The sequence below is a fragment of the Streptomyces sp. NPDC059010 genome (assembly GCF_042740355.1).
Lineage (GTDB): Bacteria > Actinomycetota > Actinomycetes > Streptomycetales > Streptomycetaceae > Streptomyces.
The window spans coordinates 53198-110539 of sequence record NZ_JBHYJA010000023.1 but is presented as its reverse complement, the minus strand read 5'-3'; the positions used below and the strand labels follow the sequence as shown (position 1 = coordinate 110539).

The 57342-nt window shown below is 73.0% G+C and carries 42 protein-coding genes and 1 pseudogene (1 of these 43 running past the window's edge); 22 read left to right on the top strand and 21 right to left on the bottom strand.

The window, feature by feature from the left end; all coding sequences use genetic code 11:
• Positions 1-229, bottom strand: the 5' end (the start) of a protein-coding gene (locus ACFWYS_RS25010; protein ID WP_384772997.1) for a heme-binding protein. Its footprint begins 341 nt before the window's first position; only the first 229 of its 570 coding nucleotides appear in the window; it begins with the start codon at positions 227-229; its stop codon lies beyond the left edge, outside the window.
• Positions 230-464: 235 nt separating this feature from the next.
• On the opposite strand from ACFWYS_RS25010, the gene ACFWYS_RS25005 reads away from it, so the two are divergent.
• Both ACFWYS_RS25005 and ACFWYS_RS25000 read left to right on the top strand, forming a co-directional pair.
• Entirely contained in the window at positions 465-1676 is a 1212-nt protein-coding gene (locus ACFWYS_RS25005; RefSeq protein ID WP_384772994.1) for a sensor histidine kinase, read from the top strand.
• Positions 1673-2320, top strand: a complete 648-nt coding sequence (locus ACFWYS_RS25000; RefSeq protein WP_384772991.1) for a response regulator — start codon at positions 1673-1675, stop codon at positions 2318-2320. Before ACFWYS_RS25005 ends, ACFWYS_RS25000 begins: the two co-directional genes overlap by 4 nt.
• A 72-nt stretch (positions 2321-2392) precedes the next feature.
• On the opposite strand, the pseudogene ACFWYS_RS24995 reads toward ACFWYS_RS25000, so the two are convergent.
• The 3 genes and pseudogenes from ACFWYS_RS24995 to ACFWYS_RS24985 all read right to left on the bottom strand — a co-directional run.
• A pseudogene (locus tag ACFWYS_RS24995) lies at positions 2393-2650 on the bottom strand (DUF5990 family protein); the annotation flags it as partial.
• Positions 2647-4788 (bottom strand): SpoIIE family protein phosphatase, encoded by a 2142-nt coding sequence (locus ACFWYS_RS24990; RefSeq protein WP_384772989.1) that lies wholly within the window; start codon positions 4786-4788, stop codon positions 2647-2649. The pseudogene ACFWYS_RS24995 and the gene ACFWYS_RS24990, both read right to left, overlap by 4 nt.
• Positions 4789-4925: 137 nt before the next feature.
• Positions 4926-5483 carry a TetR/AcrR family transcriptional regulator gene (locus ACFWYS_RS24985; RefSeq protein WP_384772986.1) on the bottom strand — a complete coding sequence of 186 codons (558 nt, stop codon included), beginning with the start codon at positions 5481-5483 and terminating at the stop codon, positions 4926-4928.
• A gap of 94 nt (positions 5484-5577) precedes the next feature.
• Between ACFWYS_RS24985 and ACFWYS_RS24980 the strand changes: the two genes are divergently transcribed.
• The 6 genes from ACFWYS_RS24980 to ACFWYS_RS24955 all read left to right on the top strand — a co-directional run bounded on the left by ACFWYS_RS24980 (position 5578) and on the right by ACFWYS_RS24955 (position 12615).
• Positions 5578-6741, top strand: a complete 1164-nt coding sequence (locus ACFWYS_RS24980) for an FAD-dependent monooxygenase (RefSeq protein WP_384772984.1) — start codon at positions 5578-5580, stop codon at positions 6739-6741.
• Positions 6742-6871: 130 nt separating this feature from the next.
• Positions 6872-8065: a serine hydrolase domain-containing protein gene (locus ACFWYS_RS24975; RefSeq protein WP_384772981.1), complete on the top strand. Its 1194-nt coding sequence runs from the start codon at positions 6872-6874 to the stop codon at positions 8063-8065.
• Positions 8066-8177: 112 nt separating this feature from the next.
• Positions 8178-9521: an MFS transporter gene (locus tag ACFWYS_RS24970; protein ID WP_384772979.1), complete on the top strand. Its 1344-nt coding sequence runs from the start codon at positions 8178-8180 to the stop codon at positions 9519-9521.
• Positions 9522-9538: 17 nt separating this feature from the next.
• Positions 9539-10198 (top strand): response regulator transcription factor, encoded by a 660-nt coding sequence (locus ACFWYS_RS24965; protein ID WP_384773122.1) that lies wholly within the window; start codon positions 9539-9541, stop codon positions 10196-10198.
• A 9-nt stretch (positions 10199-10207) separates the two neighbouring features.
• Positions 10208-11626 (top strand): ATP-binding protein, encoded by a 1419-nt coding sequence (locus ACFWYS_RS24960; protein ID WP_384772976.1) that lies wholly within the window; start codon positions 10208-10210, stop codon positions 11624-11626.
• Complete coding sequence (locus ACFWYS_RS24955) at positions 11623-12615, top strand: TAXI family TRAP transporter solute-binding subunit (RefSeq protein ID WP_384772974.1); 993 nt, start codon at positions 11623-11625, stop codon at positions 12613-12615. The genes ACFWYS_RS24960 and ACFWYS_RS24955 overlap by 4 nt, the downstream gene beginning before the upstream one ends.
• A gap of 10 nt (positions 12616-12625) precedes the next feature.
• On the opposite strand, the gene ACFWYS_RS24950 is transcribed toward ACFWYS_RS24955, so the two are convergent.
• Positions 12626-13555: a carbohydrate kinase family protein gene (locus tag ACFWYS_RS24950; RefSeq protein WP_384772971.1), complete on the bottom strand. Its 930-nt coding sequence runs from the start codon at positions 13553-13555 to the stop codon at positions 12626-12628.
• A complete protein-coding gene (locus ACFWYS_RS24945; RefSeq protein WP_384772968.1) occupies positions 13552-14238 on the bottom strand; it encodes a class II aldolase/adducin family protein in 687 nt (228 codons plus the stop codon). The genes ACFWYS_RS24950 and ACFWYS_RS24945 overlap by 4 nt, the downstream gene beginning before the upstream one ends.
• Before the next feature lie 57 nt (positions 14239-14295).
• On the opposite strand from ACFWYS_RS24945, the gene ACFWYS_RS24940 reads away from it, so the two are divergent.
• Positions 14296-14946, top strand: coding sequence for a TetR/AcrR family transcriptional regulator (locus tag ACFWYS_RS24940; protein ID WP_384772965.1), 651 nt, complete (start codon positions 14296-14298; stop codon positions 14944-14946).
• Positions 14947-14994: 48 nt separating this feature from the next.
• Positions 14995-15756: a YqjF family protein gene (locus ACFWYS_RS24935; protein WP_384772963.1), complete on the top strand. Its 762-nt coding sequence runs from the start codon at positions 14995-14997 to the stop codon at positions 15754-15756.
• Between the two features lie 170 nt (positions 15757-15926).
• Here ACFWYS_RS24935 and ACFWYS_RS24930 read toward each other — a convergent pair whose 3' ends face one another.
• The 3 genes from ACFWYS_RS24930 to ACFWYS_RS24920 all read right to left on the bottom strand — a co-directional run bounded on the left by ACFWYS_RS24930 (position 15927) and on the right by ACFWYS_RS24920 (position 19391).
• Complete coding sequence (locus ACFWYS_RS24930; RefSeq protein ID WP_384773119.1) at positions 15927-17981, bottom strand: DUF1996 domain-containing protein; 2055 nt, start codon at positions 17979-17981, stop codon at positions 15927-15929.
• 185 nt (positions 17982-18166) lie between these two features.
• Positions 18167-18619 (bottom strand): flavodoxin family protein, encoded by a 453-nt coding sequence (locus ACFWYS_RS24925; protein WP_384772960.1) that lies wholly within the window; start codon positions 18617-18619, stop codon positions 18167-18169.
• Positions 18620-18683: 64 nt separating this feature from the next.
• The gene (locus ACFWYS_RS24920) at positions 18684-19391 is read right to left on the bottom strand and encodes an anti-sigma factor antagonist (RefSeq protein WP_384772957.1); all 708 of its coding nucleotides are present in this window, start codon (positions 19389-19391) and stop codon (positions 18684-18686) included.
• A 139-nt stretch (positions 19392-19530) separates the two neighbouring features.
• Between ACFWYS_RS24920 and ACFWYS_RS24915 the strand changes: the two genes are divergently transcribed.
• Positions 19531-19896, top strand: coding sequence for a helix-turn-helix transcriptional regulator (locus ACFWYS_RS24915; protein ID WP_384772955.1), 366 nt, complete (start codon positions 19531-19533; stop codon positions 19894-19896).
• A 41-nt stretch (positions 19897-19937) separates the two neighbouring features.
• On the opposite strand, the gene ACFWYS_RS24910 is transcribed toward ACFWYS_RS24915, so the two are convergent.
• Together ACFWYS_RS24910 and ACFWYS_RS24905 are read right to left on the bottom strand one after the other, a co-directional pair.
• Positions 19938-20819, bottom strand: coding sequence for a YegS/Rv2252/BmrU family lipid kinase (locus ACFWYS_RS24910; RefSeq protein ID WP_384772952.1), 882 nt, complete (start codon positions 20817-20819; stop codon positions 19938-19940).
• Between the two features lie 138 nt (positions 20820-20957).
• Positions 20958-22556: an FAD-binding oxidoreductase gene (locus ACFWYS_RS24905; protein ID WP_384773116.1), complete on the bottom strand. Its 1599-nt coding sequence runs from the start codon at positions 22554-22556 to the stop codon at positions 20958-20960.
• A 73-nt stretch (positions 22557-22629) separates the two neighbouring features.
• Here ACFWYS_RS24905 and ACFWYS_RS24900 point away from each other — a divergent pair, with 73 nt between their 5' ends.
• Both ACFWYS_RS24900 and ACFWYS_RS24895 read left to right on the top strand, forming a co-directional pair.
• Positions 22630-23229 carry a TetR/AcrR family transcriptional regulator gene (locus tag ACFWYS_RS24900; protein ID WP_384772949.1) on the top strand — a complete coding sequence of 200 codons (600 nt, stop codon included), beginning with the start codon at positions 22630-22632 and terminating at the stop codon, positions 23227-23229.
• Positions 23226-24815 carry a glycerol-3-phosphate dehydrogenase/oxidase gene (locus tag ACFWYS_RS24895; RefSeq protein WP_384772946.1) on the top strand — a complete coding sequence of 530 codons (1590 nt, stop codon included), beginning with the start codon at positions 23226-23228 and terminating at the stop codon, positions 24813-24815. The genes ACFWYS_RS24900 and ACFWYS_RS24895 overlap by 4 nt, the downstream gene beginning before the upstream one ends.
• A gap of 19 nt (positions 24816-24834) precedes the next feature.
• Here the strand turns inward: ACFWYS_RS24895 and ACFWYS_RS24890 are convergent, their stop codons facing one another.
• Positions 24835-25494, bottom strand: a complete 660-nt coding sequence (locus ACFWYS_RS24890) for a class I SAM-dependent methyltransferase (protein ID WP_384772943.1) — start codon at positions 25492-25494, stop codon at positions 24835-24837.
• A gap of 244 nt (positions 25495-25738) precedes the next feature.
• Here ACFWYS_RS24890 and ACFWYS_RS24885 point away from each other — a divergent pair, with 244 nt between their 5' ends.
• Positions 25739-26425 (top strand): VanZ family protein, encoded by a 687-nt coding sequence (locus tag ACFWYS_RS24885; protein ID WP_384772940.1) that lies wholly within the window; start codon positions 25739-25741, stop codon positions 26423-26425.
• Here ACFWYS_RS24885 and ACFWYS_RS24880 read toward each other — a convergent pair.
• Both ACFWYS_RS24880 and ACFWYS_RS24875 read right to left on the bottom strand, forming a co-directional pair.
• Complete coding sequence (locus tag ACFWYS_RS24880; protein WP_384772937.1) at positions 26382-27476, bottom strand: sensor histidine kinase; 1095 nt, start codon at positions 27474-27476, stop codon at positions 26382-26384. The genes ACFWYS_RS24885 and ACFWYS_RS24880 overlap by 44 nt on opposite strands.
• 10 nt (positions 27477-27486) lie before the next feature.
• Positions 27487-28182, bottom strand: coding sequence for a response regulator transcription factor (locus ACFWYS_RS24875; RefSeq protein WP_384772935.1), 696 nt, complete (start codon positions 28180-28182; stop codon positions 27487-27489).
• Positions 28183-28269: 87 nt separating this feature from the next.
• Here ACFWYS_RS24875 and ACFWYS_RS24870 point away from each other — a divergent pair, with 87 nt between their 5' ends.
• On the top strand, positions 28270-28911 hold the full coding sequence (locus tag ACFWYS_RS24870) for a M15 family metallopeptidase (protein WP_384772932.1): 642 nt from the start codon (positions 28270-28272) through the stop codon (positions 28909-28911).
• 10 nt (positions 28912-28921) lie between these two features.
• On the opposite strand, the gene ACFWYS_RS24865 is transcribed toward ACFWYS_RS24870, so the two are convergent.
• Positions 28922-29713 (bottom strand): maleylpyruvate isomerase family mycothiol-dependent enzyme, encoded by a 792-nt coding sequence (locus ACFWYS_RS24865; RefSeq protein WP_384772930.1) that lies wholly within the window; start codon positions 29711-29713, stop codon positions 28922-28924.
• Positions 29714-29813: 100 nt separating this feature from the next.
• Here ACFWYS_RS24865 and ACFWYS_RS24860 point away from each other — a divergent pair, with 100 nt between their 5' ends.
• Positions 29814-30530, top strand: a complete 717-nt coding sequence (locus tag ACFWYS_RS24860) for a lipoprotein (RefSeq protein ID WP_384772927.1) — start codon at positions 29814-29816, stop codon at positions 30528-30530.
• A gap of 92 nt (positions 30531-30622) precedes the next feature.
• On the opposite strand, the gene ACFWYS_RS24855 is transcribed toward ACFWYS_RS24860, so the two are convergent.
• The 6 genes from ACFWYS_RS24855 to ACFWYS_RS24830 all read right to left on the bottom strand — a co-directional run bounded on the left by ACFWYS_RS24855 (position 30623) and on the right by ACFWYS_RS24830 (position 51220).
• On the bottom strand, positions 30623-31402 hold the full coding sequence (locus tag ACFWYS_RS24855) for an alpha/beta fold hydrolase (RefSeq protein ID WP_384772924.1): 780 nt from the start codon (positions 31400-31402) through the stop codon (positions 30623-30625).
• 78 nt (positions 31403-31480) lie between these two features.
• Positions 31481-32635: an alpha/beta hydrolase gene (locus tag ACFWYS_RS24850; protein ID WP_384772921.1), complete on the bottom strand. Its 1155-nt coding sequence runs from the start codon at positions 32633-32635 to the stop codon at positions 31481-31483.
• Positions 32632-34929 carry a thioester reductase domain-containing protein gene (locus ACFWYS_RS24845; protein WP_384772919.1) on the bottom strand — a complete coding sequence of 766 codons (2298 nt, stop codon included), beginning with the start codon at positions 34927-34929 and terminating at the stop codon, positions 32632-32634. Before ACFWYS_RS24845 ends, ACFWYS_RS24850 begins: the two co-directional genes overlap by 4 nt.
• A 128-nt stretch (positions 34930-35057) precedes the next feature.
• Entirely contained in the window at positions 35058-48746 is a 13689-nt protein-coding gene (locus ACFWYS_RS24840) for an SDR family NAD(P)-dependent oxidoreductase (RefSeq protein WP_384772916.1), read from the bottom strand.
• A 128-nt stretch (positions 48747-48874) separates the two neighbouring features.
• Positions 48875-50599, bottom strand: a complete 1725-nt coding sequence (locus ACFWYS_RS24835; RefSeq protein WP_384772914.1) for a fatty acyl-AMP ligase — start codon at positions 50597-50599, stop codon at positions 48875-48877.
• Between the two features lie 384 nt (positions 50600-50983).
• Positions 50984-51220, bottom strand: coding sequence for a hypothetical protein (locus tag ACFWYS_RS24830; protein ID WP_384772911.1), 237 nt, complete (start codon positions 51218-51220; stop codon positions 50984-50986).
• Between the two features lie 290 nt (positions 51221-51510).
• Between ACFWYS_RS24830 and ACFWYS_RS24825 the strand changes: the two genes are divergently transcribed.
• Genes ACFWYS_RS24825 through ACFWYS_RS24800 form a run of 6 tightly spaced genes read left to right on the top strand, consistent with a single transcriptional unit; the run spans position 51511 to position 57216 of the window.
• Positions 51511-53322, top strand: coding sequence for an ATP-binding protein (locus tag ACFWYS_RS24825; RefSeq protein WP_384772908.1), 1812 nt, complete (start codon positions 51511-51513; stop codon positions 53320-53322).
• On the top strand, positions 53319-53741 hold the full coding sequence (locus ACFWYS_RS24820) for a roadblock/LC7 domain-containing protein (RefSeq protein ID WP_384772906.1): 423 nt from the start codon (positions 53319-53321) through the stop codon (positions 53739-53741). Before ACFWYS_RS24825 ends, ACFWYS_RS24820 begins: the two co-directional genes overlap by 4 nt.
• Positions 53738-54100 carry a DUF742 domain-containing protein gene (locus ACFWYS_RS24815; RefSeq protein WP_384772903.1) on the top strand — a complete coding sequence of 121 codons (363 nt, stop codon included), beginning with the start codon at positions 53738-53740 and terminating at the stop codon, positions 54098-54100. The genes ACFWYS_RS24820 and ACFWYS_RS24815 overlap by 4 nt, the downstream gene beginning before the upstream one ends.
• Positions 54072-54719, top strand: a complete 648-nt coding sequence (locus ACFWYS_RS24810) for an ATP/GTP-binding protein (RefSeq protein ID WP_384772900.1) — start codon at positions 54072-54074, stop codon at positions 54717-54719. The genes ACFWYS_RS24815 and ACFWYS_RS24810 overlap by 29 nt, the downstream gene beginning before the upstream one ends.
• Positions 54716-55987 carry a cytochrome P450 gene (locus tag ACFWYS_RS24805; protein ID WP_384772896.1) on the top strand — a complete coding sequence of 424 codons (1272 nt, stop codon included), beginning with the start codon at positions 54716-54718 and terminating at the stop codon, positions 55985-55987. The genes ACFWYS_RS24810 and ACFWYS_RS24805 overlap by 4 nt, the downstream gene beginning before the upstream one ends.
• The gene (locus ACFWYS_RS24800) at positions 55984-57216 is read left to right on the top strand and encodes a cytochrome P450 (protein WP_384772893.1); all 1233 of its coding nucleotides are present in this window, start codon (positions 55984-55986) and stop codon (positions 57214-57216) included. Before ACFWYS_RS24805 ends, ACFWYS_RS24800 begins: the two co-directional genes overlap by 4 nt.
• Positions 57217-57342 lie beyond the last annotated feature (126 nt).

The following is a 57342-nucleotide window of genomic DNA, read 5'->3' as shown; positions in this document are numbered from 1 at the left end:
CGTCGAGCGCGGCCTGCGCGGCCTCGGTGGCGGCGTCGATCGTCAGGTGGGTGGAGGTGGTCGTGGCCCGGGCAGGGGCGGCGGCCGAGGCCGCGGCGGCGGACGGGGTGGCCGGGGCCGAGGCGTTCGCGGACACCGCGCCGAAGCCCGCCAGGGCGACGACGGCGAGCACGGCGCCGCCCGTCGCGACGCGGGCACGGCGGGAGAAGGACTTGCGCACTCGGTTCATGGGTCGGTCGACTCCTTCGATGGGCGGGGCGGCCCGGTTGCCGCCCTGCTGTGTCCGCTCTCCACCCTCCGTGCGGAACCAGGCACCGGCCGTCGACGTTCCGGCTGCCTCCCCGTCGCACTACGGACGACACCGGGGTCATCCGATCGGTTGACCCTCCCGGCCCTCACACCGGGTCACAATGGAGGTGTTTGCCCAGTTCAGCGCATGCGTGTGGGAAGGGAGGCGGCCCCGGATGGGGAACCGGTCGTACGAAGCGGGCACCGTGGACGCCCGGTGGCTCGGCGTCGTGATGCACGCGGCGTTCTTCCTGCTGCTCGGCGGCGCGCTCGCCCGGTTCCTGCTGCGCCACCCCGGCGAACCACGCACCCCCTGGATCATCGCGCTGTGCGTCGTGCTCGCCGTACTGCACCTGCTGGGCCCCAGGGCGGGTGACTCCGGCGCCCGGCCCACCCGACGGCACACCGCGTGGCTGGCGCTCGTCGTCGTGGTGTGGATGGTGCTGGTCGTGCTCGCGCCCAGCTTCGCCTGGTGCGCGGTGCCCCTCTTCTACACCGGTCTGCGCACCCTGCCGCCGCGTGCGGCGCTCGTTCTCGTGGCCGTCCTGACCGTGTTCGTCGTCGCCGCGCAGGTCCAGCTCGTCGGCCGCTTCGACCCCAACCTGGTCCTCGCCCCGCCGGCCGTCGCCGCGCTCGCCACCGCCGTCTTCCTGCAGATGGAACGGCACACCGCACGTCAGCGCGTCCTGATCGACGATCTGCTCCGCACCCGCGCCGAACTCGCCGCCGCGGAACGCCGCGAGGGCACCCTCGCCGAACGCCAGCGGCTCTCCATGGAGATCCACGACACCCTCGCCCAGGGCCTGTCCAGCCAGCAGATGCTGCTCCAGGCCGCGGACCGGGTGTGGGAGACCGAACCGGGCAAGGCCCGCGCCCATGTCCGCACCGCCGCGTCCGTCGCCGAGCACAATCTCGCCGAAGCCCGCCGCTTCGTGCACGACCTCGCCCCCGCCGACCTCGCCCGCGGCGGCGGCCTCGACGAGGCGCTGCGTGCCCTGGCGGCACGGGAGTCCGGTGCGCAGCTCACCGTCCGCGTCCACACCGACGGCGACGGCCGTCTCCCCCGGCTGCCCGACCGCGTCCAGTCCGCCCTGCTGCGGATCGCGCAGGGCGCCCTGGCCAACGTCCGCGAACACGCCGGTGCCCGCACCGCCGCCCTCACCCTGACACTCCTGGACGACGAGGTCGTCCTCGACGTCTCCGACGACGGCCACGGCTTCGATGCCGCCGCGCCACCCGGCGACCCCGACGGCGGACGCGGGCACGGGCTGCCCGCCATGCACGCCCGGCTGCGCGCCCTCGGCGGCACCCTGACCATCGAGTCCACCCCCGGCGAGGGCACCGTCCTGTCCGCCGCCGTGCCCCTCCCCCTGGAGACACCCCGATGAGCACCGACCGCGCTCCCGTACGCATCCTGGTCTGCGACGACCACACCGTCGTACGGGCCGGACTGCTCGCCCTGCTCGACAGCGCCCCCGGCATCGACGTCGTCGGCGAGGCCGGCACCGGCGAGGAAGCACTCGCACTGGCCGCGCGACTCACCCCGGACGTGGTGCTGATGGACCTGCAGCTCGGCGAGGGCATCGACGGCGTGGAGACCACCCGCCGCCTCACCTCCTCCCCCGGCCCCGGCGCCTCTCCTCACGTCCTGGTCCTGACCACCTACGACACCGACGCCGACATCACCCGCGCCATCGAGGCCGGCGCCACCGGCTACCTGCTCAAGGCCGAGCGCGCCGACGAACTGTTCGCCGCGATCCACGCCGCCGCCGAGGGACGAACCGCCCTGTCCGCGCCGGTCGCCGGCCGCGTGATGGCCAACCTGCGCCGGCCCCGGCCCACCCTCACCGACCGCGAGCGCGACATCCTCACCCAGCTCGCCCGCGGCATCGGCAACCGGGACATCGCCCGCGCGCTCTACATCAGCGAGGCCACCGTCAAAACCCATCTGCGCCGCATCTACGACAAGCTCGGCGTCGACACCCGTGCGGGCGCGGTGGCCGTCGCGAAGGAACGCCGACTGCTGCCCTGACCTGCCTCGACCCGCGGGTTCGGTGCGGTCAGCGCGGGTCAGGGGCGCGGGGCACGCTCCGCGGACCCGCGCGCACAGCGGGCCGCCCCGCGCATCGGTGAGCCCGAGCCGTCCGACCAGCAGGCCGCCCGCCACGACGCCGTCCAGCACCTCGGCCGGGACGGCGTCCAGCATGAGCTTGGCCCGGCGGAACATGGTGAAGTCCCCGGCGTCGTCCACCGTGCCCCACGACAGGTAGACGCGTGGTCGTGATCCCCGTGGTTGTGATCCCCGTAGTCGTGGCTCGTGGTGCTCGGGATGTGCTGGTCGCTTCGGTGGGCGTCGCCTCATCGCCGTGCCGGTCCGGCGGGGCGGGTCGGGCGGAGCAGGAGGAGGGCGACGTCGTCCGTGTGGTGGCGGTCGGTGGGGCGGGTGTGGTGGACGAGGTGGTCGACCAGGTGGTGCAGGGGGAGGTCGCTCGACTCGCCGAGGTGGTGGGCTAGTTCGGCGGTGGTCTGGTCGATGTCGGCGCCGGGGATCTCCACCAGGCCGTCGGTGTAGAGCGCCAGGAGGGTGCCTTCGGTCAGGGGCAGGGCGGTGGGTGGGAAGGCGGTGGTGCTCATGCCCATGCCGATGCCCAGGGGCGGGCCGGGGTCGATGTCGACCGTGTGGGCGTGCGTGTGGGGGTGGCGCAGCAGCGGGGGTGGGTGGCCGGCGCTGGCGAGGGTCACCTCGTGGCGGGCCAGGTCGAGGTGGGCGTAGAGGCAGGAGACGAACCGGCCGGCCTCCAGGTCGGCCAGGTCGCGGTCGGTGCGGGCGAGGACCTGCGCGGGGCTGGCGCCGGCGGTGGCGTGGGAGTGGACGGCGGTGCGGACCTGGCCCATGAGGGCGGCCGCCGTCGCGTCGTGGCCCTGCACATCGCCGATGACGGCCGCGACGGTCGTCTCGGTGAGCCGGATGAGGTCGTAGAAGTCGCCGCCGATGTCCATGCCGTGGCTCGCGGGCAGATAGCGGGCGGCGACGTCCAGTCCGGCCACGGTCGGCAGGGTGCGCGGCAGCAGGGTCTGCTGGAGGGCGTGGGCGAGGCTGTGCTTGGCGTCGTAGAGGCGGGCACGGTCCAGGGCCTGGGCGATGAGACCGGCGAGCGGCGTGAGGATGGAGCGCTCCGCGGCGGTGAGGGCGTGCGGGTGGTTGTAGGCGAGGACGAAGCAGCCGAGAGGGCGTCCGGAGGTGATCAGCGGCAGGAACGCCCAGGCGTGTTTGTCGCTGATCTGCGGCGCCTTGGGGTAGGCGCGGGCCAGCTCCGCACGGTCGGCGAAGTAGGAGGAGCTGCCGGTGGCCAGGGCACGGCCGGCCGGGGTGAGGTCGGCGTCCGCGGGCAGGCCGTCGAGTTGTTCGATGGTGTTCGGGGTGTAGCCGCGGTGCCCGATGATCTGCATCCGGCCGGCATCGACGGTGGACATGATCATGCCGTGGGCGCCGAAGGCGGGCAGGATCTGGTCGGCGACCAGGTCGACGACGTCCTTCACGCCCACGGCCTCGGTCAGCGAGGCCGCCAGGTACACCAGGAGGTGGATGCGGCTGGTGGCCGGGGCGTCGATGTGGACGGGCTGGGTGTCGGCCGGCCGCACCGGCGGGCCGACGGGGTCGCCCGGGGTGATGAGGATGCTCATGCCGCCGGCGTCCGCGTCGAAACGGAAGCTGAGCCACTGGACGGAGGGGCGCAGCACCGTCAGGGCGAGGGGCTCGTGGCTGATCAGGGCCGTGCGGTAGGCGTCCATGAAGGCGACGTTGTCCAGCCAGGACAGCGACTGCCACAGCTGGGTGCCCAGCAGCTGCTCGGCGGGCCGGCCCAGGAGTTCGTCCGCCGCGGGGTTGGTGAAGGTGATCCGGCCCTCCCGGTCGAGGGCGAGGGCGCCGAGGGTGAGTCGTTCGGTCAGCTCGGTCGCGGCGAGCGCCGGCCGTACGCGTCGTACCTCCCGGGGGCGCAGCGGGACGAAGCGGGGCCGGTCCGGTACGGCCGTGGGGCGGGCGGCGTCCAGGACCCGGGCGACGCGCCGGGCGCTCAGGGCGATGCCGCCGCGCTCGCGGAGCGTCAGCCGGCCCGGACGGTCGGACCGCCACATCAGCATCAGCGCGCCCCGGCTGTCGCGCAGGCCGGTGAGGGGCGTGATCGCGAAGGCCACCCGGTAGGGCATGTTCGCCGCCGCGCGCGGGTACGACCGGGCCAGCTCCTCCTGGGAACTCACCCAGACCAGCCGCTCCTCGTGGACGGCGTCCTGGGCCGGACCGGGGGCGGCCAGCGTCACCCGCCACCAGGGCTCGACCGCCTCGACCGGCACCCCGCAGATCGCGTGCAGGGCCAGTACCGTCCCCTCGGGGTCGGCCAGATAGACGCCCCCGGCCACGGCGCCCGTACGGTGCACCGCCGCCGCCAATGCCCCGCCCAGCGGATCGGCATCGGCGGATTCCTCGGAGCGCCCGGTCACGTGGGACACACCCTCCCGCCCATATCAGGACGGTACGTCCGCGCGGCGGAGGCGGCACGCGGAGCGGACCGCGCGGGAGGGCGCAGGGGGCGGAAAGGGGCGGGGCGGCCCGCCCTGTACGGCAGGGTGGCGGCGGGTTATCGGAGCGCCGCCGCGACCAGCCCCCGGATCACCTGGTCGGACACGGTTCCGCCGCCCACCAGGCGGTCGAAGACCAGTCCGTCCACGCAGGTCAGCAGCGTGATCGTGCGGTCGTCGGCGTCCGCGACGCCCTGCGCGGTCAGGAAGTCGTGCACGACCTGTCGTCCCGCGTTGTGGCGCGGCACGAGGATCTCCCGCAGTTCGGGGTGGTGCACGCTCTCGATGGCGCAGGCGTAGCGGGCGAGGGTGCGTCGGCGTCCGTCGCCCGTGAGCCGTCGCTCGACGAAGGCGGCGATCCCGGCCGCCAGTTCGTCGGCGTTGCGCGGCACCGGTGTCTGTGCCCCGATCGCCTGGAGTTCCGCCTGGTCGAGGTTGCCCAGGCGGCGGACCAGGGCGGTCAGCAGGGCCTGGCGGGTGCGGTAGTAGGCGGAGGTGGTGCCGGACGGCAGGTTCGCTGCCCGGTCCACCGCGCGGTGGGTCAGTCCCCGGATTCCGGCCTCGGCGAGTACGTCGATGGCGGCGTCGGCGAGGACGGTACGTCGGTCTGCGGGCATACCCCTTTCTACACCTGTAGAGGATCGGGGTACTCTTCCTCGGGTTTCTACAGATGTAGAAACCGGGTGACGGGACGGACGAGGGAGGCCCGGCATGGGCGGCGGCAGCGCTGTGGTGGTCGGCGGAGGCATCGGCGGGCTGGCCGCCGCGATCGGTCTGCGCCGGATCGGCTGGGAGGTGACGGTCGTCGAACGCGCCCCCGTCCTCGCCGACGCCGGCGCGGGTATCTCCCTGCACGCCAACGGCATGCGTGCGCTGGACGTCCTCGGTGTCGGAGAGGGCGTGCGCGCGGCCGCGCGGCCGCAGTACACCGGGGGTACCCGTGTCCCCGGTGGCGGATGGCTCGCCCGGATGGACGGGGCGGCACTGGAGCGTGAGCTGGGCACGCCGATCGTCGGTGTCCCCCGGGCCGTGCTGCATCGACTGCTGCGTGCGGCGCTGCCGTCCGGGTGCCTGGTGGTCGGGACCGAGGTAACGTCCGTCGACCACTCCGTCCCCGGCCGGGTGCGGATACCGGTCGGGGACGCCGTCCTGGAGGCGGATCTCGTCGTGGCCGCGGACGGGGCGGGCAGTCGGCTGCGTGCTCGGCTGTTTCCCGGGCATCCCGGCCCGGCCTACAGCGGGTCGACCGTGCTGCGTGCCGTCACCGGGCGGCCGGTCGGGTTGGCGACGGACTTCGAACTGACCTGGGGCAGAGGCGCCGAGTTCGGCCACATCGCGTTCGCCGACGGCCGGGCCGAATGGCACGCGGTGCTCAACTCGCCGCCCGGCGTGCGGTATGCCGACCCCCTCGCCGCGATGCGCCGCCGCTTCGGCGACTGGCACGATCCGATCCCGGCCTTGCTGGAGGCGACCGAGCCGGAGGCCGTGCTGCACCACGACATCCACGAGGTGGCGACCGCGCTGCCGTCCTTCACGGCGGGCCGGATCGCCCTGCTCGGTGACGCGGCCCACGCCATGACCCCGCACCTCGGCCAGGGCGCCTGCCAGGCGCTGGAGGACGCTACGGTGCTGGCCGCCGCCCTCGCCGACGAGCCCACCGTCGCCTCGGCGCTGGCCCGCTACGACGCCGAGCGCCGTCCGCGCAGCCAGTCCGTGGCACGCGCCGCCCGCCAGGCCGGCCGGATGGGGCAACAGCTGACGCACCCCCTGGCCGTCGCCGTACGCAACACCGCCCTGCGGCTGGCCCCCGCGCGCGTGACCGTCCGCGCGATGCTGCGACATGCCGCATGGACCCCGCCGGGAACGGGGTGCTGACCCCACCGTCGATCCTGATGGCTGCCCCATCGCACGGGCGGGCCCGCTGCGGACATGGTGGGCTCATACAGCGACTTGGGGTCTCTCCGCGGCCAGGGCGTCCGCCTCAGGTCCGGCCGAGGGGGCAGATGTGATCCAGCGCAGGGGTGTACTGGGCGGCTTGTTCGGCCTGGCCGTGACGGCGGGTGTCGCGGTGGGCCAGGCGACGGCCGCTGATGTGCCGTGGCGGGACACTGCCGCCGGGGTCAAGGCCGGTGACCCCGGAGGCCACGCCCGGCTCCGCGAGCTCCTCCACCGGCTGACCACGGCCGACGGCGCCCCCGGCGCCCTCCTCGAAGTGCGCGACCGGCACGGCAGCACCGTTCTGACCAGCGGTGTCGCCGATGTGACGAGCCACGCCCCGGTGCACCCCGACAGCAGGTTCCGGATCGGCAGCATGACCAAGCCGTTCGTGGCGACGGTCATGCTGTGCCTGGTCGGCGAGCATCGCGTCGTACTCGACGCCCCGGTGGAGCGCTATCTGCCCGGCGTCGTCCGCGGACACGGCAACGACGGGCGGATGATCACCGTCCGTCAGCTGCTCCAGCACACCAGCGGCGTGCCCGACGTCCTCGACCATCTCAGCCCTGCGGAGATCCTCAAGGACCCGCTGGCCCACCGCGACGCCCGCGACCTCGTGAACATCGCACTCGCGCACCCCCCGACGTTCGAGCCGGGCACCGGCTGGCGCTACTCCACCACGGGCTACCTGCTGGCCGGAATGCTCATCGAGCGGGTGACCGGCCGGTCGTACGGCGAGGAGATCCGCCGGCGGATCATCGTGCCGCTCGGCCTGCACGAGACCTACGTACCGGGTGACGACCCGGCGATCCCCGGACCGCATCCGCGGGGGTACGCACGGCCGGGCGAGGACGCGCCGCTCGTCGATGTCACCGCGATCAACCCCTCGGTCGGGGGTGCCGGCGGCGGGATGATCTCCAGTGGGAGCGACCTCAACCGGTTCCTGGACGCGCTCGTACGCGGCGAGTTGCTCCGCCCCGCCCAGCTCCGGGAGATGATGCGGACCCGGCCGACCGGCAGCCCGGACGGGCGGGCGTACGGCCTCGGTCTGGAGAGCAGGCCGCTACCCTGCGGCGGCCGCTACTGGGGGCACACCGGCGACTTCCCCGGATTCGAGACGGCGGGCGGTGCCACACTCGACGGCCGGCAGGCGACGATCATGGTGAACCTCGGCCCGGGCGGCCCCGACGCACAGAGCGCCGACATGCGGGCCGCCGTCCGCACGGCGCTGTGCGAGTGCCGCCGCCCGCCCGCTCGCCGCTAGCCCGCTCCCCCACCGCCCTAAGGGACTGTTAGGTCTTCGTTCCCGCTGTTGAACGGCCCTGTCGTGGCGTCGACTCTGTGTGCTCCCCGGGCCACAGACAAGGGAGTTTTCGATGGCCACACAGACCACGGCCGTGGGCGCGAAGGAGTCGCGTCGCGGTGAGCGCAGGGTCGTCAGCAACATCCTGCGCGGATCGATCGGCAATCTCATCGAGTGGTACGACTGGTACGCGTACACCGCGTTCAGCGTGTACTTCGCCGCCGCGTTCTTTCCGTCCGGCGACCAGACCGCCCAACTGCTGAACACCGCCGCGGTGTTCGCGGTCGGCTTCCTGATGCGCCCCATCGGCGGCTGGGTGCTGGGACGGTACGCCGACCGCCGGGGCCGGCGAGCCGCGCTGACCCTGTCGGTGACGCTCATGGCGGCGGGTTCGCTGATCGTGGCACTGACCCCGTCGTACGGCGCGATCGGCGTCGCGGCACCGGTGCTGCTGGTGACCGCGCGGCTGCTGCAGGGGCTGTCGGTCGGCGGCGAGTACTCGACGTCGGCGACGTACATGTCGGAGGTGGCCTCGCCCGGCCGGCGCGGCTACTACTCCAGTTTCCAGTACGTCACGCTGATCGCCGGGCAGCTGACGGCGCTCGGCCTGCAGATCATCCTGCAGCAGGTGCTCAGCGCCGCGCAGATGGAGGCGTGGGGCTGGCGGGTGGCGTTCGTCGTCGGTGCGGCGGGCGCGATCGTGGTGCTGTGGCTGCGGCGCGGCATGGACGAGTCGGAGAGCTTCGAGCGGGCGGCGGCCGAGGACGGGGACGGCAAGGACGGCGGGCCGGCCCGCGGCAGTCTGCGGATGCTGCTGTCCTACCCGCGGCAGTGCCTGGTGGTCGTCGGGCTGACCATGGGCGGCACGCTGTTCTTCTACACGTACACGACGTATCTGCAGAAGTTCATGGTCAACACCAGCGGTATCGCCAAGCCGACGGCGGCCTGGATCAACTTCTTCGCGCTGCTGGTGTTCGTGCTGCTCCAGCCGGTCATGGGGCTGCTGTCCGACCGGGTGGGGCGGCGTCCGATGCTGATCGCGTTCGGGGTGCTGGGCGCCGTGGTCGTGGTGCCGTCGCTGACCCTGCTGTCCCACACCAGTGATCCCGTGTACGCGTTCCTGCTCATGGTGGGCCCGCTGGCGGTCAGCTCCCTGTACACGTCGATCAGCGCGGTGGTGAAGGCCGAGCTGTTCCCGACGTCGATCCGGGCGCTGGGCGTCGGCCTGCCCTACGCGCTGACCGTGGCCCTGTTCGGCGGGACCGCGGAGTACGTCGCCCTTTGGTTCAAGAACGCCGGGCACGAGACCTGGTACTTCTACTACGTCACCGCCTGTGTCCTGGTCTCGCTGCTCGTCTACATTCGGATGCGCGAGACGTCGGACGGATCGCCGCTGGAGAGCGAGGCTCGGGACTGAGTGGGAGGGTGGCGACCGTGCGCGTGCTGCTGGCCGAGGACGACGACGGTGTGGCCGGTGCGCTCACCGAGGTCCTGTACGAGCACGGTCATCTGCCCACCCGGGTGCGGCGCGGCGAGGACGTCCTCGCCCGCCACCGCCAGACCGATCTGCTGCTGCTCGATCTCGGGCTGCCCGACCTCGACGGCCTGGAGGTGCTGCGCAAGCTGCGCGCGGTGAGCGCTCTGCCCGTGGTGGTGCTCACCGCGCGGGGCGACGAGCGGTCGGTGGTGCGCGGTCTGCGCCTCGGTGCCGACGACTATCTGGTCAAGCCGGTCCGGCTGGCCGAGCTGCTGGCCCGTATCGAGGCCGTGACCCGCCGCGCCACGGCACCGGCCGCTCCGGCGCCGCGGACGGTCCGCGCCGGTGATGTGGAGGTCGATCTCGACGCGCGCCGGGTGACGGTCGGCGGGGCCGAAGTGCGGCTGACCACCAAGGAGTTCGCGGTGCTGGCCGCGCTGGCGGCCCGGGCGGGCACGGCCGTCAGCCGCCAGCAGCTGATGGACGAGGTGTGGGGCGACGCCTATCTGGCGGTGTCCCGCTCCCTCGACGTCCATCTCACGCAGCTGCGGGCCAAGCTCGGCCGCCCCGACGTCCTGATCACGATCCGTGGCTTCGGCTACCGGTTCGGCGACTGAGCCGCGCCCATGCGTACCCGGGTCCTGACGGTCGTCCTGGCCTTCGCGGTGCTCGCGGTGGCGGGTTTCGCCGTACCGCTGCTGGGTGTCACCGCCACGCAGCGCACCGAGCAGCTCGTCGCGGCCCGCACCGCGGACCTCGACCGTTTCGCGGCGCTGGCCGACCAGGCCGCCGAGAGCGGCGACACCGGCGCGCTGACCGCCGAGGTCACCCGGTACACCGAGCTGTACGGCGAGGCGGTCGTGGTCGTCGACGCCCGTCGCGCCCCGGTGGTGCAGACCGGCGGCATCCGGGCCGCCGACCCGGCCGTCACCCGCCTCGTGGACGCGGCGCTGCGCAACCAGCCCGTGTCCCCCGGCGGCACCCTGCGCCCCTGGTCCCGCGGCGACAAGCTGCTGGCCCGCCCGGTGGGCACCGGCACCCGGGTGACCGGGGCGGTCGTGCTGCGGGCGTCGGTGCGGGACGCCGCCGACGACATCGCGCTGCGCTGGGCGCTGGTCCTGGCCGGTGCCGGGCTGATCGCGGTGGCGTGCGTGCTGCTCGGCCGTGCCGCCACACGGTGGGTCGTACGCCCGCTGCACCATCTGGACCGGGCGGTCGGCGCGCTGGCCGCCGGGCTGCCGGCCGAGCACGCCCGGGCCGGTGGTCCGCCCGAGCTGCGCCAGCTGGCCACCGGCTTCAACCGGATGGCCGACGCGGTGACCACGGCGCTGGAGCAGCAGCGCCGGCTGGTCGCCGACACCTCGCACCAGCTGCGCAACCCGCTCGCCGCGCTGCGGCTGCGCATCGACTCGCTCCAGCCGCGGCTGCCCGCCTCCGCCACTCGTACGTACACGGGCGTGACCGCCGAGCTGGAACGCATGGAGCACCTCCTGGACGACCTGCTGGCGCTCGCCGACGCCGAGCACCGCGCCGGGGAGCTGGCCGTGACGGGCGAACGGCAGGCATGGTGCGACGCGACGGCGGTCGCCGCGGCCCAGGCCCAGCTGTGGTGGCCGGTGGCCGAACAGGAGGGAGTCCGGCTGGAGTTCGCCCCGGGTCCCGCCGTCCTGATGGCCTGCGCGGAAGGCGAACTGGCCCAGGTGGCCGACATCCTGCTCGACAACGCGATCAAGTACGCCGGGAGCGGCGCCCGGGTCGAGACGCGCTGCTTCGCCGACGGCCCGGACGCGGTGTTCGAGGTACGGGACGACGGCCCGGGACTCGCCGCCGGCGAACTCAGCCAGGCGGGCATCCGCTTCTGGCGCTCGGAACGCCATCGCGACGTCCGCGGCAGCGGACTCGGCCTGGCGATCGCCGAGCAGTTGGTGGCCGGTCACGGCGGGCGCGTCGAGTTCGCCAGGGCCGACCCGCACGGCCTGCTCGTCCGGGTCGTGCTCCCCCGCGCCGATCACGGGGCATCCGGTCCGAAGGGGGCTACGGCATGACCGGTCCCACCCGCCGCACCGCCTTGCGCGCCGCATTCGGTACGGCGTGCACCGGGCTGGTGGCGGCCGCCGCGACGGCCGACGCCCGGCACGCGGACCGTGGCCCGCAGGGCAGGCTGCGGATCGCGACCGGCGAGTCCGGCAACTTCTACGCGGCATTCGGTCAACTGCTCGCCGACCAGGTGAGGGCCGTCTACCCCCGGCTGTCCTGCGAGGTGCTCAACAGCGAGGCCAGTGTGGCCAACATCCGGCTGCTCCAGTCGGGTCGGGCCGAGGTCGCGCTGGCGTTGTCCGACATCGCGTGGGCCGCCCACGGGGGCTCGGCACCGTTCGGCCGCCCGATACCGCTGTGTGCGATCGGCCGGGTCTACGAGAACTACCTGCAGCTGGCCGTGCGCGCCGAGGCCCCGATCCGCACGGTCGCCGAACTGGCGGGCCGCACCGTCTCGCTGGGCGCCCCGGCATCCGGCGGTGCCGTACTCGGCGACCGGCTGCTGCGCGCGGCGGGCCTGACCCCGGGCGCCGATGTCCGCGTACGCCACCTGTTGCTGCCGCAGGCCGCACGGGCGATGCGGGACGGTGCGATCGACGCCCTGCTCGTGTCGGGCGGCCTGCCGCTGCCGACGCTCTCCGGCCTCGACGCCCGAAGCGGCATCCGTCTCCTGCCGCTGGCCGACCTGCTCCCCCGGCTGCGTGCCGGTAGGAGCAGCCCCGGGCCGGGTCTCGAAGCGGTGACGGTACCGGCCGGGGCGTATCGCGGCACTCCCGAGGTGACCACCATCGGTGTGGCCAACCTCCTGCTGTGCCGCCCCGACCTGCCCGCATCCGTCGCCGCCGCCCTCACCGACGTCCTGGTACGCCGGGCCACCCACCTGGTCCCCGCCACGGCCCTCGGCACCCAGTTCCTCGACGTCCGCAGCCTGATCTCCACGGGGGCCGTGCCGCTGCATCCCGGGGCGGTGCTCGCTTACCGCGAGCTGCACGGGTAGCTCGGCAGGCCTACGAGCGGGGCTCGTGTGCCGCGGCGAAGGCGTCGGCGGCGGCCAGGTCGAAGTCACCGTGGTCGCTGCCGAGGCCCTGGGCCACCAGGGCCGCCGCCGCGCAGCCGAGGACGGCGGAGTCGTACGGGGTGCGGCCCAGGCCCGTGCCGCGCACGAAGCCGGCCGAGAACGCGTCGCCGCAGCCGGTGGTGTCGACCACGTCGACCGCGAAGGCGGGCACCTTCTCGGTGCCGTCCGGGGTCACCAGGAGCGCGCCGTCGCCGCCGCGGGTGACCGCGACCAGGCCGGCTCCGGCGGCGAGGAGTTTCTGGGCGCCCGCGACGAGGTCCGTCTCGCCGGTGAAGCCGAGGACCTGGTCCTCGTTCGGCAGCATGTGGTCGACGTAGGGCAGCGCTGCCTCGATCTGCTCGAAGCTGCCCAGCGCGCCGGGGGCGAGCAGATCCACCGAGGTGACCACGCCGTGCTCCTTGGCGTACGCCAGGATGCGCGCGGCGGTGTCGACGCCGATCAGCTCGGGGCCGCCGAGGTGGAGGTGGTCCGCTTCGGCGAGCGCGTCCCAGGGCACGTCGTCGGGGCCGTAGGTGATGTTGGCGCCGAGGAGGTGGAGCGAGGGGCGGTCGCCATTGGGGCGGATGGGCAGGACGCTGGCCGAGGTGGGGGTGTCCGTGCGGCGGACCAGGAAGCGGGTGTCGATGCCGGCCGTGTCGAGGAGCTGAACCAGCATGTCGCCGGTGGGGTCGGAGCCGATGGCGCCGGCGCTGCGGACGAGCGCGCCGAGCTTGGCGAGGGTGAGCGCGGTCCCGCCGGCCGTCCCGGCCGCGGTCATCCTGATGTCCTGCACCAGTGTCGCGCCCTGGCCCTCGGGTATCGCCTCCACCGGCCGCACCAGCACGTCCAGTACGTGCACGCCCATCGTGACGACCTTCATCGGTTTCCCTCCTGCACGGGTGGTACGGGGTGGGTGGTGCCGTAGTTCCGGGCGATCGCGGCCTCGATCACCGCGAGTTGCTGCCGCTCGTCGAGGACGCGGGGTGTGCCGAGGGCGGCCGCGTGCCGGTAGACGCCGCACGCCCACTCCAGCAGCAGCGCGTGTTCGACGGCCTTGTCCAGCGTCGGGGCGTGGGTGAGGGCGCCGTGGCTGGCCATCAGCGCGGCGCTGCGGCCCTCCAGCGCCGTGAGGACCGACTCGGCGAGCTCCGGGGTGCCGAACGTGGCGTACGGCGCCACGCGCACCGAGCCGCCCAGGGTGAGCAACTGGTAGTGGATGCAGGGCAGTTCATCGAGCACACAGGACAGTGCGGTGGCAAGCGGGGCGTGGGTGTGGACGACCGCGCCCGCGCCGTAGCGACGGTAGACACCGAGGTGCAGGTCGAGTTCGGAGGTGGGCTCCAGTGTCCCGGCCACGAGGTTTCCGTCGAGGTCGACCACGGTCACCTCGTCGGCCGTGAGTTCGGCGAGCACGGCGCCGGTCGCCGTGATCGCGACCCGGTCGTCCACCCGTGTGCTGACATTGCCGGCGGTGCCGATGAGCAGCCGCTCCGCCCCCAGCCGACGGCACGCCTCGGCCACGGCGGCGCGTTCCTGACCCAGCACCGAGCTTGAGCCTGTCATGCGCGCGACGGTAACGTAAACCTGAAACAAAGTCACGTTCAGCTTTGGAGGTCGTGCATGGGTGATCCGGCCGCGGAACCTGGCGGCGGCTGGCCCGTCCCCCTGCGTCGCACTCCCCAGCAGGCGCGCAGCAGAGCGCGGCTGGCCCGGGTCCTTGAGGCCGCCGAGCGTGTGCTGGTCGGCGAGGGGGTGCAGGCGCTGACCACGACCCGGGTCGCGGCGGAGGCGGGCGTCTCGGTCGGTTCGCTGTACCAGTACCTGCCTGACCGCGACGCCATCATCGACGCCCTCGCGTCCGGCTATCTCGCCCGCCTAGAAGCCGCGATGGACGACCTCGTCGCCGTGGCCGGGGCCGAGCAGTGGGACGACCCCGTCGGCGTCCTCATCGACGCGTACGCCGCGATCTACCGCACCGAACACGGCTTCCGGGCGCTGTGGTTCGGCGGCGGCCTGACCGAGCAGACCCGCGCGGCGGACCGCGAGCACAAGCGCCGTATGGCGGACGGGGTCCGGCGCATCCTGCTGGTCCTCGGCCTCGCCCACGACGACGAGGCACTCACCCGTGCCTGCCACGCCGCGGTGCTCGCCGCCGACGCGCTCGCTCAGGAGGCGTTCCGCCGCGACCCCGCGGGCGATCCGGGACTCCTGGGCGAAGCCGCTCTGATGCTGCGCGGGTATCTCACGGGTATCGCCGCGCGCTATCGCTGACCCGGGGCCCGCAGCGGGGCGGATCCGGGCTCTGCCATTCTGGGCGGCGTGCCGAATCCCACGCCTGTCACCCCGGACGCGCCCGCCCTCATACGTGCCCCGCTCCTCACCCAGCAGTGGCTCGACCTGGCCTTCATCCACTGGGCCGTCGAACCGGACGCGGTGGCGGGGCTGCTGCCGAGAGGTACCGTTCCGGACACGCACGACGGGGTCACGTACGTCGGGCTCGTCGCCTTCCGGATGCATCGGGTCGGCTGGCTGCGGCTGCCCGGGGTGCCGTATCTCGGGACCTTTCCCGAGACCAATGTGCGCCTGTACTCCGTGGACGCGCACGGGCGGCGCGGCGTGGTGTTCCGGTCGATGGACGCGTCGCGGCTGATCCCGGTCGTGATGGGGCGCGTCGGCTTCCGGCTGCCGTACCTGTGGTCGCGGATGACCGTGCGCGCGGACGGCGACACCGTCACCTACACGAGTTCCCGGCGCTGGCCCGGCCCGCGCGGCGCGTCCAGCCGGATCAGCGTGCGCACCGGTGAACGCATCGAGGAACCCACCGAGCTGGAGCACTTCCTCACCGCACGCTGGGGCATGCACAACGCCTTCTTCGGCGGGCCCGAGCCGCTCGCGTACCTGCCCAACGACCACCCGCGCTGGCCCCTGTACCGCGCCGAGCTGATCGCCTGCGAGGAGAACCTGATCGCCGCGGCCGGCCTGCCCGCCCCGAGCGCCGCCCCGGTGAGCGTCCTGTACTCCCCCGGCGTACCGGTCCGCCTGGGCCGGCCCGCGCGCCCGGCGGGCATTCCCACTCCATGACCCGCTCGGCTGGCGAAATCCGAAGCTCGGCGAGGCCGCTACGTCCTCCGGTACGACCTCGACAACGGGCCGCGGCGGAGAACGCGAGAGGGCCCGGACCGGGTTGACCGGTCCGGGCCCTTGCCGAACGTCAGCGCCGCCTCACGCGCCGCTGCCTCGCGTCGTCACCTCTACCGGGCGCTGCGCCGGGCGCGGACCAGCACCAGGAGACCGCCGATGAGGAGGACGGCACCGGCCGCGGCCGGCCACAGCGTGGTGCCCGTCTCGGCGAGGTTGCCCCCGACCGCCTGCGGCTTCGTCCCCAGGCTGTCCTCGGTGTCGTCGCCGGCGGGCTGCGTCTGAGCTGCGGCGCCTCCCGCGTTCTCGTCGTCGCCCGAGCCGCCCTGCGCCTGGTCGTCGCCCGCGGCGGCCGACGGAGTGCCGTACGACTTGGGCGCGACCGTGCTGGACACGGTCGGCTTGTCGTCGTTCGACGGGTAGTCGGCACCGGCGTCGTCACCGGCGTTGCCGTCCGAGGGAGCCTCGGTGGCGGGAGCCTCGTCGGCCGGGTCCTCCGTCGCCGGGTCCTCGGTCGCCGGGTCCTCCGTCGCCGGAGCCTCGGTCTCGGGGGCCTCGGTGGCCGGGTCGTCGGTCGCCGGCGGCTTCGTCTGCTCGTCGCCGCCTCCGTTGCCGGGCTGCTCCGGCTTGTCGTCACCGGCCGGCGGGGTGGTGGGGGCCTCGGTCGGCTGCTCGGTCGGCTCCTCCTGGCCCGGGTCGCCGCCCTCGTCGGCACCGGCGCCGCACTTGCGGCCCTCGTTGATGCAGTCGACCATCTCGCCCATCAGGTCCTCGCTGAAGACGTTGATGAAGTCGCCGTGGTCGGTGACCGGCTTGTGCAGCTGCTCCGGGAAGGAGTCCACCGCGAACAGCGGGGTCGTCCTGCCGCCGTCCTGCAGGCTCGGCGCGTCGACGTCGTAGACGATCCGCTGCACCAGCTGCGGGATGGCCTTGAAGCCGTTCGCGCAGCTGCCGTCGGCCGCGGCGAACGCCACGTGGGCGCGGTGGTTGGCGCTGTCGATGTTCTGGCCGTCCCAGCAGCTCTGGAACTTGAAGCTACGCACCACGTCGCTGCCCTGCGGGCACAGCGGGTACTTGTCCTTCAGCTGCCGGTCCTCGAAGCCGGTGCAGCTCCAGGAGGCGTTGGCGTTGGCGGTGCCGTTGACGAACGCCTTGGCGTCACCGGTGATGATGCGCAGCAGACGCGGCATCTCGGTGACCTTGCTGCGCGGGTTGCCCACGAAGTTCAGCGTCACTTCCTTGGGAGTGACGATCTCGCCGGCGTTGCCCTCGATGCCGCCGCCGGGCGAGTTGGCGTCCTGTTCCTGGCCGCCGTTCTGCAGGCGGATCACGGGCCAGTAGTACGTGGACTTGTCGCCCTGGTCGACACAGCTCGTCTCGGCGTTCGCCAGGTCCTCGTCGCTCGCGAAGGCGGTGTTGGACTGGTTGCCGATGTAGTCGTGGAAGTGGTGGGCGCCGTTGGAGACACCGGGGGCCACGATCACGTTGTCGGAGTTGAACAGGCCGTTCTCGTTCACTCCGCAGCTGGTGGCGAAGGTGCCGCGGGAGGCGTCCGACTGCAGGGCCGGGCTCGGCACGTTCGGCTGGACGGACTTGATGTCCACGTAGTCCGCGGCGACGGGGCCGTTCCCGGCCTGGCCTCCGTTGCCCGCCTGGCCGCCGTTGCCGGGCTGCTGTCCGCCGTTGCCCGGCTGCTGGGCGCCCTGCTCGGCACCCGCCTGGTCGTCACCGCCGTCGGCCTGGCCGCCGTCGCCCTTGTCGCCGTCACCGCTGTCGTTGGCGCGCAGCGTGCAGGAGGCGAGGGACTCCAGGCCCTGCGGCCGGTCCCCCTCGCGGTCTACGGCGATAGCGATGCGTTCGATCGTCGCGCCGCGCTTCTCCTTCAGCGGATTCATGATCGCGTTGTCGGCGAAGCCCGCGTCCTGCTGGATGGCCTGTGCGGACTCCGTCAGTCGCTGGTAGGCGTCGGCGATCTGCTGGTCCAGGAGGGCGAGTTCCTTGGCGACGTCCTCCTTCGCCCCCTCCGGTACGGCCGTCAGCTTGGTGCCCACGTCCGGGCAGTCGATGGTGCCGGACGGGGAGGACAGGGTCTGGGCCTGTTCCGTCCCGCCGCCCTCGGTCGCGGAGGCGTAGACGTTGGCCGCAACCAGGCCGCCGCCGCCCAACATCAGCGCGACCGCTGCAAAGGTCGCTCGCCGTGCGCCCGTGGGGCGTCTTCGCGTGCTGCGTCCCAAGGAAGTACTCCTACGCCTCGTGGTCGGTCAGGGCATGAAAATCCCCCGGTCCTATACGGAGGCGGGCCGCATCGTGTTCAAACGCCTCACGAATTCACAGAAATTTCTTATCGCAACGGTCAGTTCATGAGGCCGGCGGCCAGCGTCGCGCCCAGTTCCCAGCACGCCTCGATGTCGTTCTTGCCGGGTTCGCCCGTCACGGTGACCGGCTGCGCGGCGGGTCGCCAGGCGAGGCCGGTGGTGATGGAGTCGATCGCCCGCACGGCCCCGGTGACATCGCTGCCGCCGTGCACGTAGTAGCCGAAGGGCCGCCCCCGTGTGGCGTCCAGGCACGGGTAGTAGACCTGGTCGAAGAAGTGCTTGAGGGCCCCCGAGATGTAGCCGAGGTTCGCCGGGGTGCCCAGGAGGTAGGCGTCGGCGGCCAGTACGTCGCTCGCGGTGGCCGACAGCGCCGGACGCCGTACGACGTCGACGTTCTCGATGTCCGGGTCCGTGGCGCCGGAGACGACGGCTTCGAGCATGGCCTGGCAGTTCGGCGAGGGGGTGTGATGGACGATCAGCAAGGTAGGCACACCCGAACCCTGCCGTCGCGCTGCCGATCGGCGCAACCGGGGCGCTCCGGCGGCTGACGGGCGCTCAGGAGGAGGTGACCCTGGAGACCGCGGACGACAGTTGCTCCTGCACCGAGTCGGGCAGCGGGTCGCCCTTGATCGCGGTGACCACCTCTCCGGCCAGCGAGTGCAGTTTCGTGTTGGTGTTCTGGGAGGCCGTGACGAGGACCTTCCAGGCTTCCTCGGTACTCAGGCCGAAGGACGCCATCAGGATGCCCCGGGCCAGATCGATGGTCGGCCGGGTCTGCATGGCCCGGCGCAGCTGGGCGAGTTCGATCCTCAGATCGCCGTCGGTCACTTCGGAGCCGTTGCCTTCGGAGCCGTTGCCTTCCAAGCCGTTGCCTTGTGACTCGTTGGCTTCGGCGCGATTGGGTTCGCAGCCGTCGGCTTCGGCGCCGTCTGCGAACAGCGCCCGTGTGCCGGTCAAGGTGAGGAGACGCTCGACCGCGGTACTGGCGGAGTGCAGGGAGACCGTCTTGGCCTGTGCCAGGGCCCGGTCGCGCAGGGTGAGCAGGATGTTGAGGGCGGAGCAGTCGCAGAAGGGGACGCCTTCAAGATCCAGACGGATGCCGTGGACCGAGCGGTTCAGGGCTTCCCGCAGGACCTTTCGGAACTGCTCGCTGGTGTCGAGGTCTAGATCTCCGCGGACCGTGACCATGACCCGGTCGCCGTCAGGGCGCAGGCATGTCACCAGCGGGCTCGCCTCCGGTGTGGGGGACACGAGTTCGGGCATGACCGCCTCTCCCTCGGATGCTCCTCGTCTCCGTATCAGTCCGTACCAGACTGAACCCGGACCACCGAACACGTCAACAGATACATGAAATGCAGTACGTGTTTTTGTATACGTGAATGGTCAGTCGTAGTGTTGAACCATGGATGCAGCCCCTGAGCCGCACACCGGATGGACCTTCCTGACGAACCATGCCCGGGTGCTGGCGGTCATCGCCGACAACTCGAACATCCGCATTCGGCACATCGCGGCGCACTGCCGCCTCACCGAGCGGGCCGTCCAGAAGATCATTTCCGATCTGGAGCGGGACGGCTATCTGTCCCACATCCGCCATGGACGCACCAACACCTACCGGATCGAGCCCGGCAAGCTGCTGCGGCACCCCGCCGAGGCGGGGCTGCCGGTGGCCGCGCTGCTCTCGCTGCTCCTCCAGGACGAGGTCGAGCGCGGCACGGCGTCCGAGCACCTGAGGGCGGCGCGCCCGAGGAGGCCGTTAGACGGCGGATGACCGTCGCGCCACCGGAGCCCGGGAGTCCCGGTCGCGGGGGCTCAGCACAGCACGCGCAGCGCTCCCGGCAGGACCCTGACCGTGACGGGGAGGGTGGCCTCGACCTCGCCGTCGGCGCCGTAGGGCACCTCGCGGTCGGCCGCGATCCGGATCTCCTTGCCGCGCAGGATCGTCACCTGGGGGCGGTGGACATGGGCGCCGGTCTTGAGCTCGTTCATCAGGGCGAAGAACAGCAGTCGTGGTGCCTCGCGGATCATCACCACTTCCAGCAGGCCGTCGTCCACGCGGGCGTCGGGGGCGATGAGGCGGCCGGAGCCGTAGTAGCCGGAGTTGGCGGCGACGACCGTGTAGCCGGTGTGCAGGTGTTCCTGGCCGTCGACGGTGACCCGATAGCGGGCGGGGCGCCAGCCGGTGACGGCGCGCAGGCCGCCCGCGTAGTAGGAAGCGGCGCCGCGCAGCAGGGTGGCGTTGTTGGCGTGGCGGTTGGCGAGTGCGTCCACGCCCGCGTACACGCTGCCGAGGACCACCGTGCGGTCGTGGACGGCCGACTCCACCTCGATGGTGTCGACCTTGCGGGGTTCGTGGTGGAGCAGTACCTCGGTGAGCGCCGACGGCTCGGTCGGCAGGCCGAGCGCCCGGGCGAAGTCGTTGCCGCGCCCGGCCGGGACGAGGCCGAGCAGGGCGTCGGTGCCGCTGAGGGCTCCGCCGATGCCGCCGGCCATTCCGTCGCCGCCGACGGCGAGCACCACCCGGCCCCGCTCTGAGGCGTCCCGCGCCAGTTCCTGGGCGTGGGCGAGGCTGCGGCTGTACTGGGTCTCCAGGTCGGCCCCGGCCTCCCGCAGCGGCCGGGCCACGTCCAGCAGCGCGGCGGCTGAGGCGGATCCGCCCGCCGTGGGGTTGACGATGGCGGTGAACTGTCTCATCGGGGTGCCTTTCGGGCCGACGGGAGGGAGCTGCCGGAGGCGGGCGGGTGGTGGGTGTGGGGGGTGGCGTATGCGGGGCCCAGGTGTAGGGGCCGGTGTGGGGGCGCAGGTGGGGGGGTGGCGGTCCTGGTGCCCGGGTCAGTCGAGCGGCAGCAGGACGCCGGGGTTGAGCAGGCCCGCCGGGTCCAGTCGGCGCTTGACGGCACGCAGCGCCTCGATGCCGAGGGGGCCGGCCTCACGGACGTACCAGTCGCGGTGGTCGGTGCCCACGCCGTGGTGGTGGGTGATCGTGCCGCCCGCGCCGAGGATCGCCTCGTTGGCCGCGTGCTTGGCCTTCTCCCAGTGTGCGACCGGGTCGTCGCCCTGTGCGGAGACGACGGTGAAGTACAGCGAGGCGCCGTTCTCGTAGACGTGGGAGATGTGGCACATGACCAGGGGCGGGGTGCCGGACTCGGTGAGCGTGCCGGTGAGGGCGTCGCGGACGGACGCGTACAGCTCGGGGAGGCGTGACCAGAAGGTCGCCGTCTCCAGGGTCTCGGCGAACGCCCCGGCGTCCAGCAGGGAGTCCCGCAGATAGGGCGCCGAGTAGCGGCCGTGGGCCCAGCGCTGTCCCGGTTCCTCGCCGAGCGGGGTGCCGCCGCACGCCCGCAGGACGGCCCGGGCCCGCTCCCTGCGGTACGAGGTGTCCTCGTCCGTGCCTTCGTAGCCGGCGATCGCCATGCATCCGGTGGGCTGCTGACCTGCGGCAGCGGCGCCGATCACGTCGGGCTGGGCGAGGCCGATCAGGGTCTCGGTCTCGTCGGACAGCCGCAGCACCGTCGGACGCGGGCCGTCCTGGGCGAGCCGGCGCAGCGCGGCGGCGCCCTCCTCGAACGAGGCGAACCGCCAGCCCTCGTACACCCGGGTCTCGGGGACCGGCCGGATCCGCACGGTGACGGACGTGATGACACCGAACGCGCCCTCCGAGCCGAGCAGCAGCTGGCGCAGATCGGGGCCGGCCGCCGAGCGCGGTGCGCGGCCCGTGTCGAGGGTGCCGTCGGGGGTGGCGAGGGTCAGGCCGAGGACCATCTCGTCGAAGCGGCCGTAGCCGGCGGAGGCCTGGCCGCTGGAGCGGGTGGCGGCGAAACCGCCGATGGTGGCCCACTCGTAGGACTGGGGGAAGTGGCCGAGGGTGAAGCCCTGTCCGGCCAGCAGCGCCTCGGCCTGCGGGGCGCGCAGTCCCGGTTGCAGGGTGGCGGTGCGGGAGACCGGGTCGAGCGCGAGGAGCTGGTCCATGCGGCGCAGGTCCAGGGCGACGAAGGGGCCACGCCGGGTGGGGGCGAGGCCGCCGACCACAGAGGTGCCGCCGCCGAACGGGACGACGGGCAGGCCGTGTTCGGCGCAGGCGCGCAGGACGGCGAGCACGTCGTCGTGGGTGGCGGGGAGCGCGACGGCCGCGGGGATGTCGTCGACCTCGCCGTCGCGGATGCGCAGCAGGTCGGGGGTGGACTTGCCGCGGGTGTGCCGGACGCGGGTCTCCGCGTCGTACCGGACGTGCTCCTCGCCGCCGACCGCGTCGGACAGGGCCTGGCGTGCGGCGGGTTCGAGTCCCGGCTCGGGTACGGCGATGTCCTCCAGGGCGACCGGCCCGGCGGTGCGCGGCTTGACGCCGAGCAGATCGCGCAGCAGCCCGGTCACGCTCTCGGGCAGCGCCGCCGCCTTGGCCGGGTCGCCCCAGCCGCTCCACAACATGTCCATGGCGGTCGTCCTCACCGGTCGATTCGAGCGATGCCGTGTCCGGCACGGCCTCACAGGCGTTACACTGTGACACATGACGCCTATTCGTCACAACCACTCGGACGGCGACACGGTGCTCGACGCGGTGCGCGACTGCGTCCTGGCCGTCGGAGTCCGCCGTACGACGCTGACCGACGTGGCCCGCCGCGCGGGTGTCTCCCGGATGACGCTGTACCGGCGGTGGCCCGATGTGCGCTCGCTGGTGGGGGACCTGATGACCCGGGAGTGGGTCGCGGTGGCCACCGGGGCCATGCCCGAGCGCCGGCCCGGGACGGACACGCGCGCCCTGATCGTCGAGGGGCTCGTGGCCGGGGCGAAGGACTTCCGTGCCCACCCGCTCTTCCAGAAGATCGTGGACGTCGACCCCGAACTGCTCCTTCCGTACGTCCTCGACCGGCGCGGCGCGAGCCAGGAGGCCCTGCTCGCCCTGCTCGCGGACGCGCTGCGGGAGGGGCACGCCGACGGGTCCGTCCGGGAGGGCCATGTCGAACGGCAGGCGCGGGCCCTGCTGTTGATCGTCCAGTCCTTCACGCTCTCGCTGCGGACGATGACCGACGAGGACGACACCGACCTGAGCAGCGAGGCATTCCTCGCGGAACTGCGCGGCATCCTGGAGAGGACCCTCACCCCATGAGCACTGCCACTCCCCCGGTCTCCGATTCGTCGCTGTCCGCGGCCCGGCGCTCGCGCGAGCTGGCCGAGACCGTCGGCGGTCCGGTCGTGGACGTCCTGGTCGTCGGGCTGGGCGCGACCGGCGCCGGGGCCGCCCTGGACGCCGCCGCGCGGGGTCTGACGGTGGCCGCCGTCGACGCCCACGACCTGGCGTTCGGCACCTCCCGCTTCAGTAGCAAGCTGATCCACGGCGGGCTGCGCTATCTCGCCTCTGCGCAGCTGGACGTGGCGCACGAGAGCGCGGTCGAGCGCGGGGTGCTGATGGAGCGCACGGCACCGCATCTGGTGCGCGCCCAGCCGTTCGTGCTGCCCCTGACTCCCCTGGTCTCCCGCGCCCAGTCCGCCCTGGCCTGGGCCGGATTCCGGGCCGGTGACACGCTGCGCCTGGCCGCCCGCACGGCCCGCGCCACCCTGCCCGCCCCGCGCCGTCTCTCCACGGTGGAGACCCGGCACCTCGCTCCCGCCCTGCGCACCCAGGGCCTGCGCGGCGGCCTGCTGTCCTGGGACGGCCGGCTCACCGACGACGCCCGTCTGGTGACGGCGATCGCCCGCACCGCCGCCGCCCGGGGCGCCCGCGTCCTGACCCGCGTCAGGGCCCTGGAGCTCACCGCGTCCGGCGCCCGCGTGCGCGACGAACTCACCGGCGAGGAGGGCGAGATCAGGGCCCGCGTCGTCATCAACGCCTCCGGCGTCTGGGCCGGCGGCCTGGTGGACGGCATCCGGATCCGCCCGTCCCGCGGCACCCATCTGGTCCTGCGCTCCGAGCACCTCGGCCCGCTGCCCGCAGGGTTGCACGTCCCGGTCCCCGGGGAGACCAACCGCTTCGTCCTCGTGCTGCCCCAGGGCGACGGCCGGGTCTACGTCGGCCTCACCGACGAGCCCGTCGAGGGTGACATCCCCGACGTCCCCGAGGTGCCCGAGTCGGACATCGGTTTCCTCCTCGACGTCCTCGGCTCCGTCCTGGACGTACCGGTCCGACGCGACGACGTCGTCGGGGCGTTCGCGGGGCTGCGACCGCTGCTCGACACGGCGCCGGACGACGGCTCCGGCGCCGCGCCCAGGACCTCCGACATCTCCCGCCGGCACGCGGTCCTCACCTCGTCGGAGGGTGTGATCACGGTGGTCGGCGGCAAGCTCACCACCTACCGGCGCATGGCAGAGGACGCCGTGGACGCGGCCGTCGCCGCCCGCCGCCTCACCGCCGGCCCCTCCCCGACCGCCTCCCTCCCCCTCGTCGGTGCCGCATCGCCCGACACCCTCGGCTCCGTGCGGGCACCGCGTCGCCTGGTCCAGCGCTACGGCACCGAGGCAGCGGCCGTGCGGGCGCTCGGTGCGCGCGATCCCCGGCTCAACGAACCCGTGCTGCCGGGGCATCCCGTCACCGGAGCCGAACTGCTGTGGGCCGTGCGCCATGAAGGTGCCCTGGACGAGGCCGATCTGCTGGACCGGCGTACCCGGATCGGGCTGGTGCCCGCGGACCGGGCGGCGGCGCTGGACGCGGTGCGCGAGGTGGTGGGCGACCTGTCGGCTCAGGTGGGTGAGCTGTAGGGGCGGGCGGCGGGGTGCGTCAGGCGTCAGCGCGCCGCCGGATCCGCCACACGTGGTCGTCCCGGAAGCCCTCCGCGCCGTCGGGTGAGACGCTCGCCTTGCGCACCGTTTCCCGTGTCCGCACGGTCCATTCGGCCTTCGGCAGGGCGAGCTCGTCGAGGACGCTGTCCAGGGTCGGGAACTGCGCCTCGAAGGGCGGCTCGGTCTGCCACGAGGGCCAGCCGGCGTGCATGACGATCAGCAGTGTGCCGCCCGCCGCGACCGCCGCCGCGGCCTGCCGCAGGACCCGCTGCTGGTCGAGTGCGACCGGGGACTGCAGGAACTGCGCGTTCACCAGGTCGAAGGAGCCCTCGGGGAACGTCTCTCCCAGCACATGACGTTCCCAGACCGTACGGTCGCCCACCCCTGCCTCGGCTGCGTGCCGGGCGGCACGTTCCAGCGCCGTGTGCGAGATGTCGACGCCGGTGACCCGCCAGCCGCGCGAGGCGAGCCACACCGCGTCGGCCCCTTCACCGCAGCCCAGGTCGAGCGCACTGCCCGGCCCGAGGTCACCGGCCTCACGGACGAGCAGCGCGTTGGGGCGACCGCTCCACAGGGGGCCGCCGTCGCGGTAGCGGGCTTCCCAGAACTCGGCGGCCCTGAGGGCGGCGGGCTGGGTCACATCGGGGGTCTCGGTCATGTCGCCTCCTGAGCGCGCGGGTGTCGTGGCGGGACCCGTCCGGGACCGGATCCACGCTCGGCCAGCGTGCGCGACTGAACGAACCGGGGCGAAGAGTCTTGCCGGTTCGGCAAAAACGCCCGGGCGGCCTGCGACCACGGACCGGGCGACGAGGGACCGGGCGCCCATGGACCGGGCGGCCACGGACCAGAGGACTGCTGAAACGCATACGCCCGCGATATCGCCTCCCGCCTTCAATGCGGGCATGGACCACAGCACATCACTGTCAGCCCCGGCCCGTCGTACCCGCAGGATCGTGATCGCCGCTCTGGCGCTCCTCGGTGCGGCGATCGCCGTGTTCGGGCCGGTCGGCACCGTACTGCGGATGCTGTCCATGCCACTGCGCAGACCCGAGTGGCACGTCTGGGTCGGCACGTTCAACGGCGTGGCGCTCATCACGGTGGCCGCACTGCCGTTGGCCGCGCTGGCGGCGTGGGCGCTGGCACGCCGTCGGAGTGCCACCGGCGTCACGGGGGCGTGGCGGATGTCGCTGGCCGAGGTCGGCATCGTCTACGGGACGGTGCCATGGGTGTGGATGATCATGTTGCCGGGCGACGAGGACGGCGCCGTGGTGAGCCTGGTACCACTGCGGGACCTGCTCACGATGGCGACCAGCCAGATCGTCGGCAATCTGCTGGTGTTCGCGGCGCTGGGGTTCCTCGCCCCGCTGCGGTTCAGGGCGCTGACGTCACTGCCGCGGATCCTGGCGCTGGCGGGAGGCTGCTCGGTCCTGGTCGAGACCGCGCAGTACGTACTGCGGCTCGACCGGGTGTCATCCGTGGACGACGTGCTGCTCAACACCGCCGGCGCCGTACTGGCCGCCCTGGCCTCGCGCCCCTGGTGGCGCGCTACGGCCCGAGCGTCGGGGATGCCGCGGGCAGTTCCACGGTGATGCGGAGCCCGCCGGCCGAGCGCGGGGTGAGGGTGAGGGTTCCGTCGTGTGCCTGGGTGATGGATTTGACGATGGCCAGGCCCAGGCCGACCCCTGCGTGGTCGGTGTGGATGCGCTCGGTGCCACGCCGGAACGGTTCGGTGAGTGTCGAGACCAGCTCTGGGGTGAGGTTCTCACCGGTGTTCTCGACAGTGAGCGCCACCGTCTTGGCGCGGACGCTCGTATGCACCCACACGGCGCCCTGTTCAGGCAGGTTGTGGACGATCGCGTTGTGCACGAGGTTCGTCGTCAGCTGCAGCAGGAGCGCGTGCGAGCCCATGGTGGGGGTGATGTCGCCGGAGGTTTCGAGGGTGACGCCGCGCTTCTCGGCGAGGGGGACGAGCGCTTCGGCGGCTTCTTCCGCCAGGAGGGACAGATCGACGTGTTCTCGGGTGAAGGACCGCTGGTCGGCGCGGCTGAGCAGGAGCAACGCCTCGGTGAGGACGATCGCCCGGCTGTTGACGGCGTGGAGGCGGTCGATGACTTCGCCGGCGTCGTGTGCCGGATCGGCGCGGGCCACATCGAGAAGTGCCTTCGAGACCGCCAGCGGGGTGCGCAGCTCGTGCGAGGCGTTGCTCGCGAATCTCCGCTGCTCGGCGACGTGTTCTTCGAGCCGGGCAAGCATGGCGTCGAAGGCATCGGCGAGTTCACGGAACTCGTCCCTGCGGCCCGGCAGCCGGATCCGGTGGGAAAGTGATCCGTTCGCCGCCGTACGTGTGGCGTGGGTGATCCGGTTCAGCGGGGCGAGCATCCGGCCGGCGAGGATCCACCCTCCCACGAGGCCGAACACCAGCAGGAACGCCATCACCGCGACCGCCCTCGGAGCGAACACGCTCAGCAGGACGGACCGGACGGGGAAAACGCCGTTGGTGGGCTTGTCGTCGGGGTTGATGAGCATCGCCCTGTTGGGGACGTAACGCAGGAGGAACAGCCACACCGCCGCGAGCAGCAAGGCACCTGCGACGATGAGGAATCCGGCGTAGCTGAGGGTGAGCTTGAAGCGAACGCTCACCCCGGGTGCCCTATCCACCGTCTCCTCCCTCGCGTCCGGCCTCCGCTCGCGCGTCGATGCGGTAGCCGACGCCCGGCACGGTGGCGATGATCCAGGGTTCGCCGAGGCGTTTGCGCAGTGCCGAGACGGTGATGCGCACGGCGTTGGTGAACGGGTCGGCGTTCTCGTCCCACGCCCGCTCCAGCAGCTCTTCGGCGCTGACGACGCCGCCTTCGGCGGCGACGAGGACTTCGAGCACGGCGAACTGTTTCCTGGTGAGCGCGACGTAGCGGCCGTCGCGGTGGACCTCGCGGCGGAACGGGTCCAGCCGCAGACCCGCGATCTCCCGCACGGGCGGCCTGTTGTGCGCGCGTCTGCGGTCGAGTGCCCTGAGTCTGAGCGCGAGTTCTTGCAGCTCGAACGGCTTCGTGAGGTAGTCGTCGGCGCCGAGTCCGAATCCGGAGGCCTTGTCGTCGAGACGGTCGGCGGCGGTGAGCATCAGGATCGGCAGACCGCTGCCGGAGGCGACGATGCGTTGGGCGATCTCGTCACCGGACGGTCCGGGGATGTCGCGGTCGAGGACGGCGATGTCGTAGGCGTTGATGCTCAGCAGTTCCCAAGCGGTGTCGCCGTCACCTGCGAGGTCGGCGGCGATCGCTTCCAGGCGCAGGCCGTCTCGGATGGCTTCTGCCAGATAGGGCTCGTCCTCGACGACCAACACACGCATGGTGCCGATGCTACGAGCCGACGCATATCGTCGGCGTATCGAAATCCGCATACATGCTGGCAACGCTGCTCTGCCTTGCCTGAGAGCATGCCTCGAACCCCGCGATTCGCACCCAAGACGCCCCGCCGGATTCGCCGGCTCCTTGTCCTCGGCCTGTTATGCGTCGTCGGCCTGTTGTGCGTCGTAGCAGCGATCACCGCAGCCCTCGGCTTCCGGTCGCAGAGTGCCTCGTCCTCCTCGCCCCCGTCACCATCCTCTTCGGCCGCACCCTCGCTCGGCGAGGCCGGCGGTGCCGTCCCCGACGGTGTGACGGTGTTCGACGACGGCTATCCCGCCGTGGCCAACCTCCGCCCCGATCTGCTCCGGGCCCTGCGCTCAGCGGCGGGGGACGCCGCTGAGGACGGCGTCAAGTTCTACGTCAACAGCGGCTGGCGTTCCCCGGAGCGCCAGGATCAGCTTCTTCGTGAGGCGGTCTCGAAGTACGGCTCGGAGGACGAAGCCGCCCGATGGGTGGCCACCGCGGACACGTCCCCTCACGTGTCGGGAGACGCGATCGACATCGGGGGATCCAATGCCACGGTGTGGCTGTCCGACCATGGTGCCGAGTACGGGCTGTGCCAGATCTACCGGAACGAACCCTGGCACTACGAACTGCGCACCGATGCGATCGATCGTGGTTGCCCGCGTATGTATGCCGACCCCACCCAGGACCCGAGGATGCGGCAGTGACCGGCCTGTTTCACTCCCCGGGCGCCTCCAGCCAGAAGCCCGCGCGGGTGCGCCAGAGGTCGAGCAGTGCCGTGTCGCCCCGGGTCTCGATGGTGGGTGCGGGGCGCCGGTAGAAGTACAGGAGCAGGTCCTTGACGGAGCCGCGGGCCGTCGCGGTCGCGTGGTCGGCACCGGGGCGCCAGTCCGGGCGTTCGCCGGTGAGGTCGACGAGCCATGCTCCGGCGTCGGTCGCGTCGAAGTGGAGCGTGCGGTCGGGGGCGAGCAGGTCGGGCAGGTCCGGCCGGGGCTCGAAGGCCTCGGGGAAGGTCGAGTACTCCAGCCACTCCTCGACCGCCTCGGCGGCGAGGTCGCTCTCCAGCGCGAACAGAGCTCCGGTCGCCTGGGCCGCGTCGGCGCGGTGCACGACGGTCTCGTAGGTCATGCGCCGGGCCCAGAACGCCACCGGCGCGGACCCGTCCTCCGAGGGGTTCCAGGCGTGGGCGCCGGGTCCGGCGGTGCGCAGGGCGTCGCTGAGGCGTTCGGCGCCTTCGAGGAGCCAGGGGATCAGGAAGGACTCGTCCTCACTGCGGTAGGCGGACAGGTCGTTCACCTGGTCGTCGGGGACCGGGCCGGTCGCCCGGGTCCGTACGATCTCCTCGGCCCAGCGATGGTCGCCGCCCACGTGCCGCAGTAGCTGGCCGAGGTTCCAGCCGGGGCAGGAGAGCACCGGCGCGGTCATGTCCGCGCCGCGTACATGGGCGGTGAGCCGTTCGGTCTGGGTGACGATCTCTTCGCAGTGGCGGTCGAAGGTCAGCGAGGTCATCGCCTCATGATGCCGCAGGGCACCCAACCGCCTTGTCGGTGGCCTCGGATACCGTATACCGCTGAGCAAGATCAGAAATCAGGGGTGGGGAGAGATCACGATGCTGGTGGGGGCGAGACGAGTCCGGTGCGGGCTGGCCCAGGTGGCCTTGCTGGCCGGGGTGCTGACGGGCTGTTCGGAGGCGGCGGAGGACGACTCGAAGGCGTCGGCCGGTGCTTCGGCGTCGGCCGAGGCGGCCAGTGACAGCGCTGCGGCGGTGAAGAGCGGCGGCACCATCGGCGGCGCCGGGTCGGCCTGCGAGCTGCCGGTCACGTTCGACATCGCCCAGTACTGGGAGGCGGAGGCCGTCGAGACCGGGGCGGACGAGGAGAAGGCGGCCGACGGCGACAGCGGTTCGGCCGATCCCGAGAAGGCAGAGCTGGCCGAGGACATCGCCGACGCGCTCCTGCACCAGGGCCCGGTCACGGCCGCGTGCGAGGTGGACGCCAAGCCGGCGGGGAACATCGGCTTCCTCCGTATCTGGACCGGCAAGCCGGGCGACGACGACGCACGCGCCGTGCTGGAGGCCTTCGTGGCGGCGGAGAAGAACACGAGCAAGGCCAAGTACAGCTCGTTCAAGACGGGCGGCGTCTCGGGAGTCGAGGTGAAGTACCTCTTCACGAGCAAGCTGCTGGAGGAGACGAAGGAGGAGTCCGCCCTGGCCGTCACCACGAAGAAGGGTCCGGTCGTCATCCACCTCGGCGGGATGGACACCGAGGAACACCAGCAGATGCTGCCGGCGTACGAACTCGCCAAGCGGACCCTGCGGGTGGGCTGAGCGGCAGGTGCCGGTGCGTCCGGCGCGGGCGGAAGAAGGTGCCGCGCCGGACACGTGCCCCGGGGTCGGTCAGGACGCCGCTCTACGACTGCTCACCCATGGTCGGTGAGGAAGCGGTCGAGGGCCGTCGTCAGTTCGGCGGGCTTCTCCACCGGCAGCTCATGGCCGGCGTCCACGATGCGGATCACCGCGTCCGGGTAGGCCTTGGCCATCCGCAGCATCTGGGAGACGGGCAGCTGGATGTCGTGGTAGCCGTGCACCATCAGGGTCGGCGTCCGTATCTCGCCGACCCTGTCCAGCACATCGAAGGCCCGCATGGCGCCGTACAGCGTCATGACGACCTCCCGGGGGGTGTCGGCGGAGGCCCGGATGTACTCGCGGATCTCCTCGCGCGGGTGCCCGGGGGCGAAGGCGCGCTGGATGTTGGCGGCGACGAACAGCTTGAAGGGGGCGAGTGTCGAGGCGGACATCAGCAGGGCCCGGCCGCGGCTGAAGGCCATCTTGGCGATGGAGTTCACCAGCACCATGCGCTCGACCCGCTCCGGGTGGGCCAGGGCGATGGTCTGGGCGATCATGCCGCCCATCGAGTGGCCGATGATCACGAACCGCTCGATCTTGAGGTGGTTGAGCAGGGCCAGGACGTCCGCCGCCAGGGCGCCGACCGTCCGCACTCCCGCCCCGGTGCTCTCCCCGTGCCCGCGCAGGTCGAGCCGGACGACCCGCCGCTGCTCGGAGAAGTGGGCCATCTGGTGGTCCCAGCGGTGCCGGTCGGCCGTCCAGCCGTGGACGAACACCAGGGGCACACCGTCGCCGTCGCGCGGGCCCTCGTCGTCGTACGTCAGCGCTGCGCCGTCGACTTCGAGCTGCGGCATGGTGGCCTCCTGGAGTGCGGGTTCTCGTCACCGATTCTGGTTACTGACCGGTACGGTAACCGGCCGCACCGGCTGCCGTCACCGGCGTTCGCCCAGGAAGTCGAGGATGTGCCCGAAGACGTCGAGGGCGGCCCCCCGGCCGAGGAACGTGTCGAGGTGGCCGTAGCCCGGTATCTCGGTGTAGGTGACGTCCAGTTGGGGCTGGCGGTGGGCGAGGACGTCGCGGCAGAGCTGCTGGGAGTCGAGCCAGAGGCCGTTCTCGCTGCCGGACAGGAGCAGGACCGGGGTGTCGATGGCGGCGGCCGCGTCGAGGGCGTTCCGCGGGAGGGCCCGGTAGCGGTGGTCGGTGTCGTGCCAGCGGACCACGGTGCGGGCGAGTTCGATGCGGCGCAGGTGCGGCAGGATCCACAGCGGGGCGGGGCCGAGGAGTTCGGCGAGGCGCTGGTGGGTGGTGTCGGTCAGATGCTCGTGGACGAAGAGCGAGGCGCCGGTCCCCCACGCCGAGTTGTGCAGGATCTGGCAGGTGGGGTCCGGGCAGGTCGCCCTGCGGGAGGCCAGGGCGAACAGGGGGGTGTACTTCGACCGCAGGCCGACCTTGCGGAAGTCGACCGGGATGTGGTCGATACGGGACTTGAGGAGTTCCCCGGCCAGCGTCATGCGCAGCGAGGTGCGGCCCGCGAGCTTCGGGGTGAGGAAGACGCCCTGGGAGACGACACCCGCCAGGCCGGGGACCAGGCCCGCCGTCATGCTCAGGGAGAGGGTCAGGGAGCCGATGCAGTGGGCGACGACGAACAGGGGGCGGTCGCCGATGCGGGTGCGGATGTGGCGGACGGCCTCGGGGATGTCGTAGAGGGCGACGTCGTCGTAGGTGTAGCGGCGGCCCGTCTCGTTGTACGGGAGCCGGCAGCTGCCCCGCCAGTCGAGCAGCCAGGGCTCGTAGCCGTCGTCCAGGAGGACGTCGACCAGGTTGCGGGTCTCGGGCAGCAGGAACATGTCGGCGGACGCGGTGTGTCCGTGCAGGAGCAGGACGGCGGGGCGGTCGCGGTCGCGGGCGCGGGCGCCGGGGTCGATGCGGGTCAGGCCGAGGCGTACGCCGTCGCTCGCGGTGAACGGGATCTCCTCGACCTTCGCCGGGTCGAGGCGGTGGTGGAGGGGGCGCAGGGTCGTGGTGGTCCTGACCTTGCGCAGGGCGGGCCGGGCCGGGGTCCTGGGGTTCGTCGTGCGGAAGATCATCGGTGGTGCTCCGTGGGGGTCTGGGTGCGGCGCAGGTCGAGCAGGTCCGCGGTGGCCCGGGCGAAGGGGCCGAGCAGTCCGCGGCCCATCTCCAGGCCGAACCAGGCGAGCCAGGTGAGCTTGGCGGCGCGCTTCTCCTGGCTGGTGAGGCGCGGGTCGACCTTGATGCCGTCGATCTGGTCGCGTACGTAGGAGTCGGCGGGGACGACGACCTCGCCCGCCAGGCTCGCGGGTTCGCCCTCGCGGCCGAGCTCCACGGTCAGGGCGCGGGTCTGGCGCCAGAGGTCGCGGCGGGCGCGGGCGTACTTGTGGCCTTCCAGCCACCAGCGTCCGCCGTCCAGGTCGGTCAACTCCAGTCGGTAGCGCAGGAGTTGATGGCGCAGTCCGTGCCGGTGCGGGATGCCTTCCTCGGGGCGGATCCAGATGTCGCCGCGTTCCACGGTCAGCGGGGCGGGGTGCAGGGCCGGGCAGGTGACCTCGCCGCGGACGTCGATGCGGCGGTCCGTGACCAGCTGGTGCATGCCCGCGATGGAGAGGGTCAGGGACATCGAGCACGGGGTGTCGGGAGTGGCTTCGACGGGGCCGACGCTGCCTTCGGTGGTCTCGGTGAACCACAGGTAGGGCTGGTCGTCCTTGTGCGGAAGCCGGGCCAGGCCGTCGTTCGCGAGGCGCTCGAACGTCTTCAGCTGGGCGCGGGCGTCGTAGCGGGCGGCGGGCGTGAGACCGAGGGCCTCCACCAGTGCCGCCGTGCGGTCGGCCGTGGCGGCCGGGCCCTTCAGGGTCGCCTCGCACAGCTTCAGGGCCGTCGGGCTCTGCAACACCCGGGTGAGGAAGCCCAGTTCGGGGACGGGGTCGGCCTCCAGGCGGGCCAGGGCGTCGGTGCGCCACTCGTCCCAGTCCTGGACGCGGACGTGCATTCCGCCGAGGGCCATGTCGCGGACGACGTCGTCGAGGGTGTTGGACACCCCGGTGAGGTTGTAGTCGAAGCCCCAGGCGTCGGGTTCGCAGATGGCGGCGACGGCGACGCGGCTGACCCAGTCGACGGGGGCGGCGTTGAGCTGGCGGAACGCGGGGACGGTGCGGAAGCGGCCGAAGGCCGAGATGAGGCCGCTGCTGAGGTCCTGGGCGTTGTAGGCGCCGGTCTTCGTGTGGCCGCCGATGCCGCCGGGCCGCAGGGCCGTGACGACCAGGCCGTGGTCGCGGGCGCGGCGCAGGGCGACTTCGGCGGCCCACTTGGTCTGGTCGTAGCCGGCGACGAGGCGGTCGATGTGGGCGAGGGGGTCGTCCTCGCCCATGGAGGGGATGCCGACCTCGTTGAAGACGGCGATGGAGGAGATGTGGTGCAGCGGCTTGGGGCGGCCGGTCGCGGCGAGTTCGGCGAGGGTGAGGGCGCCGAGGACGTTGCTGCCGCGCAGTGACTGGTAGCCGCGCAGGAAGTCCACGGCGGCCGCGACCGAGACGACGCTGTCCAGTTCGTGGGCGAGGGTGTTCCAGAGGTCGTCGGACAGGCCCAGGTGGGGGTCGCGGATGTCGCCGGGGAGCACGGTGATGCGGCGGCGGACCTCCGACGACCAGGGCAGCGCATAGCCCCTCAGCGCCTCGCCGAGCCGGGCCGTGGCCGCTTCCTCGTCGGCGGCCCGGACCAGGCAGGTGACGTGGGCGTCGCTGTGGCGCAGCAGGTCCAGGAGCATGTGGCTGCCGAGGAATCCGGTGGCGCCGGTCAGCAGGATGCGGCGGGGTGGGAGGGGGTCGGGCGAGGCGGTGAAGGGGAGGCGGTCGGCGAGGGCGAGGTCGGCGAGGATCTGGGTGAGGTCTTCGGGGCGGGCGGTGGAGTCCGGTGGGGTGCTGAGGAGGCTCGGGGCGGCCGTCGGCGAAGCCTGGAGTGCCGTAGGAGCAGCCGGTTCCGGTGCGACGGTCGCGGCTTCCGCGCTGCCGAGCCGGCGCCTGGCCAGGGCGACCGGCCGGGCGTCGGCGAACACCTCGTCCAGGTCGACCGACACGCCCAGCTCCGCCTCCAGCGCCGAGACCAGTTCAACGGCGCTCACGGAGGTGCCCCCGGCGTCGAAGAAGTCGGCGTCGGGCGCCAGCCGTCCCGCGGGGACGTGACGGCCCGCCACGGCTGCGATGGCGGCGGCGAGTCCACCGAGGTCACGCGGCCGTTCGGCCAGCTCGGCCGGCCCCGCGACCCTGGCCAGCAGGTCGGTCACGGTCAGGCCGATGCCGCCCCGCTCGATCGCCTCGGCGGTCGCCCGCTGGTCGGCGGCTGCCGACCCGTTGTCGTTCACGTCACGCATGAGAGCCCTTCACGGTGTTGCCCGGTCCCTTCATCGCTGCTTGTCCGCTCATCGCTGCTGGTCCGCCCATGGCTGCTCGTCCGCCCATGACTGCTTGTCCGCGCGTCCTCGGCGCTGCCCCCGTGCCGTCATGGCCGCCGCCAGGACCGGAACGTCCTCAGGTGCTCCGGCGTGACCACGGCCTCCAGCCGCTCGTCGTCCCGGTCGCCACCGCCCAGTGCCGCCAGCAGACGGCGGGCCGGGGTGTTGCGCGGGGTGCGTTCCGCGGTCAGGCGGATCTTGGCGCAGTCCAGTTCCTCGGCGCGGTCGGCCAGCCATTGCAGCAGACGTTCCTCGACGCCCCGGCCGAGCGCGCGGCAGCTCATCAGCCAGGCCAGGACGTCGAGTCGGTCGCCCTCACGGCGCACGGCGAGCAGGCCGATCTGGCCGTAGTCGCCGAAACGGTCCCGGGCGGACGCCGTCCAGACCTCGCCGCGTTCGCGCCACCGGGCGACGTCGCCGCCGTCGGCGGAGCGGGCGCGCAGCGTGAACTGGTTGGTGCGGCGCACGAGTTGCTCGGCCCGCCGCACATCGGCGTCGGACGACAGGGTCCGGATGTCGACCTCCAGTTCCAGCTGGTCCAGGAACTCCTCGAACCCGGCCTGTTCCCGTACGGCGTCCCGCTCACGTTCCTGCTCGTAGAACCGGGCCCGCAGCGCGTCCTCGGCCGTGGCCGCCGCCGGGATCAGCGGCCACAACCCGTCCAGGAACTCCGGAAGTTCGGCCTTTGGCGGGCAGGTCACCGACAGCACCTGTGGCAGCGCGGCCCGCATCCTGGCGATCTCGGCCGGGTTGTCGTCGAGGAACAGGAAGCTGTCCAGACCGAGGCCGAGTGTGCGGGCCGCCTCGGCCAGGCGGGTGGGTTTCGGGCCCCATTGCGCCGACAGCACGCTGAAGTGCTCGGCGTCCAGGGGACTGTCCGCGCGGTCCAGTACGGCGCGGACCGTGTCCTCGTCGTTGTTGCTGACCAGCACGAGCAGCGCACCCGCCGCCCGCCACCGCACCAGCCGGCGGGCGAGCAGGGCCCGTGGGCCGGTCAGGTCGACGGCCTCGGGGCCGATCTCCCCGGCCACGCCGCCCCACAGGGTCTCGTCGCCGTCCACCGCGATCACCTTCGGCGCGGGACGCCGGGCCGCACGGACGACCTCGGCGAGGCGCAGGGCCACGGCCGCCTGGAAGTGCGGGGTGAAGGGGAGGTGGGCCAGGCGTTCGGTCCGCTCGTCGAAGGGCTGCTCGACGGGGTGTCGGCGGGTCCAGTCGCCGGGGCCGAGCACGGCGATGCCGGGCACGTCGGCCAGTTCGGCGGCGATCTCCTGCTCCCACCGGCCGAGGCGGTCCTCGTGCTGTGCGGTGGGCAGGAAGCCGACGATCAGCGGCTTGCGGGTGCGGTCGGCCACCGTGCGCAGTGCGGCGGGGTAGGCGGTGCGCAGTTCGGCGAGCATCGCGTCGTCCACTGGGCCGAAGCGTTGCAGGTCCGCGGCCCGCAGCAGGACGACGCCCGCCGTGGTGGCCGGGTCGGTGAACACGCCGGACGGGTCGCGCAGGCTTGCCAGGACGTGGTGGTACGGGGCCTCCGCGACGGTCGTCACGCTGCCGTCCCCTGCCGACTCGCCGACCGCCGTCTCGCACATCAGGGGCAGGTTGCCGAGGGCGAAAGTGGCGGCGAGGGCGAGGGTGTGGGTGAGCGGCTGCCGCGGCTCAGGCTCCTCGGCGGGCGAACCCGCACTGACCTCACCGGCCCGTCCGGTCGGCGTCGTACGAACCGGCCCCGACGGATCCTCCGCCGTCTCCGCGAGCAGACGCAGCAGTTCCTCCCCCAGCTCGGTGGCCGTCGCCGCGTCCAGGATGTCGAGGTTGTGGTCGAGGCGGACGCGGCCCGCGTCCGGGGTCATGGTGATCATCAGGTCGAGGTCGGAGTAGCCGGTCCCCGCCGGCAGCACCTCCAGGCCGGTCAGCCCGCGCGCGGCGCGCACGTAGTTGAAGTACACCTCCACCAGCGGCGCGTTGGCCCGGTACAGGCCCTGTCCGGCCAGCACCGGCAGCACGTCGGAGAACATGGCGCCCTTGGTCAGCACCCGCTGCAGACGTCCGTCGGTGCGGCGCAGCACCTCCTCGACACGCTCTCCCGCGTTCGCCTCGGCGGGGAAGGGCACCGGCACGCCGAAGAAGCCCACCGCGTCGTAGGCGTCGGCGTGGATGCGGGTGTCGACGGGCACGGCGAGGACGAAGCGCTCCCGCTCGCGCCGCCTGGCCAGCAGGACGGTCACGGCACCGAGGCAGAAGGCGGCCGGGGTCACGGCGAGGCGGCTCGCGGCGGCCGAGATCCGGTCCGTGAGCCCGTCGGGGATCGGCACGGTGACGCTGCCGGCCCGGTACGAGCGGGTCTGCGGACGCGATCGGCTCAGGGTGAGATCGAGGCGCCCGCTGCCCCGGAACGCCTCGCGCCACTCGCTCGCGTCGGTGCTTCCGCCCGTCTGCTCGTCGGTCCGCTGTGCCTCGATCAGCAGGTGGACGTCGCGGTTGGTGACGCCGTCGCCGAGCGTGTCGCCGGACAGTTCGGTGTCGATCTCGCCCGCCACCAGCAGCAGTGACTGCAGATCGCTGACGGCGTGGTGGGCGCCGTAGACCAGGATCTGTCCCCGTTCGCCGCCGTCCAGCAGCTCGAAACGCCACAGGGGTGCGGCAGTCAGGTCGAACGGGGGCTCCAGGAGCTCGCGCAGCCGGTCGGCCGCGTCGAGGGCCGTGCTCTGCGGAAGGACCGTCCATCGCAGCGGTGGTTCCGGCATTTCGCGGTTCACGCTCAGCTGCCGTCCGCCCTCGTCCACGGTGACGATCGCGGTGCGCAGGGCCGCGTGGCGTGCGGTGAGGCGGGCGATGATGCCGGTGAGGGTCTCGCGGGTGGTCGGCGTGGTGAGGCGCACGGCCAGGCCCACGGCGTGGGCGGCGTCCGGCATACCGGGTCCGGCGCTGCGCAGCAGGCGTACGACATCGCGGGTCGCGGGGTGCTGTTCGGTCACCGGGGTGTCCGCCGTGCGCTCCGGCTGTTCCGCTGTCGTGGTCGCCTGTTCGGGAAGGGCCGTGCCGAGGGCCTGGGCGAGGCCGCGGATGTCGGCGGCCGAGAAGACGGTGGCGGCGGGGAGTTCGACGCCCAGTTCACGGGCGAAGGCATTGCGCAGCCGCACGAGCATCAGGGAGTCGAGGCCGAGTTCCTTCAGGGCCGTGGTCGCCGAGACCTGTACCGCGCCGCCGGAGACCTCGCCGACCCGGGCGCGTACGTATGCCTCCAGTCGTACGGCCCGTTCGGTGTCGGACGTCGCCGCGAACACCTTCTTGACCAGGTCGTCCGTGCCGGGGCTGCCCGTGGGCACGGTGATCAGGTCGGCCAGGATCGGGCGGGTGCGGGCCGCGTCGGGGTCGAGGGACAGCAGCTCCCAGTCCAGGGCCAGGGGGGCGAGCTGGCGGCGGTCGGTGGTCAGGACGCGTTCGAAGAGTTCGCCGCCGTCCTGCGCGGAGAAGGCGACCAGGCCCGAGCGGGCGGTCTCGCTGTCGCGGGCGCCGGACCCGGCCACCATCCCGACGCCCGACCAGGCGCCCCAGTCCAGGCTCAGGGCCCGACGGTCGGTGCGGGAGAGGTGGTGGGCCCAGGCGTCGAGGAAGGCGTTCGCCGCCGAGTACGGGCTCTGTCCGGCCGAGCCGAGCAGGCCCGCCGCCGATGCGAAGAGGACGAAGTCCGCCGCGTCCGGGGTGAGTTCGGTGAGCAGGGTGGTGCCGAGGACTTTGGGGGCGAGGACGCGCAGGACGCGCTCGTCGGTCAGGTTGGCGATCGTGGCGTCGTCCAGGACACCGGCCGCGTGGACGACGCCGGTGATCGGGCCGAGTGAGTGCCGTACGGCGTCCAGGGCGGTGGTGAGGCCGGCGCGGTCGGCGACGTCCGCGCGCGCCAAGTGCACGGTCACGCCCCGCTCTTCGAGATCCCGGATCCAGTCCGCGGCGTCCCCGGTGGGTGTGCCGCGGCTCATCAGGGCCAGCCGACGGGCGCCGCGGCGGACCAGCCGCTCGGCGACGACGCGCCCGAGGCCGCCGAGACCACCGGTGATCAGGTACACGCCGTCGGCGGTGACGGCACCGTGGCCGCCGTCGTCCGGGCGGGTGCGGGTCAGCCGGGGTACCAGCCGTCCGGCACCGCGCAGCGCCACGAGCCGTTCGTCGTCGGCGCCCCGCAGCTGGGTCCACAGGGCGTCGGTGCCGTCGGTCGGCGGGAGGTCGACGAGGGTGGCCCGCAGCTCCGGGTGCTCCTGTGCCACGGCGAGGCCGAAGCCCCAGGCAAGGGCCTGCTCGGGGCGGGTCACCTGGGTGCTGTCACCGGCGGCCTGGCTGCCCCGGACGACGACGAACAGGCGGGGCGCCCGGCCCGGCGCCCGGTCGGCGAGCGTCCGCACCAGATGCAGGGTGCTCAGACAGCACAGCCGGGCGGCCTCCTCGGCCGTGGCGGCGTCCTCGACCGCGGGCGCGTCGAGGGCCGACAACTGGACGACTCGCTCGGGCGGTTCGCTCGCGAAGGCCTCATCGAGAAGGCGGGCCAGATGCCGCGGGTCGGCCGGGTCCAGAACATAGCGGCCGGACCCCTCGGCGGCGAACTCCTCACCCCTGCGGGCGATCACATACGGCACCGAGGTACCCAGCCGGTCGGCGAGTTCGGCGGCCACACCCGACTCGTCGGCCAGGATCAGCCAACTCCCCGGCGCGGGCGGCTCGTTGGCGGGCGGACGAGTCTGCCAGCGGGTCTCGAACAGCGCCCCGTCGAGAGGTGAGAGCGCGGCGAGCTCGAACTCCTCCGCCACCAGGACGAGTTGATCGTCCTCGTCGTACAGCCGAAGGTCCAGGGTGGCGGTGTCGCCGGACGTGGAGCGCAGCTCACAGGTCACCCAGGCGGGGGTGGTGGGCCGTCCGGTGTGCCGGAGCCTGCCGACGCCGGCGGGCACGAACGCCCGGCCCTGGGGTGCGTCGCCGGGCAGCGCGGCCGTGTGGAAGGCGGCGTCCAGGACGGCCGGGTGCAGCAGATGACCGGCGGCGGGCCTGTCCTTGAGCCGGGCGAGGCTCGCGGAGTGGGTGCGGTGACCCGACTCCAGGCCCTGGAAGGCGGGGCCGTATTCGATACCGAGGGCGGCGAGTGCGCCGTAGACGGCTGGGAGGTCGACCTGTTCCGTGCACCGGGTGCGCAGGGTGGTGAGCGCCTCGCCCGGGACGGCGTCGGGTTCGGCCGGCCGGCCCACGGCGATGCGTCCGCTCACATGGCGTTCCCAGCGTGCCCGCTCGCCGGGCCCGGCCGGCGTCGAGGCGACCGTGAAGTCCCGGAAGCCGTCGGCGGCGGGGCGCAGGACCAGTTGCAGCCTGGTCGGGCGGGACTCGTCCAGGCGCAGCGGGCTGACGAACCTGATGTCGGCGAGCCGTATGTCGTCGCCGTCCTGCACGGCGGACGCCGCCTCCAGCGCCATGCCGAGGAAGGCGGCGCCGGGCAGCCAGACCTCGCCGGTGACCTTGTGGTCGGTCAGATAGGCGAAGCGGCTGTCCCGCAGGTCCACTTCGCTCTGGAAGAGATGCCGGTCGGCTTCGTCGCTGGCCTCCACATGGGTGCCGAGCAGCGGTGAGGCGCCGGTCGCGGCGGCCGGGGCGGGTGCGAGCCAGTGGCGTTCGCGGGCGAAGGCGTACGTCGGCAGGTCGACACGGTGGCCCGCCGGGAACAGCGCCGCCCAGTCGGGCGTGTGACCGGCCGTGTACAACTCTCCCAGCCTGTCCAGCAGTACGTCCCGCCCGCCCCGTTGCCGGCGCAGCGAGCCGACGCTCACCGCGTCGATGCCGGCGTCGGCGGCCACCGCCTCGACGGACGAGCCGAGCGAGGGGTGCGGGCTCAGCTCCACGAAGTAGCGGTACCCGTCGTCCAGCATGCGTCGGACGGTGTCCGCGAAGCGGACCGGCTCGCTGAGGTTGGCGTACCAGTACTCCGGGTCCAGGCGGTCGCCGGTCACCGGCTCCGCGAGCACCGTCGAGTACAGCGCCGTCGCGGGGTGCGCGGCGGGCCGGATACCGCGGACGCGGTCGAGCAGTCCGGCACGCAGCGGGGCCATCAGCGGGGTGTGCGAGGCGAACGGTGTCGACAGCGGCCGGGCCTCGATCCCCTGCTCGTCCAGGCTCCGGCGCAGCTCGGCCAGTGCGTCGCCGTCGCCGGAGACGGCCGTGGAGTGCGGGCTGTTGACGGCGGCGACGAAGAGCCGGCCTGGGTAGGGGGCGAGCAGTTCCTCGACCCGGGGGCGCGGCAGGTTCAGGGAGAGCATGCCGCCCTTGCCCACGGCCGGTACGACGGCCCCGGCGCGCCCGGTCACCACGGCGACGGCGTCGTCCAGGGTGAGGGCGCCCGCGCTGTACGCGGCGGCGATCTCGCCCAGGCTGTGGCCGGTCACGGCGTCGGGGGTGACGCCCAGCGAGCGCCAGGCGGCCGTGAGCGCCGCGTTCACCGCGAACAGCGCCGGTTGCAGATACTCGGTCCGCTCCAGTGGGGAGAACTCCTCGGGCGCCCGCAGCGCGTTGAGCACGGACCAGCCGGCGTGCCGCTGTACGGCCTCGTCGATCCGCGTCAGCTCCTCGCCGAACGCCTCCGACTCCCCCATCAGGTCGAGCCCCATGCCGGGCCACTGACCACCGTGTCCGGCGTAGACGAAGGCGACCTTGCCGGTCTGCTCCGCACGTGGCGGGGGAAGCGGGACCCGTCCGGCCGCCAACTCGCCCAGTACGGACCGCAGTTCGCCGCGGTCCTCGGCGACGATCGCCGCTCGCCGCTCAAGGTGGCTGCGGTGGCGGGCCAGGGTGTAGGCCACGTCGGGCAGTGCCGCGCAGTCGTCGGCGAGGTGGCGCGCAAGAGCGGCGGCCTGGCCGCGCAGACCCGCCTCGCTGCGGCCGGACAGGACCAACAGGCCCTTGCTCGCGGGAGGTTCGTCCGCGGATCCGGGGCCGAGGGGCCGGGCCTCCTCCACGATCACATGCGCGTTGGTTCCGCTGATCCCGAACGCGCTCACCCCCGCGCGCCGCACCCGCTCCGCCGACGCGGGCCACGCCACCTGCTCGCGCAGCAGATGCAGTCCGCTGTCCGCCCACTCGACGTGGCGGCTGGGTGTGTCGGCGTGCAGCGTGGGCGGCAGGGTCTCGTGGTGCAGCGACTGCACGACCTTGATCAGGCCGACCACGCCCGAAGCCGCCTGGGTGTGGCCGACGTTGGACTTCAGCGACCCCAGGTACAGCGGGCGCCCCTCGGGCCGGGTGCCGCCGAAGACCTCGGCGAGGGCGTTGGCCTCGATCGGGTCGCCCAGGGTGGTGCCCGTGCCGTGGGCCTCGACGTGGTCGATGTCGGCGGGCCGGAGCCCGGACTGTTCCAGCGCGCGCCGGATCACCTGCTCCTGGGCCGGTCCGTTCGGTGCGGACAGGCCCTGGCTGCGGCCGTCCTGGTTGACGGCGGTGCCGCGCAGCACGGCGAGGACACGGTCACCGTCGCGCCGGGCGTCGCTCAGTCGTTTCAGTACGACCATGCCGGCGCCCTCGGCCCAGATGGCACCGTCGGCGCCGTCGGAGAAGGAGCGGCAGCGGCCGGTCGGCGACAGGCCGCGCAGTCGGCTGAACTCGACGAAGGTCTGCGGCGTGACCATCAGGGTGACGCCGCCGGCGAGCGCCAGATCGCACTCGCCCGCGCGCAGCGCCTGCGCCGCCAGATGCACGGCCACCAGCGAGGACGAGCACGCGGTGTCCACGGTCATCGCGGGCCCGTTGAGCCCCAGGGTGTAGGCGAGCCGTCCGGAGGCGACGCTCAGGGCGGAGCCCGTACCGACGTAGCCGTCGAGCTGGTCGAGCCGGGTGCCGGAGAGGTAGTCGCTGCCGAACATGCCGACGTACACGCCCGTGCCGCTGCCCGCCAGGTCGGCGGGCACGATTCCGGCGCGCTCCAGCGACTCCCAGGCGGTCTCCAGCAGCAGGCGCTGCTGCGGGTCCATGGCCGCCGCCTCCTTCGGGGTGATGCCGAAGAACCCGGCGTCGAAGGAGTCGATGTCGTCGAGGAAGCCGCCCTCGCGGGCGTAGGACTTGCCGGGGGCGTCCGGGTCGGGGTCGTAGAGCGACTCGACGTCCCAGCGTCCCGCCGGGAAGGGGCCGACCGCGTCACGTCCCTCCGCGACGAGGCGCCACAGGCCGTCCGGGTCGCTCACGCCGCCGGGCAGCCGGCAGGCCATGGCGACGAGGGCGACGGGCTCGTCCGGGGCGGCCTTGGGCGCGGGCGCCGCTGCACGACCGGCGCGGGCGGTGGTCGCGAGGGCGCCGGTCAGCAGGTGGTCGGCGAGGCGGTTGGGCGTCGGGTGGTCGAAGAGGAGGGTGGCGGGGAGCTTGGTGCCGATGCGCGCGCTGATGCGGTTGCGCAGGTCGACCGCCGTCACGGAGTCCATGCCGAGGTCGCGCAGCGGCTGGTCGGGGCGGACGGACTCCGCCGAGCGCAGCCCGAGCGCGTGCGCGGCCTCCTCGCGGACCAGGGCGAGGACGCGTGCGGCACGCTCGGCCTGCGGAAGCCGGGCCAGCCGGTCGGCCAGGGTGTGAACGCCGGGACCGCCCGGACCGCCGGAGCCACCAGGGCCGCCGTGGCGGTCGGGGCGGGGTGCGGGAAGCAGGGAGCGCCACAGTGCTCCGGCCGGTGCGGCGGCCCGCAACCGGGGCAGGTCCAGCGCCCAGGCGACCAGGTGCGCGGCATCGCGCCGCAGGGACAGCTCGGTCAGCTCACGGCCCTGTTCGGGACTGAGGGCGCGGTGGCCGAGGCGGGCCATCCGCTCCAGGTCGGCGTGCTCGGCGGCGAGCCCCTCCCCCGCCCAGGCACCGAACGACACCGAGACGCCGGGCAGGCCCAAGGCACGTCGGTGGTGGGCGAGTTGGTCGAGGAAGGCGTTGGCGGCTGCGTAGTTGGCCTGCCCCGCGTTGCCGACGACGCCCGCGGCCGAGGAGACCAGCAGGAAGAGGTCCAGCGGGTGTTCGGCGGTGAGCCGGTGCAGGTGGGTGGCGCCGTCGACTTTGGGGCGCAGCACCTGTGCGAGACGTTCGGGCGTCAGTTCCGCCACCACGCCGTCGGCGAGGACTCCGGCACAGTGGACGACACCGCGCAGGGGCGCCTCGTCGCCGACACGGGCCAGCACGTCCGCCACCGCCGCCGCGTCCGCGACATCGCAAGCGGCGACCTCGACCTCGGCGCCGAGCGCGGTGAGTTCGGCGGTGACATCGGCCGTGCGGGGGTCTTCGGGTCCTTGGCGGGACGTCAGCAGGAGACGGGGGACGCCGTTCTCGGCGAGCAGGCGCGCCATATGCCGGCCTACGGCGCCGAGGCCTCCGGTGATCAGCACCGTGCCGCCGGTGGGGATCGCCACGGGGCGCCCGGGCGGCGCGGGACGGGCCCGCACGAGGCGCGGGGCGAGCAACTCGCCGCCGCGCCATGCGAGTTCGGGCTCATCGGCGTGCGCGGCGACGGAAGGCAACTCCGGAGCGTCGTCACCGTCGATGTCGAGCAGCGTCAGCCCGAGCTCGGGGTGCTCGGCCCGGGCGCTGCGGGCCAGACCCCACAGCACCGACTGAGCGAGCCCGGGAACCGGGTCCCCTTCGCAGGCCGAGACGGCCCCGCGCGTCACCCACACGGTGCGTGCGGGTGCCTCGTCCGGTGGGAGGGCGACGAGCGTCTGCAGTTCGGCGAGGGCCTCGGCCGCCAACTCATGGGCTGCGCGGGCCGGTTCGAGACCGGCAGCCGGGTCGGGCCAGAACCGTACGACGGTGTCGGCAGCGCCCCCGTCGCCGGTCGTCTCCTGCGCTACGGCCGTCCACGCCACCTCGTACAAGTGGCGCCCGTTCTCCGAGCCGCCGCTCAGGTCGGCCGGACTCACGGCGCGCAGGCGTACCCCCTCCAGGCGTCCCGCCGGAAAGCCGTCGGCGTCCCACAGGCGCACGTCCAGGGTGAGGTCGGTGCCGGAGCCGCCGGTGCGGCGTACGGACGCCGTGAGGTCGCTCGCGCCGCCGGGCGGCAGGACACAGCGGCCTACCGCGACCGGCAGCAGGACCCGCTGGTCGGCGGTGTCGAGCACGGCGGTCACCTGGAGGGCGGCGTCCAGGAGGGCCGGGTGCACCGGGTAGGGGTCGGCCGTGTCGCGGGCCACGGGCGGCAGTGAGAGGCGGGCCAGGAGGGTGCCGTCGCCGGTCGCGGCTGCCTGGCGTACGCCCTGGAAGGCGGGGCCGTAGCCGAGGCCGAGTGCGGTGAGCCGCTCGTAGGTGTCCTCGGTCCAGGCCGGTTCGGCCGTCTCGGGCCATGCCGGTGGCTCGTCGGCCGGCGTGGCGGCCGGCTCGGCGGCGGACGCGGTGGCGTGCAGGGTCCAGTCCGTGGCCTCCTGGTCGCGTGGACGGCTGTGGACCGTGATCTCCGGTACGGGACCGGCGGTCACCACCTCGACGGACACCTCGACCGTGCCGGTGCCCGGCAGGACGAGGGGCGCCAGGAGGAGCAGGTCGGTGACGTCGGCGGGGGTGTCCGGGCGGGCCACGTCGAGGGCGGCCCGGCAGAGTTCCATCAGGGTGGTGCCCGAGACCACGGTCCGGCCGAAGACGGTGTGGTCGGGCAGCCAGTCGGCGGTCGCCGGGGACCACTCGTTCCGGAAGGTCCAGCGGGTCTCGTCCGCCGACTGGAGCTGGATGCCCAGCAACGGGTGCGCCGCGCGGTCGAAGAGACCGGGGGCGGTGGCGGAGGCGGCGGGCTCGGTCCAGTGCCGCTGGGTGTCCCAGGCGTACGTCGGCAGGTCCGCGGGGGCGGTGTGCGGGACCAGGCGGCGCCAGTCGATCCGCCGTCCGTGGACGTGGAGTTCGGCGGCGGCGCGGTCCAGGCAGCCGGGGCCGTCCTCGTCGCGGCGCAGCGATCCGACCGCGACCAGGTCCTCGTCGACGGTGCGCAGGGCGGTGAGCAAGGAAGGATGCGGGGCGAGTTCGACGAAATAGCGGTAGCCGTCGGCGGCCATGCGCTCGACGGTCGGCGCGAAGCGGACGGGCTCGCGCAGGTTGGTGTACCAGTAGTCGGCGTCGAGTTCCTCGGTGACCGGCTCGCCCGTGACCGTGGAGTACCAGGCCACGGACGTGGGGTAGGTGGCGACTCCGTCGAGTTCGTCAAGGATCGTGGTACGGACGGGCTCGACCCGGTCGGTGTGGGAGGCGTAGTCGACGTCGAGGCGACGTACGAAGATCTGCTCCCGGTCGAGGTCGCCGACCAGGGCTTCTACGGCCTCGACGGCTCCGGCGACGACGGTCGAGCGACCGCTGTTGAGGGCGGCGACACCGATCCGGCCTGCGTGGTCGGCGAGTCGGGCCTCGACCTCGGTGTGCGGCAGGGCCACGACGGCCATCGTGCCGGTGCCGGACAGCTCGGTCAGGGCCTGGCTGCGCAGGGCGACCACGGCCGCGGCGTCGTTGAGGCTGAGCGCCCCGGCGACGCAGGCGGCGGCGACCTCGCCCTGGCTGTGTCCGACGACCGCGTCCGGCCGGACGCCGCGGGCCCGCCACACGGCCGCCAGCGACACCATCACGGCGAAGAGCACCGGCTGGACGACGTCGACGCGGTCCAGGTCCGGGGCGCCGGCGTCGCCGCGCAGCACGGACGTCACCGACCAGTCGGTGAACGGGCGCAGGGCGGCGTCGCAGCGGTCGAGCTCTTCGGCGAACACGGGGTCGCGGTCGAGCAGATCGCGTGCCATGCCGGGCCACTGGGATCCCTGCCCGGGAAAGACGAACGCCAACTGCCCTGCGGGCAGGGTCCGTTGGGGGCCGATGGTCAGGTCCGTGTCGGGCCGGTCCTCGGCGAGTGCGCGCAGGGCGGTGAGCAGTTGGGCGCGGTCACTCGCGTGGACGACGGCCCGGTGCTCGAAGTGTGTGCGGTGGTGGGCCAGCGTCGCGGCCACGTCCGGGAGCGGCAACTCGGGCTGCCGGTCGAGGGTTTCGAGGAGGCGGTCCGCCTGTCCCCGGAGCGCGGGGAGGGTGCGCGCGGACAGCGGGAAGAGGATCGTCCCTGTGAGGCCGCCGGACGCCTGGGGCTGAGGCTGGGGCTGCACTTCGGGTGCTTCCTCCAGCACCACATGGGCGTTGGTGCCGCTGATCCCGAAGGCGCTCACCCCGGCCCGCCGTACCCGCTCGGGGTCCCGTGGCCAGGCTCGGGCCTCGCCGAGGATCCGCAGCCCGCTGTGCGCCCAGTCGATGTGCCCGGTCGGGGCCTCGGCGTGCAGGGACGCCGGTATGCGTTCGTGCTGGAGGGCCAGTACGGTCTTGATCACGCCGCCGATGCCCGCGGCGGCCTGGGTGTGGCCGATGTTGGACTTCAGTGAGCCGACGCCGAGAGGCCGGCCGGCGGGGCGGTCGGGACCGAAGACGGCGGCCAGGGCGCGGCCCTCGATGGGGTCGCCCAGCCGGGTGCCGGTGCCGTGCGCCTCGATGTGGTCCAGGTCGTGCGGCCGGAGCCCGGCGGCGTCGAGGGCGGCACGCAAGGCGCGTTCCTGGGCGGGGCCGTTGGGGGCGCTCAGGCCCTGGCTGCGGCCGTCCTGGTTGATCGCCGAGCCCTTGACGACGGCGAGGATCCGGTCACCGTCGCGGCGTGCGTCGGCCAGCCGCTTCAGCAGCACCACACCGCAGCCCTCGGCCCACACCACACCGTCCGCGTCGGCCGAGAACGGGCTGCACCGCCCGGACGGCGACAGTCCGCCCAGCCTGCTGAACTCGACGTGCCCACGAGGCGTCACCAGCAGCGTCGCACCGCCCGCGAGCGCGAGGTCGCACTCGCGGCCCGCCAGCGCCCGCGCCGCCAGATGCAGCGCCACCAGCGAGGACGAGCAGGCGGTGTCGACGGTGACCGCCGGGCCCTGGAGGCCGAGCGTGTAGGCGATCCGGCCGGACGCCACACTGGACGCCGAGCCGGTGCCGACGTGCCCGTCGAGCTGATCCAGGGCGGCCGAGGCCAGGTAGCCGCTGTCGTACAGGCCGATGTAGACGCCCGTGGAGCTGCCGTTGAGTGTCTCCGGGACGATCCCGGCGCGTTCGACGGCCTCCCAGCCGGTCTGCAGGAGCAGCCGTTGCTGGGGGTCCATGGCCGCGGCCTCGCGGGGTGAGATCCCGAAGAAGGCCGCGTCGAAGCGGTCGATGCCGGTGAGGTAGCCGCCGTGCAGCGAGTACGCCTTGCCGGTGGCGTCCGGGTCGGGGTCGTGCAGCCCCTGAGTGTCCCAACGGCCCGCCGGCGCCTCGGTGATGGCGTCCTCGCCCGCGGCCAGCAGCCGCCACAGCGCTTCGGGGTCGTCGGCGCCACCGGGGAAGCGGCAGGCCATGGAGATGATCGCGATGTCGTCGTGCTGCCGGACGGGGTCACCGGCCGGAGCGGGGCTCGCGGTCACCCGATGGGCCGCCGCCGTCGGCCCGTCCTCGAAGACCCCCTGGGCGAGTTCGGCGATGGAGGGGTGGTTGAAGACGAGGGACGGGTCCAGGGTCCGGCCGGTCAGCGCGGACAGCTCGGCGGCCAGTGTCACCAACTGCCGTGATCCCAGCCCGAGTTCGGCGAGCGGCCGGTCCGGCTCGATGGCCGGCCGGTCGAGCCCGGTCGCCTCGGCGACGGCCGACTCCAGCCAGGTCCGCACGCCCTCCGGGGTGGTCAGGGACGGGTTGGGGGACTGCTTCGGGGACTCGTGCGCAGGCATCTAGACAGGTGTCCTCGTGGATTCGGGCATGGGCGGGGGCCGTACGGCCCGCGGGGCGCGGGTGTCGGTACGGCTGCTGCGGGCGTCGCGGCGCCGGCGCGCCGGGTACGACAGCGGTCCGGGCGGGGTCAGCTCGGGTCGGGTGCGTCGACCACGGCGAGGGTGCCGTTCAGATAGGCCGCCCGTGTGGCGTGGCGCTGGATCTTGCCGCTGGACGTCTTGGGAATGGTGCCGGGCCGGACCAGGACCACGTCGCGCAGCGACAGGCCGTGGGCCTCGCCGGTCCCGCTGCAGATGACGTCGATGATCTTCTCCGCCTCGGACACCGCGTCCGGCGCGATCTCGGCGACGACGACGGCCTGTTCACCGCCCGCCGCCCCGTCCACGGAGAACGCGGCGGTGCAGCCGGGGCGCAGGGCCGGGTGGGCCATCTCGGCGGTCAGTTCCAGGTCCTGCGGGTAGTGGTTGCGACCGTCGATGACGATGAGGTCCTTGAGGCGGCCGGTGACGAACAGCTCGCCGTCGCGCAGGAATCCGAGGTCGCCGGTGCGCAGGAAGCGGCCGTCGTGGCCGGTCAGGGTGGCGCGGAAGGTCTCGCGGGTGGCGAGGGCGTTGCGCCAGTAGCCCTTGGCGACGCTCGGGCCGCGCACCCAGATCTCGCCGGTCTCGCCCTCGGGGAGTTCCTCGCACCGCTCCGGGTCGGCGATGGCGACGGTGACATCGGGGCCGGGACGGCCGGAGCTGACGGCGGCGGCGTCCGACTGGCCGGCATGCGGGCCGGTTTCGGCTGCCTGGAGCAGGGTCGGCGGGGTGTGGACCGTGCTGCCGGTGACCATGAGGGTGGCCTCGGCCAGGCCGTAGCAGGGGTAGAAGGCCTGGCGGCGGAATCCGGCCGGGGCGAAGGTGTCGGCGAAGCGTCGCAGGGTGGCGGCGCGTACGGGTTCGGCGCCGTTGAAGGCGACCTTCCAGCTGGAGAGGTCGAGTTCGTCGAGGAGCCGGGGGCCGGCGTGCTTGAGGCAGAGTTCGTAGGCGAAGTTGGGGCCGCCGCTGGTGTGCGGGCGGTAGCGGCTGATCGCGGTCAGCCAGCGCTGCGGTTGCTGCAGGAAGTGCAGCGGCGAGAAGAGGGTGGCGGTCACGCCGAGGTAGACGGTGTTGAGGACGGGGCCTATGAGGCCCATGTCGTGGTAGACGGGCAGCCAGCTGACGAACATCTCGTGGCCGTGCTCCGCGATGGCGTCCGGAGTGTGGCCCATGCGCTCGGTGATGACCCGTTCGTTGTCGAGCAGGTTTTTGTGGGTGACCATCACGCCGCGCGGGGCTGAGGTGGAGCCGGAGGTGTACTGGAGGAAGGCGACCGAGTCGGCGCTGAGGTCGGGCTCGCGCCAGGAGGCGGCGGCCTCGTCGGGGATGTCCTCGGTGGCCACGCGGGGGATGTCGGCGAGCTCGGGCAGGTGCTCGGCCATGCCGGACAGCGCCGTGATCACCTCGCGGCCGCCCAGGATCACCTTGGCGTCGGCGTCGGCGACGAGGCGCTTCATCCGGACCAGGGCGCGGTGGTTCTGTGCACGGCCCTGTGGCGGGACGCCCGGTACGGCGACGACGCCGGCCGCGAGGCAGCCCAGGTAGCCGCTGATGAAGTCGGGGCCGGGCGGGTAGAGCAGCACGGCACGGGCACCGGCCAGGCCGCGTTCCTGCAGCCAGGCGGCGATGGCTCGGGCGCGGTCGGCGAGACGGCCGTACGAGATCTCCAGGATCTCGCCGTCGGTGTCGCCGGTGACGAGATGGCGGTAGGCGGTTCGGTCGGGGTGGTGCGAGGCGTGCTCGGTCAGCAGATCGACCAGGGAACGAACCATGTTGCGAGTCTCACCTGTCTGGATCGGTGGGCGAGGAAGTGGAATTCGAGGGGCGCGTCAGGCGGACGCGCGGACGCCTCGGTCGATCCGGCCCCCTTGCCGGACCTTCCGTCTCGACGACCCGCCGAGATGGTGTGACGCCGGTCGAGTCGTGGCGCTGGTCGGCCGACCCTCCGCGCCCTCGTTCAGTTTGCTACCGGCGAGTAGCACCATAGCAACTCGGTCCGGTCCGACGGGCCGAACGAAAGTAAACCCTACGTGTCCAAAAGATGGTTGACGAGGCAAGAAGCCGCGCAGAAGCGCCACCGGGGCGCACGGGCCCGGACAGGCGAAAGCCCGGACACCTCGGCTTCCTCGGCATCCGGGCGGGTGGGCTGGGCTCGGTCAGCCGCCGTTCAGTCGCGTGCGCAGGAGCGCCTTGCCCATTTCTGCGCCCTTGCGACTGTCCGCCTGGGCCTTGCGGAACAGGTCGGCCACCTCGGTGTCCTTGCCGCGTTCCGCGTCCTGGATGTAGGTCTCCAACCGCAGCGCGTTGCTCAGGCACGCCTCGACGTACCAGATCAGGTTGTAGTCCTTGTCCGGCGTACCGGTCACGCCACCGGTTTCCGTACCACTGGTCATGCGGGCCTCCTCCGGCGTTCTCGTTCCTGGATTCGCCGAGTACCCGCCGCCAGGACGGGCACACACCCCGCCGTCAGAGGCGGGCACTTACGTCAACTCCCCCATTCCATATGCCATTTCAGACAGTTGACGCAGATACGAGCAGAGCCCCGACACTTTCGAAACGAAGTGTCCGCCGACCGTGCGAGATCAGTCGATGACGGTGTGTACTGTGCTCCGAGCGCCTCGACCCATGGCTCTGGCCCAGCCCTGCCCGACCGCCCCCGAACCGACCCTGGGAAACCGACTCGATGATCGAACTACCGGACCTGGCGACCGGCGGGCTCGCCGTCGGCATGCTGTCCGCGCTCGCCCTGGGCGGCGGGCTGCTGCGCGCTCAGCGGCAACAAGCGCGCCAGCGGGCCGAGATCGCAGCGTTACGCCATCAACTCGACGGCGCGGTCAGGGCGTTCACGGCCGAGGTGGAGCACCTGGCGGCACGGCGTGTCCCGGCCGCCGCCCGGCAGCTGGCGCACCCGCATGTCACCGTGCCGGGGCCGCTGGATCCGCGGACCGCGGGGTCGGCGCCGGCTGTGGCACTGGAGCATGTCCTGGTCGGGCTGCGCACCGAGCTGGCCACGCAGCGCACACGGATCGACGCGGCCGCACAGGCCGGTATGCGCGGGGTGACACGCGAGATCCAGGCGGCTCTGTACCGGCTGCAGGACGCGTTGCGCGGGCTTCAGCAGAAGTACGACGACCCGGAGTTGGCGCAGACCCTGTTCCGGCTCGACCACGAGAACGAGCAGTCGCTGCGGCGTGCCCAGGTCGCCGCCGTGGTGTGCGGGGCGTGGGTCGGGCTGGCCCGCGAGGAGTCGCATCTGGTGGACGCGGTGACCGGCGGCCAGGCTCGGCTCGCGGGCTATCACCGGATCCGGGTGCACAACCATCTCGCGGCGGGGACTGGGCTCGTGTCGCATGCCGTCGAGCCGGTCGCGATCATCGTCGCCGAGCTCCTCGACAACGCCCTGCGGCACTCCGCGCCGGACACGGACGTCGTGGTCAACCTGGAGCAGGTCCATCACGGCGTCTGCGTCACGGTCGACGACGCCGGTCTGGGAATGACCCAGGACGAACGCGCCCGCGCGCAGCGGCTGGTGGCGGGTTCCGAGCCGATCCTGCTCACCGAGCTGGGCGATCCGCCGCGCATGGGGTTCGCCGCGATCGGGCAGCTGACCCGGCAGTTCGACCTGAGCGTGGACGTGTCGTCGCCGTCGCCGTACGGCGGGGTGCGGGCGGTGCTGCGGGTCGAGAGCCACCTGCTCAGCCGTATCGACTCCGCCGAACGACCGCCCGCCGCCAGCGCGCCGCGCTCCACCCGCAGGGCTTCCGGGGACGACGCGCCACCCGCCGGGACCAGGGACACGCCACCCGCCGGGACCAGGGACACGCCACCTGCCGGGACCAGGGACGCAGCTCTCGACGGGACCGAGGACGAGGCAGCCGTCGAGGCTCGGGCCGAGGCGCCCGTCGAGTCCCGCAGCGACGCGCCTGTCCAGGCCCCGAGCGAGACGCCCGTCCCGGCCCCGAGCGACGCGCCCGTCACGGCCGGCGACCGGGCATCCGCCGGCCCACAGGACACGGCTTCCGTCGGCCGCCGGCGTGAGTCGTCCGCCGGCTCCCGAGGCGAGGCGTCCGGCACCTCGCACGGGTACGGGGCCGAGCATGATCACGACGCCTCCGGCACCGCGTCCGGGCATCACGCCGCGCGCGAAACCGGTGGCCTGCCGCAGCGGCGGCGCCGCCCGCGGGTGACCGCCGCGCCGGCCGACACGCCCGAACCGCGGCCCGCGACACGCCGTCCCGAGCAGGCCGCCGCCGCGCTGGGCGCGCTGCAAGCCGGCACGTTCGCGGCCCGGTCGGCGGCCGGTGAGCGCACCGACGACGCCTCGACGGCCGTACCGGACTCCCAGGCCGTAGCGGAATCCGCGGCCGTACGGGATTCCAAGGCCGTACGGGAATCCGCGGCCGTGCCGGAATCCGTCCGAACAGTGCCGCAGCGGGCCGAAGCCGCGGCGGACGACACCGATGAGACCGACGTTGAAGGGGGAACGGCTCGATGACCGGCCGCGATGTGGGAGACACCGCGTGGGTGCTGGACCCGATCCTGCAGGTGCCGCATGTGGTGGCCGCCGTGCTGCTCACGCGCGACGGACTGGTGACCGGGTACACGGACGCGCTCACCCGGCCCTCGGCCGAGCGGGTGGCGGCGATCACCAGCACGGTGCAGGGCGCGTGCCGCACCGCGGCGGCCGCGTTCGCCGACCGGGACCGGTCCGAGGTGAGACAGGTCGTCATCGAGTCGGACCACGGCTATGTGCTGATCGTGCCGACGGACCACGGCACCTGCGTCGCCGCGTACGGAGACGAGGAGGTGCGCCTGGATCTGCTGGCGCACCGGGTGCACTCGCAGGTGGCCAAGCTGGGCGAGAAGGCGATGGCCGCCGCGCCCCGAGGTGCCGACGGCGGCGCGCCGGCATGACCGGCCGCCGTGGTGGCCGCCCTCTGGTCCCCGCGTATCTGTCGACCGGCGGTGTGGCCCGGCCCAGCCGGGCCCATCTGGAGCGGCTGTCGGTGCTCACCGGCACCCGCGAGCCCGCCCCCGCCGGACTGCCCGCAGCCCAACTCGCCCTGCTGGACGCCCTGCACGACGGTTCGCTGACGGTCGTGGAGGCCGCGGCGCTGCTGCGGTTGCCGGTGTCCGCGGTGCGTGTCCTGGCGGCGGAACTCATCGACCGGGACCTGGTGCTGGCCCGTGCGCCGATCCCGCCCGCCGCACGCTTCGACCCCGACCTGCTGAAGAGAGTGGCCGATGGCCTTCGCGCCCTCAAGCACACCTAGCGACACTAGTGACACCCGCGACACCGCGAGTCCGTCCGTGGACGTCCATCTGCCGGACACCGCCCGCGACCTGGTCAAGATCCTGGTCGCCGGCCCGTTCGGCGTGGGCAAGACGACCCTGATCGACTCGGTCTCCGAGATCCGGCCGCTGCACACCGAGGAGCCGCTGAGCGAGGCGTCCGCGCAGGTGGACGATCTCGCCGGGGTGCGCGACAAGTCGACGACCACCGTCGCGGTCGACTTCGGCCGGATCAGCCTGCCGGGCGGGGTCGTGCTGTATCTGTTCGGCACGCCCGGACAGGAGCGGTTCCGTGCGCTGTGGGACGACATCGCCTACGGCGCGCTGGGCGCCCTGGTCCTGGTCGACAGCCGCCGGATCGACGCGTCGTTCGACGTGCTGGGGCTGGTGGAGGAGTCGGAGCTGCCGTACGCCGTCGCGTTCAACGCGTTCCCGGACGCGCCCCGGCACCACACCGCACAGCAGTTGCGCGCCGCCCTGGACCTGGAGGCGGGCACGCCGATGGTGACGTGCGACGCGCGGGACGCGGACTCGTCCGTCGACGCGCTGCTCGCACTGGTCCAGCATCTGATCGACCGTCACGCTCCGGAGGACCGGTGACCACGCACTCCCCCGACCGGCAGGCCTTCTCCCGCTCGGCGCCCGTGCGCCTGTGGGAGGACGGTTTCGCGGTGGATCCGTACCGCTACTACGACGCCCTGCGCGCCCAGGGGCCGGTCGGCTGGGCGGAGTTGGCGCCCGGGGTCCCGGCGTATGTCGTCACCGGCCGGCGGGCGGCGCTGGATCTGCTGCACGACACGGACACGTTCTCGCACGACCCGCGGCCGTGGGAGGCCACGGTCGCCGACGACTCGCCGGTCCTGGGCATGATGCGCTGGCGGCCCAACACGCTGTTCGCCGACGGCGCGGCCCATGTCCGCTACCGCGGCTCGCTGATCGACATGTTCGACCGGATCGAGCCGCACGATCTGCGGGCCCGGGTGCACCGGGCGGTACGGGTGCTGGTGGGCCGGTTCGGGCCGCGAGGCGAGGCCGATCTGGTGGGCGAGTTCGCCCGGCCGCTGATGGCGCTGGTGTTCAACAGCCTCTTCGGGCTCCCGGACAGCGACAGCGACCGGCTCGACGTGGCGCTGGGCAAGATGATGGAGGGCGGCGCCGAGGCGGCCGAGGGCGAGGCGGAGTACGGCGGCTACGTGCTGGAGCTGATCGCCGCCAAGTCGGAGCGGCGGGGCGACGACCTGCCCAGCTGGCTGCTGGACCACCCGGCCGGGCTGACGCCCGAGGAGGTCACCTGGCAGGTGTTCCTCACCCTGGGCGCCGGGCACGAACCGACGGCCAACCTGGTGTCGAACGCGCTGTCCCGGATCCTCGGCAACCCGCGGTACTACTCGACCCTGACCAGCGGTGCCCGGCCCGTGATGGACGCGGTGGTGGAGGTGCTGCACCACGAGACGCCGCTGGCCAACTACGGCATCCACTACGCGCGTCGGCCGGTGTCCTTCCACGGCGCGTGGATCAGGGCGGCGGTGCCGGTGGTCGTCTCGTACGGGGCGCTGGCGCTCGCGCAGGACGCGAACGGCACGGAAGGCGCCCCGGCGGGCGAGCCGGAGCCCGTCGGCGGCCGCCATCCCAAGGACGCCTCACATCTGTCCTGGTCGGCGGGCCCGCACGCCTGCCCGGTCCGGCAGCACACGCTGCTCATCGCGACCGAGGCGATCGAGCGGCTCACCCAGTGGCTGCCCGATCTGGAGCCGGTCCTGCCGCGCGACCGCCTGACCTGGCGGCCCGGCCCCTTCCACCGCTCACTGACCGCCCTGCCCGTCCGGTTCAGCCCTCGTACCCCCGACCAGCCAGGAGCCCCGTCATGACCGCGACCGACCGCACCGAGCGCTTCGCCATCGACCCGTTCGGTGCCGACATCCCCGCCGAGAGCGCCCGGTTGCGCGCCCTCGGCCCGATCGTGCCCGTGGAGCTGCCCGGCGGCATTCCCGCCTGGGCGCCCACCCGCTACGACACCCTCAAGGAACTCATCCTCGACCCGCAGGTCAGCAAGGACCCCCGGCTGCACTGGAAACTGTTCCCGGAGGTCGCCGAACACCCCTCCTGGGCCTGGATCCTGGGCTGGGTCGGCGTGATCAACATGCTCTCGACATACGGCCCCGACCACACGCGGCTGCGCAAGCTGGTCGCGCCGAGCTTCACGCAGCGGCGTACGGAGAAGATGCGTGAGCGGGTGGAGGCGATCACCGCGGACTTGCTCGACGCCCTCGACAAGGGCGACGACGAGGTCGATCTGAAGGCCGGGTTCGCCCACCCCCTGCCGATGCGGATGATCTGCGAACTGTTCGGTGTGCCCGAGGAGTTGCGGGACGCCACCGGGACCCTCATCGCCGCCATCATGGACACCTCCGACCCGAGCCCGGAGCACGCGGCGTTCGTGCAGCAGCAGATCGGCACGGTGCTGGGCGCGCTGATCGCCCATCGCAGCGAGCATCCCGGGGACGATCTGACGACCGAGCTGATCCGGGTGCGCGACGAGGACGGCGACCGGCTCAGCGACGAGGAGTTGCTGTACACGCTGCTGCTGGTGATCGGCGCCGGATTCGAGACGACCGTCAATCTCATCGGCAACGCGGTGGTCGCCCTGCTGAACCGTCCCGAGCAGCTGGCGGCGGTGCGGTCCGGGCAGATCGGCTGGGACGCGGTGATCGACGAGACGCTGCGGGTGCACCCGTCGATCGCGTCACTGCCGCTGCGGTTCGCCGTCAGCGACCTCAAGGTGGGGGACGTGACCATCCCGGCCGGGGACGCCATCATCACGACGTACGCCGCCGCCGGGCTGGATCCCGCGCACTACGGGCCGGACGCGGACACCTTCGACGCCGCACGCGAGGCCGACGACCATCTGGCGTTCGGGATCGGCGTGCACCGCTGCATCGGCGCCCCGCTGGCCCGCGTCGAGGCCCTGACGGCCCTGCCCGCCGTCTTCGACCGCTTCCCCGGCATGCAGCTGGCCGTCGCGGCGGAGGAGCTGCGTCAGGTGCCGTCGTTCATCGCGTTCGGCTGGCAGGAGATTCCGGTGCGGCTGCGGGGCTGAGGGCCTGTGAACCGCTGTCGGCGCGGGGGGGCCCCCCCCCCCCCCCCCCCGGGCGGTGCCCCCGCGGCGGAGGAGCTACCGACACGCGCGGGGGGGGGGTGTAGTCATATATCGCCCCGCTGCCCG

What these genes read in the sequence shown, in the direction of transcription:
- ACFWYS_RS24820 (WP_384772906.1), top strand. Translation starts at nt 53,319, where the DNA reads ATGACCGGCCGCGATGTGGGAGACACCGCGTGGGTGCTGGACCCGATC.
- ACFWYS_RS24825 (WP_384772908.1), top strand. Translation starts at nt 51,511, where the DNA reads ATGATCGAACTACCGGACCTGGCGACCGGCGGGCTCGCCGTCGGCATG.
- ACFWYS_RS24950 (WP_384772971.1), bottom strand. Translation starts at nt 13,555, where the DNA reads ATGAAGGTCGTCACGATGGGCGTGCACGTACTGGACGTGCTGGTGCGG.
- ACFWYS_RS24970 (WP_384772979.1), top strand. Translation starts at nt 8,178, where the DNA reads ATGGCCACACAGACCACGGCCGTGGGCGCGAAGGAGTCGCGTCGCGGT.
- ACFWYS_RS25000 (WP_384772991.1), top strand. Translation starts at nt 1,673, where the DNA reads ATGAGCACCGACCGCGCTCCCGTACGCATCCTGGTCTGCGACGACCAC.
- ACFWYS_RS24920 (WP_384772957.1), bottom strand. Translation starts at nt 19,391, where the DNA reads ATGCCCGAACTCGTGTCCCCCACACCGGAGGCGAGCCCGCTGGTGACA.
- ACFWYS_RS24835 (WP_384772914.1), bottom strand. Translation starts at nt 50,599, where the DNA reads ATGGTTCGTTCCCTGGTCGATCTGCTGACCGAGCACGCCTCGCACCAC.
- ACFWYS_RS24815 (WP_384772903.1), top strand. Translation starts at nt 53,738, where the DNA reads ATGACCGGCCGCCGTGGTGGCCGCCCTCTGGTCCCCGCGTATCTGTCG.
- ACFWYS_RS25005 (WP_384772994.1), top strand. Translation starts at nt 465, where the DNA reads ATGGGGAACCGGTCGTACGAAGCGGGCACCGTGGACGCCCGGTGGCTC.
- ACFWYS_RS24910 (WP_384772952.1), bottom strand. Translation starts at nt 20,819, where the DNA reads ATGAGACAGTTCACCGCCATCGTCAACCCCACGGCGGGCGGATCCGCC.
- ACFWYS_RS24840 (WP_384772916.1), bottom strand. Translation starts at nt 48,746, where the DNA reads ATGCCTGCGCACGAGTCCCCGAAGCAGTCCCCCAACCCGTCCCTGACC.
- ACFWYS_RS24890 (WP_384772943.1), bottom strand. Translation starts at nt 25,494, where the DNA reads ATGACCGAGACCCCCGATGTGACCCAGCCCGCCGCCCTCAGGGCCGCC.
- ACFWYS_RS24830 (WP_384772911.1), bottom strand. Translation starts at nt 51,220, where the DNA reads ATGACCAGTGGTACGGAAACCGGTGGCGTGACCGGTACGCCGGACAAG.
- ACFWYS_RS24895 (WP_384772946.1), top strand. Translation starts at nt 23,226, where the DNA reads ATGAGCACTGCCACTCCCCCGGTCTCCGATTCGTCGCTGTCCGCGGCC.
- ACFWYS_RS24855 (WP_384772924.1), bottom strand. Translation starts at nt 31,402, where the DNA reads ATGCCGCAGCTCGAAGTCGACGGCGCAGCGCTGACGTACGACGACGAG.
- ACFWYS_RS24875 (WP_384772935.1), bottom strand. Translation starts at nt 28,182, where the DNA reads ATGCGTGTGTTGGTCGTCGAGGACGAGCCCTATCTGGCAGAAGCCATC.
- ACFWYS_RS24885 (WP_384772940.1), top strand. Translation starts at nt 25,739, where the DNA reads ATGGACCACAGCACATCACTGTCAGCCCCGGCCCGTCGTACCCGCAGG.
- ACFWYS_RS24940 (WP_384772965.1), top strand. Translation starts at nt 14,296, where the DNA reads ATGGGTGATCCGGCCGCGGAACCTGGCGGCGGCTGGCCCGTCCCCCTG.
- ACFWYS_RS24980 (WP_384772984.1), top strand. Translation starts at nt 5,578, where the DNA reads ATGGGCGGCGGCAGCGCTGTGGTGGTCGGCGGAGGCATCGGCGGGCTG.
- ACFWYS_RS24810 (WP_384772900.1), top strand. Translation starts at nt 54,072, where the DNA reads ATGGCCTTCGCGCCCTCAAGCACACCTAGCGACACTAGTGACACCCGC.
- ACFWYS_RS24900 (WP_384772949.1), top strand. Translation starts at nt 22,630, where the DNA reads ATGACGCCTATTCGTCACAACCACTCGGACGGCGACACGGTGCTCGAC.
- ACFWYS_RS24960 (WP_384772976.1), top strand. Translation starts at nt 10,208, where the DNA reads ATGCGTACCCGGGTCCTGACGGTCGTCCTGGCCTTCGCGGTGCTCGCG.
- ACFWYS_RS24850 (WP_384772921.1), bottom strand. Translation starts at nt 32,635, where the DNA reads ATGATCTTCCGCACGACGAACCCCAGGACCCCGGCCCGGCCCGCCCTG.
- ACFWYS_RS24930 (WP_384773119.1), bottom strand. Translation starts at nt 17,981, where the DNA reads ATGTTGGGCGGCGGCGGCCTGGTTGCGGCCAACGTCTACGCCTCCGCG.
- ACFWYS_RS24905 (WP_384773116.1), bottom strand. Translation starts at nt 22,556, where the DNA reads ATGGACATGTTGTGGAGCGGCTGGGGCGACCCGGCCAAGGCGGCGGCG.
- ACFWYS_RS24870 (WP_384772932.1), top strand. Translation starts at nt 28,270, where the DNA reads ATGCCTCGAACCCCGCGATTCGCACCCAAGACGCCCCGCCGGATTCGC.
- ACFWYS_RS24845 (WP_384772919.1), bottom strand. Translation starts at nt 34,929, where the DNA reads ATGCGTGACGTGAACGACAACGGGTCGGCAGCCGCCGACCAGCGGGCG.
- ACFWYS_RS24865 (WP_384772930.1), bottom strand. Translation starts at nt 29,713, where the DNA reads ATGACCTCGCTGACCTTCGACCGCCACTGCGAAGAGATCGTCACCCAG.
- ACFWYS_RS24860 (WP_384772927.1), top strand. Translation starts at nt 29,814, where the DNA reads ATGCTGGTGGGGGCGAGACGAGTCCGGTGCGGGCTGGCCCAGGTGGCC.
- ACFWYS_RS24800 (WP_384772893.1), top strand. Translation starts at nt 55,984, where the DNA reads ATGACCGCGACCGACCGCACCGAGCGCTTCGCCATCGACCCGTTCGGT.
- ACFWYS_RS24985 (WP_384772986.1), bottom strand. Translation starts at nt 5,483, where the DNA reads ATGCCCGCAGACCGACGTACCGTCCTCGCCGACGCCGCCATCGACGTA.
- ACFWYS_RS24915 (WP_384772955.1), top strand. Translation starts at nt 19,531, where the DNA reads ATGGATGCAGCCCCTGAGCCGCACACCGGATGGACCTTCCTGACGAAC.
- ACFWYS_RS24945 (WP_384772968.1), bottom strand. Translation starts at nt 14,238, where the DNA reads ATGACAGGCTCAAGCTCGGTGCTGGGTCAGGAACGCGCCGCCGTGGCC.
- ACFWYS_RS24955 (WP_384772974.1), top strand. Translation starts at nt 11,623, where the DNA reads ATGACCGGTCCCACCCGCCGCACCGCCTTGCGCGCCGCATTCGGTACG.